This window comes from Bacillus cereus group sp. MYBK101-2, from assembly GCF_051918845.1.
Lineage (GTDB): Bacteria > Bacillota > Bacilli > Bacillales > Bacillaceae_G > Bacillus_A > Bacillus_A paranthracis.
On the sequence record NZ_JBQAIE010000006.1, the window covers coordinates 1 to 57,671 of the forward strand.

The following is a 57,671-nucleotide window of genomic DNA, read 5'->3' on the forward strand; positions in this document are numbered from 1 at the left end:
GCATGAGGCAAAGTCTCCTTTCATTTTAGGTTCTGGATAAACCTAGGGGGTACTTTGCCTTATTTTTTGCCTAAAAATGTTTACACATACTTTTATACATCATCGATATATTTTGAAAACCGCCGATATAAATTAAGAATCGCTGATATATTTGAAAAACCGTCGATATAAATTTCATGTACCGTAATATGGTTAAAATCATTATTATAATTTCATGTACCGTATTGAAGATAAAACCTTTAATACAATTCCATTCGCCAAAACCGAATTCCAACACATTTTTACCCCAGAAAGATGACTTCATCATTTTTACATGCAATAATAGTAACGTTACATACATTGTGAAAGAAGTATAAAAGGAGCGTTATTTATGAATTTAGCTAAATTCCCGAGAAAAAAATATACAGAGTCATATACACCAATTGAAAAATTAAACAATTTTTCTGAGGCACTTGGTGGACCGACTATTTACTTTAAACGAGATGATTTACTTGGTTTAACAGCTGGTGGTAATAAGACGAGAAAGTTAGAGTTTTTAGTTGCGGATGCGCAAGCAAAAGGTGCAGATACGTTAATTACAGCTGGTGGTATTCAGTCCAATCATTGCCGCCTAACACTGGCAGCTGCGGTAAAAGAAAAAATGAAATGTATTCTTGTATTAGAAGAAGGGCTTGAGCCAGAAGAGAAGCGAGATTTTAACGGAAACTATTTTTTATATCATTTATTAGGTGCTGAAAATGTCATTGTTGTACGAAACGGAGCAGATCTTATGGAAGAGATGCATAAGGTTGCGAAAGAAGTAAGTGAAAAAGGGAATACACCATATGTCATTCCAGTTGGTGGATCAAATCCTACTGGCGCAATGGGATACGTTGCTTGTGCGCAAGAAATTATGGCGCAATCATTTGACCAAGGAATTGATTTCAGTTCAGTCATTTGCGTAAGCGGTAGCGGCGGCATGCACGCTGGTTTAATTACAGGTTTTGCTGGAACACAAAGTAACATCCCAGTAATCGGAATTAACGTAAGTAGAGGAAAAGCAGAGCAAGAAGAGAAAGTAGCAAAACTTGTAGATGAAACTTCAGTTCACGTTGGTATTCCAAACTTTATCCCGCGCGAAGCTGTTACATGCTTTGATGAATATGTAGGACCAGGTTACGCGTTACCAACGCCAGAAATGGTGGAAGCAGTGCAATTACTTGCAAAAACAGAAGGTATTTTACTTGATCCAGTGTATACAGGTAAAGCAGTAGCGGGACTAATCGACTTAATTAAAAAAGGTACATTTAATAAAGAGGACAACATTTTATTCGTACATTCAGGTGGTTCACCAGCTTTATATGCGAATACATCTTTATTCGCGTAAGTATGAAAAAGCATTGGGTATCCAATGCTTTTTTTGTTATATAATGGAATTATTAGAAGGTGAGAGGAGGGCGTATATGAGTTCAAGTTTAAAATGGATTATATACACGGTACTCGGTATTTTTATTTTATTAATTTTATTTGTAGCTTATGGAGTTTATTTATATTTCACTTAAGTGAAATGGTAACCGAACCAAAGGAAGAATAAAATAATTGCTGTATTAAATAGAGTAAAACATAAACCGATAATCGCTAAAATTTTCCTTTCATTTCGACTACAAAAAGATATTACCGCTAATAGGATTGCTATAACAGCGGAAGCTAATATGAAGTAAGCGAAAGGCACAACATATTCTACTCCAACCCTGTCTAAAATAGGTGTGAAAAGAAAGAGATTAATCGTAACGAATATACTTGCAAAGAGAAACGTATAGCTTTTCCAAGTGTATGTTTTTAACTGCATGGATCATACTCCTTTCCTTATATTATTTATATTTTTAACCATAAATTAATTACCTTTATTTTACAATAATCTGAATTGTTATGAAATGAGGTAGATGAATATGAAGGATAGAAATGTGTCTTTAGTTTTTATTATTATCTGTATATTAATAGTAACTGGCTGTTGAAATATACTAGGAAATGAAGAGCAAAGAATTGAAGTGCAAAAAGATATTGGTGATAATGAATATGAAGATTTTAAGGTAGTGACAGATAATAATGAAGTGATGAAAGTAAAGAAAATATTAAAGGATACTACTTTTGAAAATAAAAAAGTGCAAATGTCTCGTCCAGCTGATTATCATTTTATTTTTCAATTTAAAAATCCGAAAATAGAGGCGAAAGCTGTGTTGTATCAAATTTGGATAAGTTCTAATAAGGATACAGTGGAAATCATCTTGGGTGGTAATCGGTACGCTCAATTAGAAGAAAAAAATGCAGCTACTTTGTTTCGGATTGTTACAGGGGAAAAGTTAGCTGAGTAAACTATATTGGATTATAGGGATTCAGTTCATATTTTTCATTTTGAGAGATAATTAGTTTTCAACAATAATAGCTATCTTTTTATGTTGGAATAAACATTGAGAATCGGATAAAATGGAAATTAGACATTGGATTCATGCTCCTTAAGGTGTGCTTTAATCTGCCAACGGATAATAAAACTAGGAAATATATTGTTTTTATAAAGATTCGATGTTATGTTTAGTTTTCTTAATATAATATTTCCCTTATATAGGAGTGGCTATTTGAAGAAATTAATATTATTAGCGTTATTGGCTACATGCTGTCTCACTATTGCAGGGTGTTCTAGTAATAGGGTTACAACAAAGGATGAGTCTAAAAATTCAACACCTGTAAAGGTTAAACGTATCAATAAAGCGTGGTATAAACATATATAATAGTTTTCAAGAAACTTGAAATTGTTGATGATAAAGATATCATAAGGTGAAATTAGTTAGGCAGATTAGAGGTTGTGAAACCTGGTGACAAGCAGGAAGCATGGTTCGCATTTAAATTAATAAAATATGCGGCATTAAAATATTCACAAAAAAGAGTCTACATGTAGGTCATTTTTTGTGGATATTTTTCATAAATAAGAGATATTCTATGCTGCCTGTCTCTAACTTGGACCTTCTAAAAATTACTTTACTAGGTTAAAATGTTTATAGAGTATCATCCTTCAAAATGCGATGGGTCCCATAATAACTCGATTGATGTGGTCCTTTTTCGCGTTATTTACTATCTTTATATATCTTTGTATTAAAAAATCTAACTTTAATAGATTAAATGAGATAAAACCTAGTTAAAAACAATGAAATTTCAGGAAAAATAAGGTACACTAATCAATGGTTTTGGTTTAAAATCAATTGACGTTAATGTATACGGGGGAAAGATTGATGAACAACAATACAGTAAATGAATCTGTTGAACAAGTTGAGAAAAAACGGGTAAGATCCAAAAAACGTTTTACAAATTGGAAGCTTATCGCAGCAGGTGGCGGTGTACTTGCACTTCTCCTTGGAGGAATGAGCTATTATCAGGCAACTCACTTCAATTCAAATGTTACGATTAATGATACAAAAGTCGGTGGTATGAGCGCTGATGAGGCAATACAGAAATTAAAAACATCTGGACTAGCGAACAAAGTTTATATTGATCAACAACAAATTTTAGATGAAAAAGAGACAAAAACGGAACTGAAGGAAAAAGATTTGCCGCAAGTTAAAAAACTATTAAAAAGCCAGTGGACATTTTTCCCTTCTTCAAAGGAAAAAGAGTATTCATTGCTACCAGAAAAGGCAGAGCAGTATCGTAGTGAAACAATGAAAAAACTTGTAGAAGAAAAGCTTGTTTCCATGAATGAAAAATTAAAAGCACCTCAAGATGCTATGGCAAAGCTTGAACAAGGAAAAATTGTTATTTCGAAGAGCGTTGATGGAAAACAGTACGACGTTACGAGTTTACTAAAAGATTACGATAAGCAGAAGCATAAAAGCGAAATTCATTTAAAATCTGCATACATACAGCCTATTAAAGAAAACGATCCGATTATTAAAAAAGAAGAGAAAGCATTACAGAATCTTCTTACGCAGTCTGTTGATTATAAAGTGCAAAATGAAGTGTATTCATTAAAAGCAAAAGATTTAATTCAAAATGCCTCTATGTCAAAGGATATGAAAGTGACAATCGATGCGAGCGAAATTAAGAATAAGATTGCTGAAATTAATAAGGCTAAATCTACATTACATAAAGACTTCGCTTTTAAAACACATTCTGGTTCGGTTATATCAGTAAAAGGTCAAGGGTACGGCTGGGCACTAGATGTGGAAAAAGAGACAAAACAAGTTGGGCAAGCCTTTGAGAAAGGTGAGAAATCACTTTCTGCTTCTAATATTCACGGAAATGGTTGGGAGAAGGAAGGGATCGGTTATAAAACAACATCGAATAATGGTATCGGAGACACATATGCAGAAGTTTCCATTGCAGATCAACAAATTTGGATTTACAAAGATGGGAAATTAGTCGTCACAACAAACGTAGTAACGGGTAAACATAGCACAGGTGAAGATACATCACCAGGTGTGTGGTACGTTCTATACAAACGAACACCATATACGCTAAGAGGTAGCGCAGTAGGGAAAGCTGATTATGCAGTGAAAGTAGATTACTGGGTTCCATTCACAAATAGCGGTCAAGGATTCCACGATGCCGGCTGGCGAAAAGACTGGGGAAGTAATGCTTATTTAACAGGAGGATCAGGCGGTTGTGTGAACCTTCTTCCTAACGTTGCCAAAACTGTATATGATAGTTTGAACACGTATGATCCAGTTATTGTGTACTAGAAAATAGCTATGTATTAAAAACTTATACGAATAAACAAAGCAGAAAATATATGAAAAACACCTCTTGCATTCGCATACTAAGTATGCAAATGCAATGGAGGTGTTTTTATTTAAAGGCAAGAGTTCATTGTTTATAAGAAACAAAGTGGGAAGAAATTGAGATGGAAAACTAGGTGTACAAATAATCAATAAAATTGACACTGAATATCATTTTCATTTATGATGGAATCGTCGTATGTAATTGGATAGGATTTTGTGAAAAAGTTTACTTTTTTATTAATATAATAAATTTCTATTAAGCTCTCACATTCATGAACTATCACTAAATTTTTTAAGAATTTAAACATAGGAAAGGGTAACTAACTGTTACGATTTATTTAACCAATTATAACGAAAGTTAATTAAATAGATCAGTAAGCCCTGCTAGTCAAGTGATTGGCTAGTAGTGAGGGTTAACTGCGGGCAATCCCTAAAGCTGATTGAACTACAACGTGGCTAGAAATGGCGAGCGTGAATGTTGCGAAAGCAGAAAAAATCAATCAGATGGTGCAAGGTTAAATCCTAAACATTAGAACAATGGGTCTTCCGCCTCGAATCATCTAAGTCAAAATGGATAGGATGAACGTTCAACGACTATCTCGTATAACTGACGAGAGTACACCACAAGCCTATGGTGGTGGAAAAATCCTCTATCTCTAAAGAGATAAACATATAGTCTGCGCTCATGTGAAAGCATGAGAAGTTCATAAGAGAACTGGCTAAGGAATTGCGCCCTTAGTTGAACGAGATACATTTAATTAAATCTATCAAACCTCATTGAACGAACCGAACGTACGTACTATGATGGGTTCAATGAGGTAAGAATAATAATGAAATTTTTACGAGTTAGTCAAGTATCAGAATTAACAGGTTTGCATCCGAGTAGTCTCGGGAGAATGCTGGTGGAACACGCTACGATTCAGAAGAACAAATCTTTCATTAAAGGAGTTACATTCTGATGATATTGGCGAAGAAAGTTAGACTGATTCCAACGCCTGAACAAGAACAAGTGCTTAGAAATCATGCTGGAGCTGCAAGATTTGCTTATAACTATTGTAAAAGAATGAGTGATAGATACTATAAGCTATTTGGAAAATCTGTTTCACAGTTAGCTTTACAGAAACGATTTACAAAGATCAAGAAGCGAAAGAAATATGAGTGGTTAAAAGACATCAATGCACAAGTTCCTAAACAGGCTTCAAAAGATTTTGATACGGCGAGAAAACATTCGTTCAAAAAGTACAAAAATGGTTATCACACTTCTTATAAATCCAAAAAAGATGTAATCCAAGGATTTTATGCCAATTATGAAAGGCTGATTATAGGAAAGAAAGTAGTTCATATTCAGTCTATTGGAGAAGTGAAAACAAGCCAACAACTACCAAGAAATAAAAAACCATCCAATCCAAGAGTTACATTTGACGGTCGTCACTGGTGGATTAGTGTAGGGTTCCAAGAAGATTTTGAATCCCAAGAACTAACGAATGAGTCGATTGGTGTGGATGTTGGTTTAAAAGAGCTGTTTGTAGCTTCTAATGGTACGAAAGAACGAAATATAAACAAAGACGCCAAGGTTAAAAAACTTTTGAAAAGGAAAAAGTCAGCTCAAAGAGATATGTCTAGGAGATTTAAAAAAGGTGTGAAAATTCAATCTGCCGGATATGAAAAAGCGAAAGCTGAGCACCTGCGGTTATCTAGGAAAATTACGAATATCCGAAATAACCATATCCATCAAGCAACAGCTAAATTGGTGAAAACCAAACCAATGAGGATTGTTGTGGAAGACTTATCTATCTCAAACCTGTTAAAAAACAAAAAACTATCGAAAGCATTTTCCTGTCAAAAATTAAACTTCTTCTTTCAATGTTTATCATACAAGTGCGAGAAGTATGGCATTGCGTATGTAAAAGCTGATAAATGGTTCGCTTCAAGCAAGATTTGCTCATGTTGCGGAGTAAAATACGACCATTCGGTTCAACCAGAAGGACAGTGGAGTTTAAAGATTCGTGAATGGTGTTGTACTTCATGCAATAGCCATCACGATCGGGATATAAATGCTGCGATGAATTTATCAAGATGGGTAAAATAAATGCTTGATAATAGGAGGTAACGATACTGCCTCGTGTGGAGTGTTATACCCCTCGTCCCTTCGGGGTTGCGAGAACACGATGAAGCACTAACTCGTGTAAATTTGATTGAATTGTATAGATTTAGTTAAGTTTATCGTATCGGTAATATAAAAATGAACTGGAAAAAAGGCGGATTATGGATTATTATTTTTTTCATTGTAAAAGGAACGATTTCTACACTTTTAATCGTTACAGGTGCTAAATATTTTGATTTATCATGGATGCAACTTGTCGTATTGATACTGACTTTATTAGTGATTTCTCTAATAAGCCGAAAATTGCTGTATAGATATAAACAAAACAAAAAGCAAAAAGAGCTAAATATATAAGGAAGCCCCAGAGATCTTTGGATTTCTGGGGCTTTACTTATTCAATAGTGAGTTTTGGCTCCGTGATACGAATGGTATACCACATCAGTTTTATCGGTTGTAAATCAAAAGAAAGATATATTTACAAGGACTCTTAACAAGTCTTACGAACCCAAAAGTCTCTTTATTCTTTATTGTATTTCTGCCGCAGTTTATAGATACAAGGGCTTCAGGTCCTATACCTTTTATCATTTTAGGAATTACTTTTACAGTAACTGGACTATTGTGGTGTTTATTTGTTGCTTATTTTTCTTCCTATGTCACCAAAAAATTAAGAGGAAATCAAAAGGTAGGAATGATTCTAAATAAAGTAACAGGACTGATTTTTATTGGGATGGGGTTAAAGTTACTTCAAACGAAGGCTCCTCAATAAACATGAATAATAAAAAAATGCCCCCTTCAAGAGTTGTTATCTTTGCTTTAAGCTAATTTTTATATATTAAAAAGCCTCTTCAAATTTGAAGGTTTTTTTGCATGTTATCGGTTAATTATTCTTTTTTGAATTTACTAAAGGTTCCTAAATCCAAGCCCAATAACAATACTATCTCTAGTGAAATAATTAACATATCCTATGTAAGAAAGTTGAGGTAGCTAATAGCATATATTTTACTGAAAGGATGTGAATGAATGATGGAACGACCGAATTGGGGAATTGGAGGATTAGTATTCGTTGGCTGCATGTTTCTTGGCGGAGGAGTGGGGTCTATGTTAGGGAATGCCCAAACTGGATGGCTCATAGGAATGGGTGTTGGATTTCTTGGGATGGCTTTAATGAGACTGATCAGAAAGTAATATAACGGAGATTCTTAATACCATATGATCTCCATACATTACAGTTAGAAGTTTCTCTTTTATATCGGTCTTTTTAAATTTTTCCCATACATAGATAGGATTCTCAAGTCGCAGGATGGCACCTTAGGGTGTATTTTTTATGCTTTCTAAAATGCCTTACTATATAATAGATTTCGTTAGATTCTGATAATCTTTTTTGTAATAGAATAGATTCATTACCGTTTAAGGAACTGTTGAGCGGCAATAAAGTTACTCCACTAAAGGGCCATATTGTGGTACTGTTAAGGAAAAGCGAGTAATTGCGTTATATAAGGGGGTGTTGGGGTGAATGTAATTGCGTGGTTGATCGTTGCTTGTGAAATAGGGTTTTGGGTTGTTATAACTTTAGGTCTGCTCACACGATATATCCTTAAGAAAAATAAATTAGGATTGTTTTTCCTAGCTTTAACACCTGTTATTGATTTAATTCTATTAGTCGTTACGGGTGTCGACTTGTATCGTGGTGCGACCGCTACCCAAGTGCATGCAATAGCTGCTGTTTATATTGGAATCTCAATCGCATTCGGTAGGAGTATGATTGGGTGGGCTGATATACGCTTTCAATATTATGTGATGAAACAAGGAGCGAAACCAGTTAAAAGATTTGGCATTGATTATGCGAAACACTACTTTAAAAGCTGGGGACAACATGTGCTTGCTTTTCTAATAGGTGCCGGAATTTTATTTGTCTTAATCTATTTAATTAACGATTCTTCTCGAACAGAAGTGTTGGCTGGCTTTCTAAAAGCATGGACACTTGTGTTGGGTATCGATCTTTTGATTGCCATAAGCAATTTTATTTGGCCGAAAAGGGAAAAAGGGTAACAATTTAATAATATCGCAATTGGGCGCGATTGTTGAGCAAACATAGGTAGAAAAATGATTAAACTTTTTTATGAAAAATTATTCACTAGCAACAAAAAAACAAGCATTTTGACCGTTTTTTTTTTTTTTTTTTTTTGGAATATTTGTTTTTTATCGAAAAATCAATTTTTGTAGCATGCTTTTGATCAAACTTTATTACAAACTAATAGCATTTATGGCAAGCTTAGGAGTTAATAATTAATCCACGGCGAAGGTATGTTGATTTACGTTAATATTGAAGACGTTGATGATCCACTAAGTTTCGCAAGGAAAGTTAGAAGAGCGTTATGCAATTAACCTATTTATTAAGTTAGATGAGCAATAGGAAAGGATCTTTCGATGGAAGATCCTTTCCTATTATTCGTAAGTAATAGATTATGCTAATTAAAATATCTCGGATTATTAATGCTTTTTCAATGGTTTCACTAAATACTTGAGAAAGCCTCTTTCCATTTTTGCTTTAAGTTCTTTCATACATAAGATGAAGATTTTTATGAATTAGATTTACTTGACTAGCAGACGAACGTATTTTTTGCAAGAATCGAAATAATAATCTCCATTTTTATTGTAGTATCAGTGTCTTAGTAGAAAATAAATATATACGACAAATTTTGACAAAGAAAGGATTGTATTTTTGTTATGCTATGAAAGTTATTGATTTGTAATGTATATATAGGAGGATTTTTAAATGTCAAAGAAATTGTTATTATTTGCACTTATGAGTTTATGTGTAATTGCTTTAAGTGCTTGTAAAGGTAATGAAGAAAAATTAAAGGGCGCACCAGATGAGCAAAAAGTGGATGAAGACAAAAAAGTAGAAGAAGAAAAACGTAAACAAGAAGAGCAACAAAAAGCAGAAGAAGAAAAACATAAACAAGAAGAGCAACAAAAAGCAGAAGAAGAAAAACGTAAACAAGAAGAGCAACAAAAAGCAGAAGAAGAAAAACGCAAGCAAGAAGAGAAGAAAGCTCAGCAACAGCAATCTACAAAACAGGAGAGAACACAAAAACAAGAAAAACCGACACAAGCAACAGGTGGGAAACCAACAAGATCACAAATTTCAGTTGGTTCACATGTAGTTATTCAATTGGATAATGATTATAGTAAAACTGTAAGTGGTGTTGTGAAAGACATTTTGACACATAGTGAAACACATACATACGGCATTAAAGTTCGATTACAAGATGGACAAATTGGCCGTGTTCAAAGTGTTAAATAATGAAAAAAAGATTTGAATACTTTTCAAATAAATTAAAATTAAAAACCCGGTTCTTTCGTAAAGGAACCGGGTTTTTGCGTTTTGTTAGTGCTACCACACCTCTATAAAGTTATTAGATACAAGATAATAGATGTTTTTATAATTTGAAAGATGAGGAAACGAACTTGTAGGGAGTATTAGAAGCATGTATAAGAAAATGAAATCAATGGAGAAACTGGTTTTTAAGTCTGGACTATGGACCTATCCTCTCGTTCTAATCCACTAAAAAAAGAACTTCCCCATACCCATTAGACTACTAAGCATTCCAATTCCATTCATAGTGCCTTTTCCTACTGTAAGTAAGTTTCCAAGCATTCCTGGCTGACCGTAACCTCCGTTATTCCCCCATCCCATGGGACTTATCTGTCCTCCCCATCCTGGAGAGTTTCCGAAAATACCCCCGTTATTGGTATTAAATTTAAAGGCCTTAGCTGGCGGCGATAGTAAAGCTGCAAGATGCCCTTGTGCGAACATTCCTGTATGATTGAAAGGTTGAGCCCAGGGGAAGGGAGGTTTTTGAAAATTAAAACCTGTATGCCCTGGGAATGGAGTCCAATTAGCAGGCTGTCCTTGGGGTATCATCCCTGCATAATGGATTGGCTGACCTGAAGAGAAAGGAAGGGTTTGGGGATTGAAACCCGTATAATTGACCGGTGAATCCCAACCAATTGGATAGAAGCGATAACCCCAATTCTCAGAAATCTTCAAACCACTCATTTCGTAAGCATTAGTTATTTGGGGCTGTAAATATAATGATGACATTAAATTTTGGTTATTATATTGTTCCTCGTTTCCCTTTGAATTTACATACCAATATTGGTGCATAAGCTTATTCCCCTTACTTTAAAAATGTAATGTTAGACTTAGCCTATGTAACCTTCCTTTTTATGGATGGTTACATAACTAGATTTACAAGCCTGTATTTAAAGGAATGGGTGTGTGGTCTTCTTGATTTATCTCGCCATTTGTTGTGGGCTACCTGCAAAAGTCCGATTGGTGTGGGCTAATAATCAGTGGGGGATGAACAAAACCCCCACTGATTAAAGTTTCCCTTTATTTTAGAAGGGTATTTTCAGTCGCTTCTTTTGTTTATTGTAGCCTAATGTAATTTCAGTTAACAAACGTATTTACATATTCATTCAAAATCTTAAGTTGGGTAAGTAGAATTGCTAAAAAGAGAATATCCATTCGAAGAGTTTGGCAAAATACTGCAAGGGTAATAAATTCTCGTGCAAATATGCAAACGAGTTAAATTAATCAATGGAATTGATAATGAAGGGGCAAATAAATATATGAGTGAAACGTTACATAAAAGAAAACCACCATATGTAATGCTTGTAATCCTTTTTATTGGGGCATTTGTTTCATTTCTAAATAACTCGCTTTTAAATGTGGCCTTGCCATCAATAATGAAGGATTTAGAAATTCAAGATTATTCAACGATCCAGTGGCTTTCTACAGGCTATATGCTTGTAAGTGGTATATTAATTCCGGCATCAGCATTTTTAATAACCCGCTTCTCCAATAGGAGCTTATTCATTACATCTATGGTGATTTTTATTCTTGGTACGGCCTTAGCGGCTATAGCACCGAACTTCGGTTTATTACTTACTGGCCGGATGGTTCAAGCAGCAGGTTCTTCAGTCATGGGGCCTTTGTTAATGAATATTATGCTAGTAAGCTTTCCAAGAGAAAAAAGGGGAACGGCAATGGGGATTTTTGGATTAGTTATGATTACAGCTCCGGCCATTGGACCAACATTATCAGGTTATATTGTAGAGTATTATGACTGGCGTTTGCTTTTTGAAATGATTTTACCGCTAGCAATCATTAGCTTACTGTTAGGGATTTGGAAATCGGAAAATGTCATGAGACAAAACAAAAATGCAAAACTTGATTATCTCTCATTGCTATTATCTTCTGTCGGCTTTGGCGGTCTGTTATATGGGTTTAGTTCTGCAAGCTCCGATGGGTGGACGAATAAAGTTGTTTTAACAACCTTAATCATAGGCGCTATTGCCCTAATTGCTTTCATTATCCGTCAATTAAAAATGAATGAACCGTTATTGGATTTACGTGTTTACAAGTACCCAATGTTTGCACTTGCGTCTGTAATTGCAATTGTCAACGCAGTGGCCATGTTTTCGGGTATGATTTTAACACCAGCTTATGTACAAAACGTCCGTGGTATTTCACCGCTGAGCTCTGGGCTAATGATGCTTCCAGGTGCGGTAATAATGGGAGTTATGTCACCAATTACAGGTAAACTATTTGATAAGTATGGCCCTCGGCTTCTTGGTATAGTAGGACTTTCCATTACAGCTGTTTCAACTTATATGTTGGCAAATCTGCAAATCGATTCTAGTCACACACATATTATCCTTATTTACACATTGCGGATGTTTGGGATGGCGATGGTGATGATGCCACTTATGACAAATGGCCTTAATCAATTGCCAACTCGCTTAAATCCGCACGGTACAGCTGTTAATAATACAGCTCAACAAGTGTCCGGTTCAATTGGTACTGCTATTCTTGTTACGATTATGAATTCTGTAACAAAAACAAAAGCTGAAAGTCTAATGTCTGAATTAGATCCAACAACCTTCACAGAAGCTACGAAGGCAATGTTAACGCAGAAGGCTTTGTTATCCGGAATTCAGCATTCATTCTATGTAGCGCTTGGCATGAATGTTGTTGCACTACTATTAGTTTTTTTCGTTAAACGTGTAGATACAAGTGCGGAAGCTGTCGAGAGGTTAAATCGGTAGAGCAAAATAAAACTCGAGATAATGATTCCTACAAGTTGTTTTGCTACTAAGAAGCTGATAGTTAAAACGGGAAAAGAACTGAAAGAAACAGTGAAATAATTACACATAGTGAAAAAAGGATCTGATCTTCATATCAGATCCTTTTTCATTAGAAACTATTGGCTTGCCAAATACTACAATCTTTAGTTTTCAATTTCTGATAAACATTATACTAATACGCTTCATTTTAATTTCGTATTTTTTCTGCAAGTTATAAATCTAATAGCAACAAACGACTTAGATTACCAACCTTATAAGCAATATCATAATCGTGAATAGTTATGGAAAAGATAAAATAAGGTAATCAATTACATATCTTTTGTCCCATGTGATTCATTGCTATCTTCTTTTTATTGAATGGGATATTTTGGCATTTTTTGAAAGGGTGTTTGTAATGGATAAAAAAGTATCTGCTATTCCTCAGCCGAAAACATATGGACCGCTAGGGAATCTCCCATTAATTGATAAAGATAAACCGACTCTATCGTTTATTAAGCTGGCAGAAGAGTATGGTCCTATTTTTCAAATTCAAACTTTAAGTGATACGATCATTGTCGTTTCTGGACATGAACTGGTAGCGGAAGTTTGTGATGAAACAAGATTTGATAAAAGTATAGAGGGTGCTTTAGCAAAGGTTCGTGCTTTTGCTGGAGACGGACTATTTACAAGCGAGACTCACGAGCCTAACTGGAAAAAAGCTCATAATATTTTGATGCCTACATTCAGTCAACGGGCAATGAAAGATTATCATGCTATGATGGTCGATATTGCCGTGCAACTCGTTCAAAAATGGGCAAGACTGAATCCGAATGAAAACGTAGATGTCCCAGGGGATATGACTCGCCTTACATTAGATACAATTGGTCTATGTGGTTTTAATTATCGATTTAATAGCTTTTATCGTGAGACCTCTCATCCTTTTATCACTAGCATGACCCGTGCTCTAGATGAGGCGATGCACCAATTGCAGCGGCTGGATATAGAAGATAAACTCATGTGGAGAACGAAACGTCAATTTCAGCATGATATTCAATCTATGTTTTCTTTAGTAGATAATATTATTGCTGAACGTAAAAGTAGTGGAAATCAGGAAGAAAATGATTTACTTTCCCGTATGTTACATGTGCAGGATCCGGAAACTGGTGAAAAATTAGATGATGAAAATATTCGTTTCCAAATTATTACCTTCTTAATAGCTGGGCATGAGACGACAAGTGGATTGTTATCTTTTGCAATCTATTTTTTATTAAAGAATCCGGATAAATTGAAAAAAGCCTATGAAGAAGTAGACCGTATTTTGACAGATCCCACTCCAACATACCAACAAGTTATGAAGCTTAAGTATATACGGATGATTTTAAATGAATCACTACGTCTATGGCCGACTGCTCCAGCATTCAGTCTCTATGCAAAAGAAGATACAGTGATTGGTGGGAAATATCCAATTAAAAAAGGAGAAGATCGTATTTCTGTCCTTATTCCACAGCTACATAGGGATAAAGATGCGTGGGGAGACAATGTGGAAGAATTCCAACCTGAACGATTTGAAGAGCTGGATAAGGTTCCTCACCATGCTTATAAGCCATTTGGAAATGGCCAGAGAGCATGTATCGGTATGCAGTTTGCACTTCATGAAGCCACACTCGTAATGGGAATGCTTCTTCAACATTTTGAATTCATCGATTATGAAGACTATAAGCTGGACGTAAAACAAACATTAACGCTAAAGCCTGGTGATTTTAAAATTAGGATTGTACCTCGAAATCAAACTATTAGCCATACTACTGTTCTTGCGCCTACAGAGGAGAAACTGAAAAACCATGAAACCAAGCAGCAAGTTCAGAAGACTCCTTCCATTATTGGAGCCGATAATCTTTCACTTCTTGTTCTGTATGGTTCGGATACAGGGGTAGCAGAAGGTATTGCAAGAGAACTAGCAGATACAGCTAGTTTAGAAGGTGTTCAAACGGAAGTGGCAGCTCTTAACGATCGAATTGGAAGTTTGCCGAAAGAAGGAGCGGTTCTTATTGTAACTTCTTCTTATAATGGAAAGCCGCCAAGTAATGCAGGACAGTTTGTGCAATGGTTGGAGGAATTAAAACCAGATGAGCTAAAAGGTGTTCAATACGCAGTTTTTGGTTGTGGAGATCATAATTGGGCTAGTACTTATCAGCGAATTCCAAGATACATTGATGAGCAAATGGCTCAAAAAGGAGCAACAAGATTTTCTACACGCGGGGAAGCGGATGCAAGTGGTGATTTCGAGGAACAGCTCGAGCAATGGAAACAAAGTATGTGGTCTGATGCGATGAAGGCATTTGGATTGGAACTTAACAAAAACATGGAGAAAGAACGCAGTACTTTGAGTCTTCAATTTGTCAGCCGTCTTGGAGGATCTCCTCTTGCGCGAACATATGAAGCAGTTTATGCATCTATATTAGAAAATCGTGAACTTCAATCATCTAGCAGTGAAAGAAGCACGCGACATATTGAGATATCCTTGCCGGAAGGCGCTACGTATAAAGAAGGTGACCACCTTGGGGTGCTGCCAATTAATAGTGAGAAAAATGTCAACCGAATTTTAAAACGCTTTGGATTAAACGGGAAGGATCAAGTCATACTGAGTGCAAGTGGACGGAGTGTAAATCACATACCTTTAGACAGTCCTGTTCGTTTATTTGACCTTCTTAGTTATAGTGTCGAAGTGCAAGAAGCAGCCACTCGAGCACAAATACGAGAAATGGTGACATTCACAGTATGCCCTCCTCATAAAAAGGAATTGGAATCATTATTGGAAGAGGGAGTTTATCAAGAACAAATATTAAAGAAACGTATTTCAATGTTAGATCTTCTTGAAAAGTATGAGGCTTGTGAAATCCGATTTGAACGCTTTTTAGAACTTCTTCCGGCGCTCAAACCGCGTTACTATTCTATCTCAAGTTCTCCACTTGTTGCCCAGGATCGTCTGAGCATTACGGTTGGTGTTGTAAATGCGCCTGCATGGAGTGGGGAAGGAACATATGAAGGAGTCGCTTCTAATTATTTAGCTCAGCGTCATAATAAAGATGAGATTATCTGTTTCATTCGAACGCCACAATCAAACTTTCAATTACCTGAAAATCCAGAAACACCAATTATCATGGTTGGACCAGGCACTGGAATTGCACCATTCCGTGGATTCTTACAAGCGCGTCGTGTGCAAAAGCAAAAAGGTATGAAGGTAGGAGAAGCACATCTATACTTTGGTTGTCGTCATCCTGAAAAGGATTATCTCTATCGTACAGAATTAGAAAATGATGAAAGAGAGGGATTAATCTCTTTACACACAGCTTTTTCTCGCTTAGAAGGACACCCTAAAACATATGTACAGCATGTAATAAAAGAAGATAGAATCCATTTAATTGCGTTATTAGATAATGGGGCCCATCTTTATATATGTGGTGATGGAAGTAAAATGGCTCCTGACGTAGAAGATACCCTTTGTGAAGCCTATCAAGAAATTCATGAAGTTAGTGAACAAGAAGCAAGGAATTGGTTGGAACGTGTGCAAGATGAAGGACGATATGGAAAAGATGTTTGGGCTGGAATCTAAATTCTTCTTAATTAGATAAGTAATATTTCATTCACGAACTTCTTTCAACTAAGTATAACTGTAAACAAAATAAACTGCTTTATAAAAACCCTGTATTTTTTACTGAATATGGGGTTTTCTTATTTTTAAATAAAAGGGGCGTATATGTTGATTCAAAATCCAATAATCTTTATGCATTATATACACAACATGTTAGATTTGAAATACTTAATAAAAAGGGGAAACATCAGGGAGAAGTAGACTTTAATTTAAACTCAATAAAATGCGTAATTGTTGTTACTCATTCACAAGAAGTTGCAAAAAAATCAGATCGAGCATTTTATTTAATTAAAATAAAGTTAGTAGTAAACGAAATTAAGAATAGTTAATTAAAAGCTACTTTTGCTCTTAATTAACATAATTTTCGAAATGTATGAATGCTAATATTTGTTATATGATATATTTATCAAATTATTATTCATGTAGTTTCTGTGATGAATCTGTAAGATAGTTTAAGGGTTGAATGTGGATTTGAAATAAAGAAACGATTTTTTGAGAGGAGAAAAGTAAATGTTTATAAGAACAGAAAGGTTATTAATACGAAATTTTGAGTTCAAAGATTGGCGAGATGTCCATGAGTATACATCAGATAGCAATGTTATGAAATACATACCCGAAGGGGTTTTTACTGAGGAAGATGCAAGAAACTTTGTAAATAGAAATATGGGTGAAAATGCAGAGAACTTTCCTGTGATACTGGTAGACGAAAATATTCTGATTGGTCATATTGTTTTTCATAAATATTTTGGTGAGCATACTTATGAGATTGGGTGGGTATTCAACCCAAAATATTTCAATAAAGGATATGCTTCTGAAGCAGCACAAGCTACATTAAAATATGGGTTTAAGGAAATGAAATTACATAGAATTATAGCTACATGTCAGCCACAAAATATCCCGTCATATCGATTGATGGAGAAAATTGGAATGAAAAGAGAAGGATATTTCAGGAAGTGTATACCCCATGGAAATGAATGGTGGGATGAATATTATTACGCTATTTTAGAAGGCGAGTAGTGTCTCAGAACGCATTGTTTAAATCAAAATCATAATTAAAATCATGCTATCCTTTTTTGAGAATTGCTTGGCCCATAAAATAATTAAAATGTGGGCGGTGCTCTATGCCCATCAAGCTAACATTATATAAGTTTAATTTTATGTAAGATTCTTGAAAATTAAAATAAGAGTTAATTTTCTTAATACAGTATAGTATCTCCAGCAGTTTATTCAGCAAACGGGCAGGATTGTGAAAGTATTGAGTTCGGGATATCTTCCTAAAAAACATTACTATAATAAAAGGATGACAAAATTTTTATGGTTAGTATGATAATTTGGAAACAGAAGTCAGCTTAATCTATGAAAAACTTATCAGAGGAGTGATGTAAGTGAAACAAAATGTTTACGATAATCCGAATTTCTTCAAAAACTATACAGCGTTGCGTGAAAGTGGAATAAACGCTAATGACTTCATAGAACAGCCAGCAATCAAATCATTAATTCTGTGTTTGAAAGGAAAATCGGTATTAGACTTGGGTTGCGGTGATGGTCATTTTTCAAAGTATTGTATAGAAAATGGTGCAAAAAACGTAGTAGGTGTAGACATATCCAAAAATATGATTGAACGTGCTAAAAAGTTAAATCAGGATGATAACATAGAATTTATGTGTCTTCCTATGGAGGATATGGGACTAACCAATCAAAAGTTTGATCTGATTATAAGTTCCCTCTCTATACATTACATTGAAGATTACTCGGCAATGATTCAAAAGATTAATGAACTATTAAAAAGCAGTGGTGAATTTATCTTTTCAACCGAACACCCAATAGCAACAGCTCGCAAAGGGAGCAACCATTGGATAAAAAATGAGGATGGTAATAAATCACACTGGGCATTAGATAATTATCAAGAAGAAGGAATCAGAGTACACAACTGGTTTGTTGACGATAGTGTGGTTATTTATCATCGAACAGTTGCCACATTAATAAATACTTTAATTGAACACGGGTTTTCGCTGGATAAAATAATCGAACCACAATCAACTTTGGCAGGGATAGAGAAAATGCCAGATTTAATAAACGAATCGCGAAGGCCATCTTTTATTATAATCAAGTCAAAAAAACAAAATAATATTTAAAAATATCTACCGCAATCTGGGAGATTTTATTGAATTATGAAAACAGCCGTTAAACTGTATGCATTCGAATTGAAAATATTGAACATAGGAGTGAGTGAAGATGGCATATGTATTACAAGTTGATTTTCCATTTGAAGGTCCTTATGGTGAAGAAATGGAAAAAGCATTTTTGGATTTAGCCAAAAGTATTAATGAAGAAGAAGGATTTCATTGGAAAATATGGACGGAGAATGAAGAAACGAATGAGGCTGGAGGTATCTATGTATTTGAAGAAAAACAAGATGCTGAAAAATACGCAGAAATGCACAAAAACAGACTTCAAACATTTGGTGTTAAAGATATTAGAGTAAGAATTTTTGCCATCAATGAAAAGCTAACGAAACTGAATCGTGGTTATAGTAAATAATAAGGGACACAGAATTCAAAAAAGAAGGGGATAAGCCCTTCTTTTTTTGAATTGATGCTACAGAAAGAATAGCGTTTTTTTAATTATAGGAGCATTTCTATTTGATAGTTTAATACCGATGTGACAATACCTCATTATTGTTTTTCAGACTTCCCTTGTTCTAGAATGTATGCTTCTTCTTGTTCCGATGTCGCTAATTCGTATGCTTGACCAGTGCTGTTATTATCCAATTCCCATAATAAATTATGCTCCTCAACGGATTGAGAGAAATCGCCTTCATACCAACGAACCAAAATCTTGAGGTACTGTTCTTTATGTTGTAAGATTCCACTATTACTTTCATCAATTACTCGACGTACTGCTTCGATGTTTTCTGGAGTCATTGAAATGTACGAATAGATGTTAGTGCAGCAAAATAAATTGTGTTATGATATGAGGAAATATAAAGCTATGTAACGGAGGGAATAACATGCCGCATGTTGTGTTTCGTGGAATTACTACTGAACAATTAAAGAGCATAAGCAAGCCATTAGTAGAAGAGCTCGCAGAAATCTGTGAGTGTGGTACGGATAATTTCACCTTGGAACTACCAAGTTCTACGTTTGTATTCAATGGAGAAGAAATAGAAGCGTTTCCTCTTATTGAAGTGAAATGGTTTGAGCGTGGACAGGAAATTCGTGATCGATTTGCCAAGGCCATTACTACATATGTAATGGATTTTGGACTTCCAGAAGTAGAGGTTGTATTTACGGTTTTCACAGAATCAGCGTATTATATTAACGGAAAGCATTGTGCAAGTTAGAGCTATTGGAAAGATTTTTATAACATGAAGAAAAGAAATAGGAGAGAATATCCTATTTCTTTTTATTTCTATAAAAAAATATAACTGCTAAATCTAAAGTAATGATAATAATTAGAAGAAATACTTCTATAAGTGCATCAGTTTTCCCATGTTGCAAAGACTTTATAAAGAAATCCCATTCTGTTTCATAGGGGAGGTTCTACCCAATTTCGTTGCAGTCCTAACATCATTCCATTTATGAAATAGACAATGCTTAATAGAATCCTTCCAACAAATAAAGCAGCTACTTTTATATTCCACTTCTTTATGAGGATTATATAAAGAAGTGGAAATAGTATAAGTGCCCAAAAAACGATAATAAAAACTGTATTCATCAGTTTCTACTCCTTTTGTGGATAATAAAGTTATGATCCCCCGCTATTTGTGGGTTGATTAAAGTTTTACTTTATCTCTCCGTCTCAAAAAACTCAATCCATTCTCCGTCAGGACCAGCGAAGAATATGTAACGTGTTCCATCTGGTAATGTTTCAATTTCTTCTCCTAGTAAAAAGGTTACTTTTTGTTTCTTTAGTCTTTCGATCTCATCCTCTAATGAATCCACTTTAAAGCAAATGTGATGTACTTTTCCTTCTGCCGGAAGGGAAGAGTTATAGCCCTCAATTAATTCGAGTATCGTCTCTTTTGATTCTTCCACACCTAAAAAAGCGAGTTTTAAGTCTGGATTCGGGTGTCCCATTCTCTTAATGAGCTGTAAGCCAACTACTTCTTCATAAAATGCGATAGATGTTTCTAAGTTTGCAACCATAAGTCCGACGTGTTCGATTCTTCTAACTGGCATGTAGATTCCTTCTTTCTGAAAATTATATACAATATATTATTGAAAATTAAGAAAATAAGCAAGATAAAAACCTTACAAATTTTAGCGTGTTATATGGTATAGTGAGAAAGTATGTTTGGGGAGAAGGAAGGAGATTATACGATGAATACACCTACTCAAACTCCTTCATTATCGGAAACGATGAAAGAGTGGCATTATGCATTAGCGTATGAAATTAAACATTGGAAAACGATAGGTGGTAGTAAAATTTCTATCATAAACGGTCGTTTTTTATATACAGATTATGAAAGTACAGTATATGTATTTCAGCTTATTTCAGAAGTAAGCTTACCGGAAGGTTCACCAATTCGAATTGAATTTGATGGTGAGGAAGCGACAGGGGAAGTATTATCTGTACATGGATTAGAAATAGAACTGAAATTAAATGATTATATACAAGGTGAAATACGAGAAGCTGTTTTATACAGTGAACCGTGGCAATTGTTAGAGCAACTACAAGAGCGATTAAAAGAAGCACGTAAAGATAAGCTAAAACGTAATCGTATAAAGCGTCTTGTTGATGGGACGAGCAGTCCGAAACATATTGAAAAGATGAAAAATCCGAAAAATGAATTGGCGTATCGCTCGTTTTATAATCCGACAACGTACGTATGGGGACCGCCTGGAACAGGGAAGTCTTACAACTTATCACGTATTATTTCGGCGCATTATCAAAAAGGAAAATCCGTACTTGTATTAGCTCATAGTAATGCGGCAGTAGACGTATTAATGAGCGAAGTAACGAAGCAAATTGAAAAGAAAAAGAAATGGACGCCTGGTGAAATTGTTCGTTACGGTTATAGTCAACATGAACATATACGAAATCATGAAACGTTACTTGCATCGAAATTAGTTGAAACGACGAATGGATCTTGGGGAGAAGAGAGACTCTATTTAGAAGAGACACGCCAAGAGCTTCGTGAAAAGATTTTATCATATAAAGCGACGTCTGCTGATAAGAAGCGTATACAAGAGATTGAAAGTGATCTTCGAAAGCAAAAAGCGAAAATTAAAGAAGTAGAAAAAGAATACATTGAAAATGCGAAAGTAATCGGCGCAACTTTATCGAAATGTGCCATTGATTCACTTATTTATGAGCGTACATTTGATTTAGTTGTTGTAGATGAAGTGAGTATGGCGTTCGTTCCGCAAATCGCATTAGCTGCTTCACTTGGAAAACGTATCGTCGTATGTGGTGATTTTTTACAGTTACCTCCAATTGCGATGGCCAACCATGAACTCGTTCGAAAATGGCTCGGCGAAGATATGTTTTACCATGCCGGAATTGTTGAGTCGGTCAATAAATCAGAAGCACATCCGAACCTATTTATGCTTCAGGAACAAAGACGTATGCATGCGGATATATCGAAGTTTACGAATTCGTTTATTTATAAAAATAGGGTATATGATCATCCATCAGTTTCAGAACGTAAAGAACTTGCACAATTGCAGCCGTTCGCAAATGAAGCAAGTGTTTTATTTGATACGAGCCAAATGGGGGCCTTTTCGTTAAAAGATGCTGCTTCAGGATCTCGTTTTAACATTATGTCTGGTTTAGTAGCAATGCAAATGATGTTAATCGGACTGTTAGATGGTGTGCAATCAATTGGTGTTGTGACGCCTTACAGAGCGCAGTCTCGCTTTTTATCAACGTGTATTAGAGAGATGTTACAGAGAACGAAATATCAAAACATACCAGTTTTAGCGGCGACAGTTCATAAATTCCAAGGATCTGAAAGAGATATGATGATCTTTGATACGGTTGACAGTTATCCACAAGAACGACCTGGCGTTTTATTCTTTGACCATAAAAACCATCGTCTCGTCAACGTTGCTGTGACAAGGGCGAGAGGGAAGTTCATTCAATTATCAGATTGTCATTATATGCGTAAAAACCTTTCGAGAAAACAAGCGTTGTCACAATTAACGGCTCATATAGAACGCCACGGAGATGTGTATGATCGCACGACATCAAGACAATTGTGGGAGCGAAAAATATCGAAACGATTACGTTGGTTTATGGAAATGAATCTGGAAGAGCCGAAAGGGCTATTAAAAGATATTTTAGCCGCAAAACGAAAAATCGTGATTTCACTTCCAAGTACAAAACAAGTGGATAAACGAGTATGGCAAGCGTTAATGCGTACAAATGCGCAAATAACGGTGTATAGTGATGGAGCAGTTCCATTGAAAAATGTAAAGTTACAAAGACAAAATAAAGCATTCCCGTTTATCGTAATCGATGATGAAATCTTTTGGGCAGGGGCGCCCCTCACATCTCAAATGATGTTTGAAGGCAGTACAGAATTTCCATACGTATGTGCAAGACTGCAAGCACCTGAGACAATTGGTGTATTAAAAGGATTTTTAGATATTCGGTAAATTCGGATAGGAATTCCTTGACTTTTATTTGAAATGAACTTAGAATGAAAATAATTTAATATAATTTTATGAAAATTCTTATCATGAGAGGTGGAGGGACTGGCCCTACGAAACCTCGGCAGCGGATTCGTTATGAATACTGTGCCAATTCCAGCAAGGTAACTTGAAAGATAAGAAAGAAGCTCATTTTGACTGTATATACAAAAGCCTCTTTCTATCTTTTAGAAAGAGGCTTTTTTACGTGAAAATAAAAGGAGGAAGAAAAATGGGAGCGACAGGAGTAGCGTCACAAAGAAAAATAATTGAAGAGAGTATCGAAAGAAATAAGGAAAAGTACATAGAAACAAGTCATGATATTCATGCGAATCCGGAGATTGGTAACCAAGAGTTTTATGCATCTAGAACGTTAAGTTTATTACTAGGTAGTGCAGGATTTCAGTTGCAGCACAATATAGCTGGACACGAAACAGGATTTATCGCGCGAAAAAGTTCAGGAAAACAAGGACCAGCAATCGCATTTTTAGCGGAGTACGACGCTTTACCAGGACTTGGCCATGCGTGTGGTCACAATTTAATCGGCACAATTAGTGTTGCAGCAGCAATTGCATTATCAGAAACGCTTGAAGAAATTGGCGGGGAAGTTGTCGTATTCGGAACACCAGCTGAAGAAGGAGGACCGAACGGTAGCGCAAAATCGAGTTATGTAAAGGCGGGTTTATTTAAAAACATTGATGCGGCGCTTATGATTCATCCGAGCGGAAAAACAGCAACAACGAGTCCTTCACTAGCAGTCGATCCACTTGATTTTCATTTTTACGGAAAAACAGCTCATGCTGCAGCTTCACCTGAAGAAGGAATTAACGCATTAGATGCGGTGATTCAGCTGTACAACAGTATTAACGCACTTCGCCAACAACTTCCGTCAGATGTGAAGATTCATGGTGTTATTACAGAAGGCGGAAAAGCACCTAACATTATTCCTGACTACGCCGCAGCAAGATTCTTCATCCGTGCAGCGACGCGAAAAAGATGTGCAGAAGTAACAGAAAAAGTAAAAAATATTGCTCAGGGAGCAGCGTTAGCAACAGGCGCAAAAGTGAAAATCCATCAATTCCAAAATGAAATCGATGAACTACTCGTAACAAAAACATTTAATGAAGTCGTAGCCGAAGAACTAGAATTACAAGGTGAAGACGTAAATCGGAAAGAAAGATTTGGCATCGGCTCAACAGATGCAGGAAATGTAAGCCAAGTCGTACCGACCATTCATCCGTACATTAAAATCGGCCCAGATGATTTAATTGCACATACGAATGAATTTAGAGAAGCAGCACGTTCAGAATTAGGAGACAAAGCTCTAATTACATCAGCAAAAGCACTAGCAAATACGGCGTATCGATTAATTACGGAAGAAGGGCTGTTAGAGAAGGTGAAGGAGGAGTTTAGAGAGGCGCAAAGGAATCAGGGGTAGGTGATTGAAGGGAGTGGATGATCCACTCCTTTTTCTCTTAACAATAGCTATGTGTTTTCCAGTAAAACTAGTATTTTTAATCAATTTAATAATTTTTTATAATCGTAAGCCATTTAACATAACAAGAATTGTTCTTCCCATAAAAGCCCGATTGGTGAGGCTGATAATCAGTGGGGGATGAAGAACCTCCTACTGATTAAAGTTTCGCTTTATTTGAAGAATAGTGTAGTTAATAAACAGAAGCATACTAAAAAAGAACATTGACTTTTCAATGATCTTTTTTAGTGCCCTTACGAAGGAGAGATTTTCACTATTAGCGGGCAGCCAATATGAGAACGAAAAATTCTCTTCAAAAAAGAATGGGATAAGGTTGGAGCATACTTATTATAACTTAACGAAGTATTTCATTTAACTAGATTGAAATAGAGTTTCTATATTCTGAAGGTTTGATATTATTAGTTTCTTACATACTTTTCCTATTTATAATGGTATAGTAAAATATAGTAAAAAGAGAGGGGATTAGTATGGCGATAATTGGAATTGATTTAGGGACAACTAATAGTTTAGTAGCAACATGGTCGGAAGATGGTGCAACACTTATTCCAAATGTTTTAGGTGAATTTCTCACACCATCGGTAGTTAGCGTTGATGAAACGGGGGAAGTTTTAGTTGGGCGTATTGCGAAAGAGCGACTAATTACTCATCCACAACTAACAGCAGCAACTTTTAAACGTTTTATAGGAACAGAGAAAAAATATGAGCTGGGTACATATACTTTTTCATCTGAAGAATTATCATCTTTTGTTATTAAATCTTTAAAACAAGACGCAGAAGTGTATTTAAATGAAGAGGTTACCGGTGCTGTAATTAGTGTCCCTGCCTATTTCAATGATACGCAGAGAAAGTCAACGAAACGTGCAGCGGAAATAGCAGGATTAACAGTAGAACGCCTCATTAGTGAACCGACAGCTGCGGCAATTGCTTATGGCTTATACCAAGAACAATCAGAAACAAAATTTCTCGTATTTGATTTAGGTGGAGGAACTTTTGATGTTTCCATTTTGGAATTGTTTGAAGGGATAATGGATGTAAAATCTATTGCGGGTGATAATTATCTTGGTGGTGAAGATTTCACGAAAAGTTTAATGACCTTCTTCTTAGAATCCCATCAACTGGATCCAGAGTCACTTGATTCAAAAACATTATCATTAATTTATACACAAGCAGAACGCTGTAAGCTTGCTTTGTGTAATGAGTCAGCTGCAACTATGAATGTTGTGATTCATAATCAAACATATGAAACAAGTATAAATAGGGGTGAATTCGAAAAGATTGTAACGCCGCTACTGTTACGTCTTCGTTATCCGATTGAACGTGCTCTTCGTGATGCTTCGTTAAACCCGAATGATTTAGACGCTGTCATTTTAATTGGTGGAGCGACTCGAATGCCTCTTGTGAAATCTGTTATTTCTAAAATGTTTGGGCGTATGCCTTATGCAAATATAAATCCAGATGAAACAGTTGCTTTAGGTGCTGCAATTCAAGTTGCCTTAAAAGAACGAAATAAGGCTTTAGAAGAAGTGATTTTAACCGATGTCTGTCCATATTCTTTAGGAACAAGTGTTGTTCAAGAATTTGGAGATGGTAAGTCAGAGTCTGGGTACTTCTTCCCTATTATAGAGAGAAATACACCAATTCCTGTAAGTAAGGTGGAGCGACTCTATACAGTAAAGGATAAACAACAATTTATAACTATTGATGTATATCAAGGGGAAAACCGTAAGGTAGTAAATAATTTAAAACTGGGCGAGCTCAAAATTAAGATTCCTCCTGCTCCTGCTGGAAATGAGTCGGTTGATATTCGTTATACATACGACATTAATGGCATTCTTGAAGTTGAGGTAATAAGTACATCAACTGGAGAAAAGAAAAGAACGATCATCCAGCAAAACGCTGGAAATCTTACAGATGCAGAAATAGAAAAGAGACTTTTAGAGTTAAGACATATTAAAATTCATCCGAGAGATAGAGAAGAAAATCGACTTCTTCTTGCAAAGTGCGAAAGGCTTTATGAAGAGTTACTTGGTGATGAACGCAAAAAGATTTCTATATTACTGCAACAATTTGAGAGCGTGCTTACAACGCAAAATGATAAAAAGATTAAAGAAGCTTCCAGTATATTAAAAGAACATATTGAAAGTATGGAAAGGTGGGCAAATCGCTAATGAGTATTTGGAATACATTGGAGATTGAACCTACTGACAATATTTCAGTCATTAAAAAAGCTTATGCAAAACTCCTGAAAATACATCATCCAGAAGATGATCCAGAAGGATATCAAAAATTAAGAGAAGCGTTTGACGAGGCAGTGAAAAGTGCGAAAAATATGAAAGATAATCCGTCGATTCAAATAGATGATATGAATGCCCCTGATAGGGAACATGTATTTTCTCCATGGACTGACAGTGATGCGGAAATTGCTACTACTACAATTACTGAGCATCCAGTCTATACATTCATGGAAAGTGTTGAGACGCTTTATGATAATTTCTTTGCACGGATAGAGCAGGGGAATTGGGAGGAAATATTGCGTTCAGATGTGATATGGGATGTTCAATATGCAGCAGCACTACAAGATCAATTAATTGAATTTTTCTTATATCATTATCACTTCCCACATTCGATTTGGGAATTAATCGATCAAGTATTTCGATTCAGCGAGCAAAGAAATGATTTAGTAAATGAATATGGAGAAAATACAATTCAATTTTTATTAGAAAGAATTAGCGGCGAAAAAGAAATGCGTTATGATATTTTTGAAAAAACTGCTGATTTAGATTTTGAGTTGTATTTCTATATACGAGAAGAAATACAAAGGAAACTGATAGCGAATGAATTAGAAGATGTAAAAGAAGAACTGGATCGTGCGTTTGCAATGTATCAAAGGGACCCTGAATTATTACGTATGCAAGGTATTTATTATTTACGTATAGACAATAAGGAGAAGGCATTACAAGCATTTAGCAATATTCTGTTAATTGATAAAGACGACCCAGATGCATTATTATATCGTGCCCGTATTCAGCATAATCTTGGGCAATTTCACGATGCTATCAAAGATTGTGAACATCTTCTTTCTGTCTACCCAGAGCATATGGATGCGATGTTCATGATGACAAAATGCTTAGAAAAAGCGGGAGAAATAGAGAAAGCTGAAAAAATAGTGCAGGATGCTTTTCAAATAGATAGGAACCATGTTGAGTTTCTATCATATTTCAATTCGTTTTTGGCACAAAGCGGAAAGAAACCAAATAAACCAGGGGTTACAATGGCTTATGTATTTGGTTGGATATTGATGTATAGTGGCATGTTTTTAAGACGTACTTGGGTGTATATTTTATTTTTTATTCTTGCTATTATTACGCGATTACCTTTCAAATATATCCTTCTTCTTCCAGTTGTTTGGGAAGCGTGGAAGTTTTATAGACTGAAAATCAAAATGTAAGGAGGAGCTTAGGTGTTCGTTTCAAGAAAGAAAAAACAGGTAAAACAATATTTACGAAGCATGTCTACTATATGTATGGGTACTTATTTTCTTATTCATTATTTTACAAAATATGAATTTACATTTATAAGAGACCGTATACTTGGGAAAAAGTTTTTGAAGAAACAATTACAAAGATTTGATTGTAACGAACCAGCACAACTGAAAGAAATGATTGAGTGGTTATTAACAGAAGGATCACGCCAAGAATTTCAAACAATGTACAATCAATTAACCCCTCTTTCAGAAGCACAGCGAAAGCTATTACTTCCAAGACAATCAAACGATGAAAAAATGTACGTTGTGAATTACTCATTGCACATGTTACCTGATGCTGGGATTGCTGCATTTGATTATGCATGGTGTATTTGTTTAAGTCGAATTGGTAAAAGATTAGGTTATTTATCTAAAAAAGAAGCGGAACATTATATGATACAAGCGGCAAAACTGGCTCAAAACTCCTATTCAGATTGGCATGAGTACTTTCTTGCTTTTCATATCGGTAGTCACTTTAATAAATTGGACATAGAGTTCATAAGCAAAGATAAATACAATATTTTTTACACACTCGGTATGTTTAGAGTTAAAGATTCTTATGTGCATACAATTGCATGGAAAAATGACCTCCTTACAGATATGAGGGAAGGATAATGTTTGAGAGGAAAGCCTTACAATTGGACTGTATGATATTAAGATTGATGATAAATACTACTTCACCAGATGAAGAAGTAGTAATATGGTCGTTTGAAAATCTAAATGTAGTTCCATAACAGTGTTTTATGTTAAAGCAATAGAGAAATGAGAAGGTGTTTCAAAGAGTCTTCGGTTAGAGTTGATACTTCTTATTTCGTATAAAAATAGTACGTTATCCTATTTACGAGAACCATAGTAAGGATAACGTACTATTTTTTCTATTATGTAAATACATTCAGATACAATGATTTGCTTGTTAAGGAACTACAAGTATATTATCTACAAGATAGGAAAAGAGGGGACTGAGATAATAGAAGGATGAAGCGTTTAATAGAAAGCAGTTCATCTCCATTTACTATTCGATAACTTTTAAATTTTGTTATGGGAAAGAAGGGAATGTTATATTAATCAAAAAAACTTGATTAATAAGTTGCATAAAGACTGAATCAACGTATATACTATAAATATCAAAAAAAATTGATGAAGGGAGAGTGAACTACAGTGGCGCAAAATTTCCAGCTCTATGAGAAAAAATTCAAAGCATTAGCGGATCAAAAGCGTTTAGAAATCATGTATGAACTTTGTCAGCGAGGCCAAACGTGTGTATGTGATTTAACAGAGGTTTTTGAAATGACACAATCTAAGTTGTCCTATCATTTAAAGATTTTATTAGATGCAGGTTTGATTGTAAAAGAAAAAAAAGGTACGTGGAGTTATTATGATTTAAATGATGCGGAAGTGAATAATTTATTATCAGAAGAATTGTGCTGTATCTTTAGAAAAACAGGGAAAGGTAGTTGCTGTTAAAATTTTGAGTTATTAATCAAAAAAAATTGATTAATGATATGTAAAGAGGAGGAATAAGGTATGAGATATGTTCACGTCGGTATAAACGTTACGAATTTAGAGAAGTCTATTGAATTTTATGAAAAAGTATTTGGTGTATCACCAGTTAAAGTGAAAACGGATTATGCAAAATTTTTATTAGAGACGCCAGGACTTAATTTTACGCTGAACGTACGAGATGAGGTGAAGGGAAATCAGGTAAATCATTTCGGTTTCCAAGTGGATACAGCTGAAGAAATTACATTACATAAAGAAAGATTAGAAAAAGAAGGTTTCTTTGCGCGTGATGAAATGGATACGACTTGTTGCTATGCAGTTCAAGATAAGTTTTGGATAACGGATCCTGATGGAAATGAGTGGGAATTCTTTTATACGAAAGCACATAGTGATGTTCACAAAATTGAAGAGTCATCATGTTGCACGACTGCAAATGAGGTAGCTAAAAATTCTTGTTGTTAATAGGAGATGGAAAATAAAATGAAACGCTTATCTTTTCTAGACCGATATTTAACACTATGGATTTTTCTAGCGATGGCTGTTGGGATTGGTTTAGGGTTTGTATTCCCTAGTGTAGTAGACGGACTGAATACATTACAAGTTGGAACGACGTCTATTCCACTTGCTGTTGGTTTAATTGTCATGATGTATCCACCATTAGCAAAAGTTCGCTATGAGGAAATGGGCCGAGTATTTAAAGATGTAAAAGTGTTAGTTCTATCTTTAGTACAAAACTGGATTATTGGTCCGGTACTTATGTTTGTGTTAGCAATTATTTTTCTTCCTGATAAACCAGAATATATGGTCGGTCTCATTATGATTGGATTAGCACGTTGCATTGCAATGGTAATTGTTTGGAACGATCTAGCTGATGGTGATAAAGAATATGCGGCAGGTTTAGTCGCTTTTAATTCGGTATTCCAAATGCTCTTTTTCTCGGTTTATGCATACGTATTTGTAACAGTCATTCCAGAATGGTTAGGGATTGAAGGGGCTATTGTTGATATTACAATGATAGAAGTAGCGAAATCAGTATGTATCTATTTAGGAATTCCTTTTATAGCAGGTATGTTGACACGCTTTGTACTCGTTAAGTTAAAAGGAAGACAGTGGTATGAAAAGGTGTTTATACCGAAGATTAGTCCACTTACACTACTTGCATTGCTATTTACAATTATCGTTATGTTCTCTTTAAAAGGAGAGATGATTGTTAGCGTGCCATTAGATGTAGTAAGAATAGCGATTCCGTTATTAATCTATTTTATTGTAATGTTTTTTGTTTCTTTCTTTATGGGAAGAAAAATTGGTGCAAACTATCCGGTAACAACAACGTTAGCATTTACAGCAGGTAGTAATAACTTTGAATTAGCGATTGCTGTAGCAGTTGGTGTGTTTGGTATTCATTCAGGCGCAGCATTTGCTGCTGTGATTGGTCCTTTAGTTGAAGTCCCTGTCATGATTGCACTTGTAAACGTCGCTTTTTGGTTTAAGCGTAAATATTTTAATGACCAACCATTATAATTTAAAAACAAAGGCGGAAAACAACATGGAAAATAAAAAGACAATCTATTTCTTATGTACAGGAAATTCATGCAGAAGCCAAATGGCAGAAGCATGGGGGAAACAATATTTAGGGGAGAAGTGGAATGTGTATTCTGCGGGAATCGAAGCACATGGAGTGAATCCAAACGCAATTAAAGCAATGAACGAAGTAAATATCGACATAACAAATCAAACATCAGATATAATTGATGCAAATATTTTAAATCGTGCTGATTTAGTCGTTACGCTTTGTAGTCATGCGGATTCTGTTTGTCCTTCGACACCTCCGCATGTGAAGCGTGTTCACTGGGGATTTGATGATCCAGCAGGAAAAGAATGGTCTGAGTTTCAACGTGTTCGTGATGAAATAGGAGAACGTATAAAGCGATTTTCTGAAACAGGAGAGTAAAATAAAGAGTCAATCTTCTATCGTATAGGAGATTGGCTCTTTTTTATTGATTTAAAGCAACTATTAAAATGAATAGAGAATATTCTGTCATGATGGTAAAGTTAGAATAGAGCAGTTTCAGGGAGGGGCGTAACGTATGATTTTTGAATTGAAAAAGGATGATTATTATAAATGTAACAGTTTACTAAATGAAAAAGGGCAATTAGAAGTAAAGGCTGTAATTGCAGGAGTGAATCCTGGTCGTATATTTGTAGATAGCATCTATTCTCCTAATTCAGGACTTATTTGGTTAGGGAATAACGATGGCTTCTTTTTTATAGGAAGTGCAGTAAATGAAAAGTTTAATAATGAAATGAATCGTTTTATTGATAATGTGATAGAACCTGAGGCGAGAAAGGCTGGATTAAATTGCTTTGAAGCAATTGGTAATCATTCAAAGTGGAATAAAACAATCGAAAAAATATTTCAATATCGTAAATTAAAGAGTTGGAATCAAAGAGTGTATACGCTAAAGGAAGAGGATTATGAGGGGAATCATGAACCTAAAATTGAACAAGGGTATACAGTGCTAAAAATGAGTAAAGCTCTCTATGAAAATCAAGGGAATGTATTGAAGAATATTGAGTTTTTACAATCAAAAATTTTAGAGTTTTGGTCCTCACCTGATGAATTTTTTAACGAGGGAATAGGCTATTGCATAGTTTTTGAAAACATGATTGTAAGTGTTTGTTTTTCGGGGTTCGTCTTTGACAATATACATTGCATAGATATTGAAACGATAGAAGATCACCAAGGGAGAAAATTAGCTCAAACGATAGCTCATAGTTTCGTAAAAGAATGTTTGGAGAATAATATTATTCCATATTGGGACTGCATGGAAATAAATAAGCCTTCTGTGGCCGTTGTAGAAAATGTAGGTTTTACAAATGTTTTTAATTATGTAGGTTATTATTTTCCTTTTGAGTAAATGAAGTGTATGTTAAAAAACTATCATCGAGGGTTTTCACAAGAAAGGAAAATAGTATGAAACAAATAATAAAAAACATATTAATAAACTACTTTAAAGAAATTCATACATTACTAGTGGAAGAAGAACTACATAAGAATAGTTGGCATACAGATTTGCATTATAAAATCATCGTAAATGGAGATCGATATTCCGCACGATTTATAAATAGCGATCGAACAATCAATCCGGCCTTTGGGACGTTATCAAATGAACAATTGAAAGAGCAAGTACGGTTTACGTATTATTTACGAGAGCATGGAATTCCATTTATGCAGATTAAGGAGAATAGGGCGGGGGATTCATTTACATTAGTCACTTGCAATGAGGAACAGTACCGATTTGTATTGTCTACTTGGATGGAAGGGGAACATATTACTCATTGTACAGAAACGATGGCAGAGGTCTTTGGAAAGGAAGCAAGAAAGATACATGATATTTCTAGTACATTTCAAAGTTCGACTTTTCAAAAGAGATCTCATTTAGATGGATATGGTGAATTTATAAAGCTATTAGACAATAAAGGTGGTACATGCAAGGAATTGCGGGGGTATATAGAGCTCGCTAAGTATCATATAGAATGCGCACATACGAGCGATTTAGAGTTTATTGTACAAACCGATTTAAATCCTTTAAATGTCATTTGGGATTCAAATCAATCTGTAAAAGGAATTATAGATTTTGAATCCATTGCATATGTTGATCGTATGGAAGGTTTAGCCTTTTTAATAAAGTGGTATTCCCGGACAGAAGGAATACAGTCACATGTAGTATGTCCGAAAGTTACTAAAGCATTTTTAAAAGGGTATGGAGCTAATAACATTTTAACTTCAAATGAGTATGAAAGACTTTCTTCGTTGCTATGGTTATCCGGTAGTTTAAATTGGAACTTTGTTAAAAAGACGATGAGTCTATTAGGTGACGAGAGAAAAGTAGAGGAACATTTGAGAGTTTATAAAATAAGAGGAGAAAATCTATCTGTATTAGTAAATAGAGAAAGAGCCAACTCACACGAGTAGGCTCTTTCTTTTTATGTACTACGAATCTTCGTAATAGAACGATGTTGCGGCATTCCTTTCATAGAATATAAGTGTGAAAAACGCACATTTCATCATAAAAAAATGATCTTTTTCACGCTTTACAGGTTATCTGATGTATAGTCGTATTTTTTATAAAAAAATGTTTTTAAAAAGTGTTGAAATATTCATAAAATTAAATTATTATTATCCATGTAAACTACTAAGTAATCGTTTACATGGATGAAATAAGGGTTTAAACAAAACTGAAGTAAACGATTTCTTGAAAATTTAGAAAGAGTGATGAAATGGCTAAGTCTACAATTAAAGATGTTGCAATGGAAGCGAATGTGTCTACAGCTACAGTATCTCGTGTGTTAAACGAAAGTGGATTTGTAAGTGACGACATTAAAGATCGTGTTCATTTAGCTGTGAAAAAATTGAATTATCAACCAAATGCGATTGCTAGAAGTTTAAAGCAAGATAAAACATACACGATTGGTGTTGTGATTCCAGATATTACAAACCATTATTACATGACAATTTCAAAGGCGATTGAAGATATTGTGCAGCAAAAGGGCTATAACCTTATTTTTTGTAGTAGTCATGAAAATCCTAAAAAAGAGGATAAATTGTTGCAGCTACTAGTGGAACAACGGGTAGATGCGATTGTGTTGGCGACTGCTGGCGGTTGTGAAGAAAGAGTAAGGAGTATTCATCAGGCCGGTGTACCGATTGTTTTAGTTGACCGGACTGTTGAGATTGGGGATTCGAAATTAGATTCGGTTATAGAAAGTAATTTTGAAAGTGCTTATACATTAACGAGCTATCTTTTAAAACAGGGTCATAAATCGATTGGTCTTGTGAATGGATTGTTGAACGTTAGTACAGGTAAAGAGCGCTATGAAGGATTTCAGAAAGCTTTAGAAGAGTTTGGGATTCAAGAAGATGAAAACTATACGTTTAATAGCACTTTCACAAGAGAAGGTGGTATGAAAGCGGTTGATTATTTTCTGAATTTTACTGAGAAACCGTCAGCTATTCTATCTTTGAACAATGAAATGGCATTTGGTGTTCTTCTTGAATTAACGAGGAGGGGTTACTCTGTACCAGAGGACATTGTGATCGCTTCTTTTGGTGATGTGGAGGCAGCACAATTATTACGAGCACCTGGTATTATATCAGTCGCTCACAAACCATATGAAATGGGAGAAAGGGTAGGTGATATATTATTGAAACGTTTAAATAATGAAGAAGGTCCCTTTCATGAAATATTTACACCAAAGTTATTAATAGATGCACAAAGTGTAAGTAGTTGAAACGTATTTTCGTTAAGTTAAAAATCGGAAGGGAGATAAAAATGCTAAAAGGAATACCGAAAATAATTAGTCCAGATTTAATGAAAGTTCTTTTAGAAATGGGGCATGGGGATGAGATTGTTTTAGCGGATGGCAATTTCCCTGCTGCCTCTTGCGGGACGAAGCTCATTCGATGTGAAGGTCATGGGGTTCTTGAAGTATTACAGGCAATTTTGCAATTCTTTCCACTCGATACGTATAGTAATCATTCTGTTTCGTTAATGAAGGTTGTAAAGGGGGATCATGTATCCCCCTCCATTTGGGAAACGTATGATGCGACAATTAAAAAATATGATACTCATTTTGATGGGTTTGAGATGATTGACCGCTTTGTGTTTTATGAGAGGGCAAAGAAGGCGTATGCGATTGTTGCAACGAGTGAAAGTGCTCTCTATGCCAATATGATTTTAAAAAAGGGCGTTGTCACCGATTAACGCCGTAGTTACTATTTGGTGGATTAAAAAATTGATAAGGTTGTAGGTGATAGGATGAGTGAATTGCTACTGAAAATGGATGGAATTGGTAAAGCGTTCCCTGGAGTGCAAGCGCTTTCTAATGTGCAGTTTGAATTGAAAAAAGGCGAAGTTCACGCACTTTTGGGAGAGAATGGAGCCGGAAAATCTACATTAATGAAAATTTTAACAGGGATTTATCAAAGGGATACTGGAACAATTGCATACGAAGGAAGAGAAATCGAGGTTCCCGATACAAAAGCAGCACAAAGACTTGGAATCAGTATAATCCATCAGGAACTTAATTTAGCTCCGCATTTAACAGTTGCCCAAAATATTTTTATAGGAAGAGAACCTAAAGGGCTATTTAATCTTTTTTTGGATGAAAAAGAACTAAATAACAGAGCAAAAAAACTATTTGAAAGGTTAAACATTCATCTAGATCCTAAAGAATTGGTAGGTGATTTGACAGTTGCGAAACAACAAATGGTTGAGATTTCCAAAGCTCTTTCCTTTGATTCGAAAATATTAATTATGGATGAGCCAACCGCAGCTTTAACGGATACGGAAATTGATGCATTGTTTGTTATGATTCGAAAATTACGACAAGATGGTGTGGGAATTGTATATATCTCTCACCGCATGGAGGAGCTTAAGAAAATTACGGACCGTGTATCGATTATGCGAGATGGTACATACGTAGGAACGATGAACACGAAGGATGCAACGATTGAACAAATTATCTCGATGATGGTTGGAAGGAAAATTGATAACAATCAAAAACCAGAAATGAAAGAGAGAACGAGAGAAAAAGTGTTTGAAGTAAAAAATTTAAAGAGAGGGAAAACGATAAAGGATGTAAGCTTTGAACTGTATAAAGGGGAAATCGTTGGCTTTGCTGGATTGATGGGAGCTGGAAGAACAGAAGTAGCCCGTGCTATATTCGGGGCAGATCCACTTGATTCAGGGGAGATTTTTATTAAAGGAAAAAGACAGAATATTAAAAATCCTTCTGATGCAGTGCAACATGGAATTGGATATTTATCTGAGGATCGAAAGCAGTTTGGACTTCTAGTTGGGATGGATGTCAAAACAAATATTGCAATGGCATCGATGAAAGATTATGTGAAACCTTTTGGCTGGATGCATGTATCTAAAGTGGATCAACAATCTGAGGAATTAATTAAGAGGTTAAAAATAAAAACACCATCAGGTAATCAATTAGTGAAAAATCTTTCAGGAGGGAATCAGCAAAAAGTTGTTATAGGCAAGTGGTTGACTAGAGATTCAGACATTTTAATCTTTGATGAGCCTACTCGTGGTATTGATATTGGGGCAAAAGATGAAATTTATAAGTTACTACACGATTTAGCACAGCAAGGAAAATCTATTATTATGATTTCCTCAGAACTTCCTGAAATTTTAAGAATCAGCCACCGCATAATTGTTATGTGTGAAGGAAAGATAACTGGAGAATTGAAAAATGATGAAAAAGCATCACAAGAAGCGATTATGACGCTTGCAACAAAACGAATTATGTAATGAATAGTAACGGATGATAAAGGAGTGAACAGGAATGGAAATGCCAAAAGCAGTAGAGTTTCCGGTTGAAGGGAAGATGAGGAAAGGGATGAATTCAAACGCCCTTCAGCAGCTTCTAGCATTTGCAAGTTTAATCGTACTTGTTTTTATTTTTTCAATTGCTTCAGCTAATTTTCTACAATTTGATAACATTATAGGAATCTTTTTATCGACAGCTGTTACAGGCATACTTGCTTTAGGAGCAACGATGATTATCGTTACAAGTGGAATTGATTTATCGTGTGGAACCGTACTGACGTTGTCTTCGGTTATGACAGGTGTTTTTGCTGTCAACTTAGGTTTACCGGTTTGGGTAGCTGTTATAGGAGGCATTTTAATAGGCGCCGTAGTAGGTTTGATTTCGGGAGCTGCGATTGCAAAATTGAAGATTCCGCCATTTATTGCAACGTTAGCGATGATGATGATCGCGAAAGGATTGGCACTTGTTATTTCGAAAGCGACTCCAATCTATTTCACTTCTATACCAAGTTTTAACAAAATTGCGATGGGTTCTATTATTCCTGGGTTTGCTATTCCGAATGCTGTTTTCATCTTTTTTGGAATGGCTATTTTCGCAAGCTTAATTTTAAATAAAACGATTATCGGAAGGTATACATTTGCACTAGGAAGCAATGAAGAAGCAACTAGGCTTTCAGGAGTTAATGTTGATAAGTGGAAAATAATTATCTACATGCTTGCAGGTGTTTTTACTGGTGTTGCAGGGATCATAATGGCATCTCGTCTAAATTCTGCCCAGCCAGCTTTAGGAGCGGGATATGAATTGGAAGCAATCGCAGCAGTCGTTATCGGAGGAACTTCTTTAAGTGGTGGTAAAGGAACAATTCTTGGTACTGTTATCGGTGCATTGATTATGAGTGTGTTAACAAATGGTCTTCAAATCCTTTCCGTACCGCAAGAGTGGCAAACAGTAGTTGTTGGAGCGGTTATCTTATTGGCAGTTTACGCAGATGTGTTACGGAACAAAAAAGCAAAGAATTAACTGCGATACTGTTTTCAAAATAAAACAATATATAGGGGGAGTTTTGGATGAAAAAAGCAAAAAAGGGCATCGTTTTATCATCAATTCTCGCAATCTCAATGTTTATGGGAGCGTGTTCTTCAAATAATGCAAGCACGGGAAGTAAGGATAGTGATGCTCCTGCAAAAGATGACGGTAAGCGCTATGTTGCGATTATTTCAAAAGGTTTCCAGCATCAGTTTTGGCAGGCTGTTAAAAAAGGAGCTGAGCAAGCAGCAGATGAGTATAAGGTGAATATTACATTTGTAGGTCCTGAAACGGAAGCGCAGGTGGATAAACAAGTTGAAATGCTCCGTAGCACACTTGATAAAAAACCAGATGCGATTGGTTTTGCGGCATTAGATTCTAAGGCTGCTCTTCCATTATTAGAACAAGCAAAAAACAAAAAAATTCCGGTTGTTGCGTTTGACTCAGGTGTTGAGGGAGATATACCTGTGGCAACAGCAGCAACAGATAATAAAGCGGCGGCAGCTCTTGCAGCTGAGAAAATGGCTGGATTAATTGGTGAAAAAGGAGAAGTAGCAGTAGTTGCTCACGACCAGACAAGTAAAACAGGTGTTGAACGACGAGATGGCTTTGTAAATACAATCAAATCAAAGTATCCGAACATTAAACTTGTCGATATTCAATATGGTAGCGGCGATCAATTAAAATCGACTGACGCTGCTAAGGCAATTATGCAAGCGCACCCAAATGTAAAAGGTATTTTCGGTACAAATGAAGGTTCTGCGATAGGGGTAGTAAATGCTGTTAAAGAATTGAACAAAAAGAGTGTAGTAGTAGTTGGCTTTGACTCTGGAAAACTACAAATTGATGCGATTAAGAGCGGAGTAATGGCAGGTGCGATTACGCAAAATCCAATTGGAATTGGTTATGAAACTGTTAAAGCAGCTGTTGAGAACCTAGATGGGAAACAAGTATCCAAAACAATTGACACTGGTTTCTATTGGTACGATAAAAAGAACATTGATGATCCAAAGATTAAGGAAGTTCTATATCAATAAAATCTAAAACGAAACTAGCGGTGCAAATAAGAGAGAAACTGAGGTGCATATTATTGCTGAGTGTAATAAATGATTTGAAATTATATGCAAATAAGATTGTCCAAACGGGTCTTGTAGTAGGAGCAGGTGGAAATTTAAGTATGAGAGACGGAAATATGATGTATATCTCTCCTAGCGGTTTTGATTTGCAAGAGATAGAAGACCACGAGTGGGTACGTGTCAATATTGAAACTGGTGAGATATTGGATAATTTAAAACCATCTTCTGAAATATTAATGCATCTGGAATGTTTTCGTAAACGTCCTGATATAACAGCTGTTTTACACGCTCATCCAAGTTATTCGGTAGGTGTATCATGTACTGGTCATACCATTCCGAGTCTATTCCCAGATTTTCCAGCAATGATCAAAAGCGTATCTTATCTTGAATATATGATTCCGACTACAGAAGTATTGGCTAACGCTGTATCAAATGTGATTGAAGAAAATGATGTAATAGTAATGAGAAATCACGGCGTACTGACAGTTGGTAAAACGATGAAAGAAGCATATTTTCTTATGCAAATTCTAGAAGAAGCGGCAAAAGTATATACGATTGCATCGACAATAGGAGTGCCAAGAGTGCTTACAGAGGAAGAATGTCACGAATTAAGAAATCTATCTTCTGAGAAATATAGATTACAACTATTAAAAGATGCGGAGTAATTGAAGTGTTTCCGAGGGGTGTGAAGGAATGGAAAAAGTTTGGGCTTTTGATTTAGGTGCATCTAATGGGCGTTTAATGGTAAGTGGATTTGATGGGAAACGCCTTTATCTTGAAGAAGTTCACCGGTTCTCCAATCGCCCTATTTACGCAACTGGTCATTACTATTGGGATATTTTAAGGATCTTCCAAGAAATGAAGAATGGAATAGGGAAAAGTATTCAAAACGGTCATAAGTCGATCGAAAGTTTATCTATCGATACGTGGGGCGTTGATTTCGGACTTCTTTCTGCAACAGGAGAATTGCTTAGCAATCCTTATTCTTATAGAGATCCGCATACAAATGATAGTTTAAAAGAAATCACGGAAGTCATTCCGAGGGATGTTTTGTTCTCTCGAACGGGAGTTACACCAGCAGCAATTAATACGATTTGCCAGCTGTATACGATAAAAAAGAATAACCCAGATTTAATAGAAAAGGCAAAAACTCTTTTATTAACACCAAACTTATTGAGTTATTTATTTTCCGGTGTAAAGGCGAATGAATATACGATTAGTACGACGACATCGTTATTTCATATTCATGAGCGCAATTGGGATACTGCCCTTATGAGCGAGCTTAACCTTCCTACAGAAATTATGGCAAATATTGTGATGCCAGGAACGACTCTTGGTCCGACGCTTTCTTCGATTCATAACGAATTTGGTATACAGCCTGTTAAAGTTATTGCTGGTGCAGGACATGATACAGCCTGTGCTCTTGCCGCATCGCCTATAAAGTCAGAATATTCCGCTTTTATGAGTTGTGGTACATGGATCTTAATGGGAGTTCAAGTGAAGGATCCAGTCATTAATGAACAGGCTTTGGAATGGGGCTTTACAAATGAAGGAACGGCAGATGGCGAGTTTCGGCTACTTAAAAATATTATGGGGTTATGGCTCATGCAAGAATGTAGGGGGACTTGGGCAAAAGAAGGCAAGCTTTTTACTTACGAAGAAGAAGAAACGTTGATTCGAAATACAAAGCCATTTGCACATTCCATAGATCCAGATGATCCTTCTTTCTTCAATCCGGAAAATATGCTAAAACAAATCCGAGATTTCTGTATAAAGAGTGGTCAACAGCCCCCTGAAACGGAAGGGAGTTTCCTCCGCTGTATTTTGGAGAGTCTTTCATTCAAGTACAGATGGGTGTTAGAGAAGCTGGAAGTGTTAACTGGTAAGTCAATAGAAGTCATCCACATGGGCGGCGGTGGCATTCAGAATGATCTTTTTTGTCAATTTACCGCAAATGCGACTAACCGCCCTGTTGTAGCGGGGCCAGTTGAAGCGAGTGCGATTGGAAATTCATTATCGCAATGGATCGCGCTAGGAAAAATAAAGGATTTAAAGGAAGGTAGAGAGATTGTTGAAAACTCGTTTCCTGTTAAACATTATCAACCTCAAAATCAATTAGAATGGCAGGAAGCATACGGCCGTTTTCTTGAAATAATCGATAACAATGTAGTAAGAAGGGAGCTTTAAAATGAAAACAGTTCATAATAGATTTTACAATAAATTACCAAAAATTGGAATTAGACCAACGATTGATGGCAGAAGAAATGGTGTACGTGAATCTCTTGAAGATATGACGATGAATCTTGCAAAATCGGTAGCAAATTTATTAACTGAAAATTTACGTCATTACAATGGCGAGGCAGTAGAATGTGTCATCGCTGATACATGTATTGGCGGTGTGGCGGAAGCGGCCAAAGCGGCTGAAAAATTTGCGGTAGAGGGAGTTGGTGTTTCTATTACTGTTACACCATGCTGGTGCTATGGTTCTGAAACGATGGATATGAATCCAGACATTCCAAAAGCAGTATGGGGGTTTAATGGAACAGAACGTCCAGGGGCAGTGTATCTTGCAGCTGTCTTAGCTGCCCACAATCAAAAGGGTATTCCGGCTTTCGGTATATACGGGAAAGATGTGCAAGATTTAAGTGATACATCTATTCCTGAAGATGTGCAGGGAAAATTACTTCAATTTGCAAAGTCTGGTCTTGTCGTTGCTACTTTAAAAGGAAAATCGTATCTTTCGATGGGATCTGTATCTATGGGGATTGCCGGTAGTACCGTTAACCCCGAGTTTTTCCAAGATTATTTAGGAATGAGAAATGAATATATTGATATGACCGAATTTGTCAGAAGAATAGATGAGGAGATTTATGATAAGGAAGAATATGAAAGAGCTTTAAACTGGGTGAAGGAGTATTGCCCAGAAGGTCCAGATAATAATGCGGAAGAGATGCAACGATCAAGGGAGCAAAAGAATAAAGACTGGGAAACTAGTGTGAAAATGACGTTAATTGCAAGAGATCTCATGGTTGGAAATCCGAAACTAGAGGAACTTGGTTATGGTGAAGAAGCGCTAGGGCATAACGCGATTTCTGCAGGTTTTCAAGGCCAGCGTCAATGGACGGATCATTTCCCGAATGGAGATTTTATGGAGACGATTTTAAATTCTTCCTTTGATTGGAACGGAATTCGCCCGCCATACATTATGGCGACTGAAAATGATAGTTTAAATGGAGTTACGATGCTATTTGGCCATTTATTAACAAATACAGCTCAAGTTTTTGCAGATGTAAGAACGTATTGGAGCCCAGAGGCAGTAGAACGCGTGACAGGACATAAACCTGAAGGATTGGCGGCAAATGGATTTATTCATATGATTAACTCCGGTTCAGCTGCACTTGACGGGACAGGACAACAAACGAAAGATGGAAAGCCTGCTATAAAACCATTTTGGGAAATTACAGAGGAAGAAGCGCAAAAATGTTTGGCAGCTACTTCCTGGCGACCAGCTTCAACAGGATATTTCCGCGGGGGCGGGTTCTCGAGCGATTTCTTAACGAAAGGAAATATGCCTGTAACAGCAGCTCGTCTCAACCTCGTGAAAGGATTAGGACCTGTTTTACAAATTGCAGAAGGTTACACAGTTGAAATACCAGAAGAGGTTCACGACGTATTGGATGGGAGAACAGATCCAACTTGGCCAACAACTTGGTTTGTACCAAATTTAACAGGAGAAGGTGCCTTTAAGGACGTTTACACCGTGATGAATAATTGGGGTGCCAACCATTGCGTAATTAGCTATGGACACATTGGCGCTGATTTAATTACTCTTGCTTCCATGCTCCGAATTCCTGTAAATATGCATAACGTCAAAGAAGAGAACATCTTCAGACCGAGTGCATGGGGCATGTTCGGAACGAAAGACCCAGAAGCAGCAGATTACCGCGCCTGCCAAAACTTTGGCCCATTATACCATTAATGATAAGATCCCCTGATTACATATCGGGGGATTACTATAGGGCATTGGAATACAAGTGTAATAGGAAACTCTTAAACATACGGATACACACTATTTTCGTATCCGAAATAATAAAACAATAAAAAATAACGGGGGTAAGAATATGGTTAATAGTTTATGGAACGAAACGAAGGCAACACAATTATCGCAAGGAGTAGACGAATTAGTGTATCGATCGAATTTAATTGGAACTGACCGTGCAGTATGTAATTGGGGCGGCGGAAACACATCGGTAAAGACATTTGAAAAAGATTTTCGTGGTCGTGATATAGAGGTCATGTGGGTGAAAGGAAGCGGATCTGATTTAGCGACTATGAAAGCGCAAAACTTTACTGGTTTAAGAATGGAAGATATTCGTTTATTAATGGAGCGCGAAGAAATGCCAGACGAAGAAATGGTAGAGTACTTAGCGCATTGTATGATTGACAGCAAGCATCCGCGTGCGTCCATCGAAACTTTATTGCATGCTTTCTTACCTTTTAAACATGTGGATCATACACATCCAGATGCCATTATTAGTCTTTGCTGCGCACATAATGGAAGACAAATTGCGGAGGAGATTTACGGTAATCGATTCGTTTGGGTTCCGTACGTGCGCCCTGGGTTTACGTTATCTAAAATGATTGCAGAAGGCGTGAAAAATAATCCAAATGCTGAACTCGTGTTAATGGAAAAACACGGCTTAGTCGTTTGGGGAGATACGGCGAAGGAAAGTTATGAAAAGACGATTGCTGTTATTAATGAGGCAGAACAATATATCAATGAGAGAGTGAATGAAAGTACTGTATTCGGAGGGCAAAAATACGAAGCACTTTCAGTAGAAGAGCGCAGAAGTATTCTTGCAAAAGTAATGCCGATTATTCGCGGGGCAGTTAGTGATGAAAAGAAAATGCTATTATCTTATGATGATGCAGATGAAGTACTTCAATTTGTAAACAGCTACAATGCACGAGAGCTTTCGCAAGTTGGGGCGGCTTGTCCAGATCATTTAGTTCATACAAAGCGCAGTCCTCTTTATATCGATTGGGATCCGCAAACGAAAGACACTGATGGATTAATAGAGAAAGTGAAAGCTGGTGTGGAAAGCTTTAAAGAAGAGTATAAAGCTTACTTTGAACGTAACAAATACGAAGGAGACAACATGTTCGAATCTGCACCTCGCGTTATTTTAATTCCTGGTATCGGCATGGTGAATACTGGTAAAAATGTGGCAATGTCAAAAGTAAGTGGTGCGCTGTATCATAGGGCGATTTCGGTAATGAAAGGTTCCACAACGCTTGGACGTTTCGTTTCTTTAAATGAAAATGAATCTTACAATGTGGAGTATTGGCCATTAGAGCTATATAAATTATCACTAGCACCAGCGGAAGCGGAATTTTCTCGTAAGGTTGCCTTTATTACAGGTGGCGCTGGCGGAATCGGAAGTGAAACAGGACGTTGCCTCGTTTCAGAAGGTGCGCATGTAGTGCTTGCTGATTTGAACTTTGAAGGAGCAGAAAAAGTTGCGGCTGAGATTAACGAGCAGTATGGCGAAGGTCGTGCGCTCGCGGTGAAAATGGATGTAACAAAAGAAGAAGAAGTGAAGGCGGCATTTGAGCAGGCAGCACTTGCTTACGGAGGCATTGATTGTATCGTGAACAATGCAGGACTTGCAACGTCTAGTCCATTTGATGAAACAACGCTTCAGGAATGGAATTTAAATATGAACGTGCTTGGAACGGGATACTTTTTAGTTGCACGTGAAGCATTCAAGCAAATGAAACAGCAAGGCATTGGAGGGAATATGGTATTTGTTGGCTCAAAAAACTCTGTATATGCCGGTAAAAATGCTTCGGCATATAGCTCTGTAAAAGCACTTGAAACACATTTAGCGAGATGTATTGCAGCTGAAGGCGGTGAGTATGGTATTCGTGTAAATTCAGTTCTTCCAGATGCGGTTCTGCAAGGATCAGCTATTTGGGGTTCAAAATGGCGCGAAGAACGTGCCGCGGCATACGGTATCGAGCCTGATCAGTTAGAGGAGCATTACCGTAAACGCACAACATTATTGGTTAATATTTATTCGAAAGACATCGCTGAATCGATTGCTTTCTTTGCTTCTTCAAAGGCGGATAAAACAACGGGATGTATGATTACGGTTGATGGTGGTGTAACCGCAGCATTTACTAGATAATCATGTCGCGTATATAACAAGAAGTATAATGGGCAAATGTTTTTTGCCTATTATACTTTCATATAAAAGAATAGCGAATTTCATGGGGAGAATAGAATAAGTCAATGTGCAGAAGGGGCCATTTTACATTCGCTTTTCAAAAGGGGATGGAAATTTGAAACTGAGAAACGTATTAACAGGGGGATTGCTTTTTAGTACTTTATTATTTTCTTTAGGAAACACTGGAGAGTTTAGTAAAGCAAAAGCAACAGCACCTATTACGATTGAAAATCCAAAACCAGAGGGAAAGAAACTATCACTTTGGTACAATGAGCCAGCAAAAGATTGGGAAAAACAAGCATTGCCAATCGGTAATGGCTATATGGGTGGAATGGTCTTTGGCGGAGTCCAGCAAGAACGTATTCAGTTTAATGAAAAAACGCTTTGGACTGGCGGACCAAGCAGTACGAGTGAGTATACGTACGGGAATCGCGAGGGAGCAGCGAGTCACTTAGGTAGCATTAGGGAAAAGTTATCAAAAGGTGATAAATCAGGGGCGGAAAGGGAATCTACGCAATTTCTCACAGGTCTCCAAAAAGGCTTTGGTTCCTATCAAAATTTTGGGGACATATACTTAGATTTTAATATGCCAGATGGGTCTTCATTTTCCAATTATCGCAGAGAATTAAATTTAAATGAGGGAATTTCTACGGTGTCCTATAGCTATAAAGGTGTTCAATATAATAGGGAATATTTTGCAAGTTATCCTGATCGCGTTATGGTCATGCGTTTAACTGCTAGTGAATCGAAACAGCTTTCATTAGATGTTAGACCAACGAGTGCACAGGGAGGGCAAGTAACGTCCAAAGATAACAAAATCACGATAAAAGGACAAATAGCGAATAATGGAATGAAATATGAATCGGAATTTAAAGTACTGAATGAAGGCGGTACATTAACAGCAGAGAATGGGAAAATTAAAGTAGCAAATGCAGATAGTTTAACAATTATTATGACTGCGGCTACTGATTATGAAAATAAATACCCAACGTATAAAGGGCAAGATCCACATGAAAAGGTTGAAAAAGTCATGTCTGCTATTTCGAAAAAGAGTTATGAGGTTTTAAAATATACACATATAAAAGACTATTACTCTTTATTTAATCGTGTTTCTTTAAATTTAGGAGGAGAAAAACCATCCGTTCCAACAAATGAATTACTAGCATCTTACAGTAAAGAAAACAGTAAGTATTTAGAAGAACTATTCTTCCAATATGGAAGGTATTTGCTCATTTCTTCTTCAAGACCAGGAACGCTTCCTGCAAATTTACAAGGGGTATGGAATAATTCGAACACACCACCGTGGGAAAGTGATTATCATTTTAATATTAATCTCCAAATGAATTATTGGCCTGCAGAAGTGACAAATCTGTCTGAAACAGCTGAGCCATTAATGGATTATGTTGATTCATTGAGAGAACCGGGAAGGGTTTCAGCAGAAAAACATTTTGGTGTTACAGGCGGCGGATGGACCGTTAACACGATGAATAATCCATTTGGATTTACTGCGCCTGGGTGGGGATTAGGCTGGGGATGGGCACCTAGTGCGAATGCCTTTATTAGTCAAAACCTTTGGGAGCATTACAAATTTACGGATGATAAACAATACTTACAAGAAAAGATTTATCCGATACTGAAAGAAGCGGCAGAGTTTCATAGTAAGTTTTTAGTAGAAGATCAAAATAAGAAGTTAGTTGTTTCTCCGTGCTGGTCTCCAGAGCTTGGTGGAATTTCTAATGGATGTGCCTTTGACCAACAGTTAGTATATGAATTGTTCTCTAATGTAATTGAAGCGAGTGAAGTTTTACAGGTTGATAATGTATTTCGGGATGAGTTAAAGGCGAAAAGGGATAAATTATTCCCGCCAATTCAAATTGGTAGATATGGTCAGGTGCAAGAGTGGAAGGATGATATAGATGACCCTGGCGAAACGCATAGGCATATATCCCAGTTAGTTGCGCTATATCCAGGAAGTATGATTAATCACAATACACCGGAATGGCTTGAGGCTGCTAAAGTTACTTTAAACCATCGTGGTGACGAGGGAACAGGCTGGAGTAAAGCGAATAAAATTAACCTATGGGCACGTTTGTTAGATGGTGACCATGCGTATAAAATCCTGCAAGGTCAACTGACAGGAAGTACGCTCAGCAACTTATTTGATACGCATCCACCGTTTCAAATTGATGGGAATTTTGGCGCAACATCAGGAATTGCTGAAATGTTAATTCAAAGCCATACCGACTCTATTCAACTATTGCCTGCACTTCCGAAAGCTTGGAAGGACGGTTCTTATAAAGGATTAAGAGCACGCGGTGCATTTACGATTGATGCGGATTGGAAAAATAGCACGCCTACAGTTATTCAGGTGACTTCTGATCACGGAAACGATGTAAAGTTAAAAAGTCCAATGTTCAATACACCGTTTACTGTAACAAAAGTTGGGACGAATACACCGGTGCCATTTACGAAGGATGGCGATACGATTTCATTTAAAACGGAAGCAGGTAAAAAGTATAAAATTGAGTCTATGCTTAGTTTCGATCTAGAATCTCCGAACGGTGTAACAGCAGGAAATACAGTTAAGGTAAAGGCAAACTTATCAAACTTTGGTACGTTGAAATCTTCATCTGGAGAAGTGGTTGTAAAGGCTCCAGAGAGCTGGAATGTGAAACCGATTCAAGTAGCTTTTGAAGGCGTTGAACCAGGACAATCAAAAACAATTGAGGTGGAGTTACCTGTCCCTATTGATATAGTTGCTAACAAGTACGCCATTGAAGTGGAAGTGAATACAGATAGTGGAACAGTTCGTAAATCGAATCAAATAGAAGTAACTCCAGCAGTAAAGCTCATTTCGGCAAAGGTAGAACCAAATCCAATTGTTGTTGAAGGTGGCTCTACTACATTAAAAGTAAAAGTTCAAAATGAGATAAAGGAAAAAGTGACACCTGGAAAAATTGAATTGCAATTACCAGAAGGATGGAATGCCCAACCATCTACAACAGACTTTCAATTACCGGCAGGAGGAGAAGAAACCTATTCGTTTGTTATTACTCCGCCTACTCAGTTTAAAGGAATGAAAGAAGTTGGTGTCTCTGTAAAATTGGGGAATGCGGTGGTAACTTCAACGAAAGTGCAAGTCGCTTCTGGTGGTATGTATCTGAGTGATATCTCGTGGGTAAAAGCAACTGCTGGATGGGCAACCGTTCAAAAAGATAAAAGTACTGACGGAAACCCAATTTCATTACTTGGAACGACAGGACCGATTACGTATAAAAAAGGAATCGGAACGCATTCGAAGTCAGAAATTACCTATGATATATCAAATTCAACTTACAAACGATTTAATTCATACGTAGGAATCGACCAGGAGCCTGGTGGTAAAGGCGGTTCGGTCGTATTTAAAGTACTGCTTGATGGAGTAGAAGCATTTAATAGCGGTACAATGTACTATAATACGCCAGCAAAATTTGTTGATGTTGATCTTACTGGCAAGAAAGAATTAAAATTATTCGTTGATGATGCAGGTAACGGTAATGGAAATGATCATGCGGACTGGGCGGATGCTTGGTTGAGTTTTAAATAAGGATGATGTAATAATAGTTACTCTTTTTCGTCATACCGATTATATGTTCCCAACTATACCCTCACATGTTTATTTGGGATTTGATAATCTGGTAGGAAAAAGAGTAGTCTGAGCTTCAATGTATGAAACAATTTTTATAAATAAAGGAAAGAGTCAATCTTCTATTGCATAGGAGATTGACTCTTTTTTTACTGTATATTTCATCTATTGTGTAATTATTACTGGGATGCCTTTTCGAAAAACGGAATGATTTTTTTAGAATTATCTTCACTTAAATCATAACCTTCACCGTGTGTTTCATCGCTCGTTTTTGCTATTACGATGTCACCATCAGATTCTATCCAAACGAAGAATTCTTGTATAGAATTATCTTGATAAGTAACCTTCATTTTTGAATGTATATAGTCTTTGGCCTGTTGATCTAGAAGTAGTGTTTTTTTCTCTGCGCTTTCCATGCTTGTGAAAATTGTTTTCATATTTTCTTTATTTACTACTTGATTACTACTTTTTGAATTTACAGGACTAATTTCAAGTTTTCTCACTTCTTTTTGTTCAAACATAACGTTTTCATATACAAATTCTTTTTCTTTCACTGCTGTGGATGCTTCTTTATTCATTCTCTATGTTTAATAATTAGGCTGAATATAACCTAATTTTATTTCCTTTGTGACAGCTTCTAAAATAAGAGGGATACAACATAATGGACATAAACGTTGCTTATACATGTAAAGTAAGATGTCATAAAAATGAATAAAGATTGCTAATTTTCGTGTACTTTGATTATGTAGAAATAGGGGAGATGACATGAAAGACAATACGCCTAAAAAAATTTTATTTATTCAATCAGGAATTCCTTTTTATTATCCAATGATCGAAGCAGCAATTTTGAATAGTTTACAAAAGATAAACAGCGATACAAGTATGGTGAGTCCAGAAAAAGCTATAAAAACCGCATTGAAAGTGAAACCAGATTTTATTTTGGTATTAAGCGGTTTAAGTGAAGAATTTAATCATATTATGCCATTCTTAAAAAAGGCAGGGTTTACTACTGGGCTTTGGCTGACAGATGATCCATATTATACAGATGTAACACAACATCTTGTGCCGTATTATGATTACATATGTACGCAAGATTTAAATTGTATCAAATTTTATAGAGGGTTAGGATGTAACAATGTGTTTCATCTTCCGTTAGCAGCAAATCAAGATGTGTTTAAACCTTCTCAGAAAGAAGATACATATAAGTATGATCTTAGTTTTATAGGTACAGCATTTGAAAATAGACTTACCTTTGTTGATTCTATTTCAGAGTATTTAGCAGAAAAAAATACAAAAATTGTGGGATTCGGTTGGGAGAAGTTAAAGAATTATGAGAGGCTAAAGGATAACATACAACTATTACCACTTGCGAAGTATGAGGATGCATTGCAATTTTACGTATCGACTAAAATCAATATAAATTTACATCGCTCACCAAGTGATCAGGAATTGAATTGTAATGCTGCAAATATCCAAGCCTATTCAGTAAATAATAGGACTTTTGAAATCAATGCTGTAGGTTCTTTTCAATTAACTGATATACGCCCAGATGTAGGAAAGCATTACATACCGGGTGTTGAAATAGAAACTTTTAATAGTGCATCGGAGTTTATACAAAAAGCGGAGTATTATTTGGAACATGTACAAGAAAGAAAACGTATAGCAAAAAATGGGCTGGATAGGACCTTGAAACACCACACATATGATAAACGAATCATACAATTATTAAACTATATTAATTTGAGGGGCGTGAAGATGTAGTCTAGTCATTAACTTACATGAAATAGCATCGATTATACTTGAAGATAAGCGTTTAATGCACTGGGATAGACCAAAAGAGATTGCTGAAGATGTTTTAAATTGGTTCATATAAAAAAGGTCCGTTGTTCGAATGTGAGCAACGGACCTTTTTTTGAAAAACTTAATTCAAGAGTGATAGAAGGACAAGCAAGAGCATTACAGTTCTATCACCAATTCATTTTTTGATATAATGGATGCGTGGCAGAAAACAGATAGAAAGATACTGCTAGTAATTTATACTTAAATGTAGGGAGATTGAACAGAGTTATGGGGACAGAAAAAGAAATTAGTTCCGCTAAATTAATATGGAAGATGACGCGCCCGCATACGTTAACGGCGACGTTTTCTCCTGTAATTTTAGGAACAGTGGCATCACTTTATGTTGCCAAAATTGATTGGCTTTTATTTATTGCGATGATGGTTGCATGTTTAGCATTGCAAATAGCGACGAATTTATTTAATGAGTATTATGATTTCAAACGTGGATTAGATACAGCTGATTCTGTTGGGATTGGCGGGGGAATTGTCCGTCATGGATTGAAACCAAAAAATGTGTTAACAGTCGCACTTTTATTGTATGTAGTAGCAGCAATTATTGGAGTTTATATTTGTATGAATAGCAGCTGGTGGTTAGTCGTCATCGGTTTAATTGGAATGGCAGTTGGGTATTTATACACAGGTGGTCCATTACCAATTGCGTACACTCCATTTGGAGAATTAGTTTCTGGATTGTTAATGGGGACATGTTTTGTACTTATTGCTTTCTTTATTCAAACGAATACGATAACGACTGAAAGTGTATTGATTTCCATTCCAATTGGAATTTTAGTCGGTGCAATTAACATGTCAAATAACATCCGAGATATCGAAGAAGATATTAAAGGTGGAAGAAAGACATTAGTAATCCTCCTTGGGAGAGAAAAAGCAATAGTAACACTAGCTGTAGCCTTTTTCATTGCTTATTTATGGATCGCGGTAATTGTATTAATGGGTTATATAAGCCCTTGGGCATTAGTTATGTTCCTAGGTTTGAGAAAGCCAATCTCTGCCATTCAAAGTTTCCAAAAAGGAGCAAAGGATCCTGGGTATATGCGCATCGCCATGAAATCGACAGCGATGACAAATACGATTTTCGGCTTCTTATTATCAGCAGGATTATTAATTAGTTACTTGTTTTAGATAAAAAATCTTGTTAAATAACTTAACCCCAATTTCTCAATTTTAATGTAGAGAGATTGGGGTTTTATTTTTTGATTTCTTTAATGTTGTAAAATGCTCTAACCTCACTGTCCTCTGTACATGAAATAAATTTGGTTTGTAATATAATCTGAACTAAAATGAAGTCCGTTTTTTATCCACCACATAATGATTCCTACCAATGAAGCGGTTTTAATCTCAATGGCAACATAATCTTCGGGTAGCTCTGTCTCACTATTATTTCTGCGCGTTTCTACTAATTTCTTTATTAATAGAAATAATTGTTCCTCAAAATGATTCATATTAAATAAAACAGATAAATAATTTCGGTGAGTATATAAATAATCAAGCAATTGTGTTAGCTGTTGTTTTTCTGATAAATTGCTTACGTGTATTAAAGCGGTAATTTTATTAGAAAGTTCGTTTAAAAATTCATCAGTGAGTTGCATGAGTAAATCCTGAATATCTTGATAGTGTAAGTAAAATGTTGTCCGATTTAACCCAGCTTTGTTTGCGATTTTTTGGACTGTTAAATGTGAAATGGTAGATTCCTCTTGTAGAAGGGAATAGACGGCATTTTTAAACATTTCTCTTGAACGAAGTGTACGAGGATCCTCTTTTTTAGATGTAGACATTTTGAAACTCCTTTATAGATTTTTCTTTGACTTTCTCGACATAGCATATTTTCAATGTCGATTAATGAACATTTTCAACAAAATTGTTCATGGTCAGGAATATGTATCTTTGTTACTATGAATTTTATCGACACCGTGTCGATAATGCAACTATAGAAAAAGGGAGTTTACAAATGGAGAAGGGAATAACAGAAAGAAATAAGAAAATTTTATTACTTGTACTAATTGCTGGCTGTTTTTTATCAACATTAAACCAGACGTTACTAAATGTAGCGATGAGTAACTTAATGGAGGTATTTGATGTTACAGCTGCAACTGTACAATGGTTAGCGACAGGATTTATGCTCGTAAACGGTGTGTTAGTGCCAATTACAGTATTTTTAATGAAGCGTTTTACAACGAGGCAATTATTTACTAGCTCAATGATTTTTTTATTCATCGGAACATTACTATGTGCCGGTGCCATCAATTTTGGCATGTTATTAACAGGAAGAATGATTCAAGCAATTGGGGCAGGAATTATTATGCCGCTCATGATGACAGTTATTTTATATTTATATCCTAGTGAAAAGCGCGGAAGTATTATGGGAACTATCGGCTTTGCTATGATTTTTGCGCCAGCCATCGCTCCAACGTTATCTGGTTTTATCATTGAATATGTATCATGGAGATGGCTATTTATTGGATTAGCTCCATTTGTATTCATCGTCATTATTCTCGCACTGAAATATTTAATGAACGTTTCAGATACGACAAAAGCAAGATTGGATATTGTAAGTGTCATTTTATCAACGATTGGCTTTGGTTGTGTTTTATTTGGATTCAGTAGTGCAGGAAGTAAAGGATGGGATCACCCGATTGTTATTACGACAATTATTACCGGGATACTTGTTACAATGCTATTTTGCCTACGTCAAATAAAGTCTAACGATCCATTATTAAATTTATCCGTATTTAAGTATAAAATTTTTACTCTTACATCAGTGATCAATGTACTTATCACGATGATTATGTATGCTGATTTAATTCTTTTACCGATTTACTTACAAAACGGAAGAGGCTTTACTGCGTTTGAATCAGGTTTACTTCTATTACCTGGTGCTGTCATTAATGCATTCTTATCACCAATTACAGGTAAAATGTATGATAAATACGGAGCAAAACCACTCTTTATTACAGGGTTAGTATTTATCATTATTTCGATGTGGGGTGTAATTGATTTAACTGAATCCACAACGTATATGTATGTAATGGTGCGTACTATTATTTTACGAATTGGGTTAAGTTTCATTTCAATGCCTTTAAATACAGCAGGACTAAATGCTTTACCTAGAGAATTAGGTTCACATGGTTCAGCCGTAAATAATACGGTTCGTCAATTAGCCGGTGCTATTGGAACAGCTGTTGTTATTACTATATATACAACTCAAGCAACTTCACACGCTTCAGAGTTATTTTTAGAAAATGGAAACATTACAGCTTTTCAACTAGCGAAATTATCTTCTATTTTCGGCTCAAGTGATGCGTATCTATTCATGTTATTTTTATCTTTCGTAGCATTAATCTTTGCATGTTTCATGCCTAAAAAAGTGGCAACTCAAAAACTTGAAAGTAAGGCAAGTAATTAGAATCGTTTATAGAGTTGTTTAGAAAGTATATGGTGGAAGAAAAGCAAGCGATCTCATAATTAAGGTCATTTGCTTTTCTTTTTGTTTATGAACTTAACTGTATTTTGTAAAGATATTAAAGGAGACATGAAAAAATCCACCTACAACAATTAAAAGATTGATTGACCGAAACAATATAAAAAGGACTCTTAAATTTATCCCGCTTTAATGGGCAGTAAGACCCCTACCTCAAAATTCAGCGAAAGCAAAGAAGTTAGGTTGGGGTCGGGCTGCCCATAAAAGTCCGATTGGTGAGGGCTGATTAAAGTTTCACTTTATAAGAGTTCTTTTTTGTAATTGCTATAATTTCTACATAGGAATTGAAAATAAAATCAATCCAGATTATTATATTGTTATTGTAAATTTATTTTATTTAAGGAGGATGCATAAATGAAAAACTCAAAAGGTTCTATTGAATCAGAGATAAGTAAAGCAATTACTCACTGGGAAAAGGACTACCTAGGACGCGGGTCTATATCCGTTAAGACAGATATATTACGAGATATGATTATCGTAAATTTACAAGGTATTTTAACACCGGCTGAGTATACTGTTTGCGAAACGAAAGACGGTATGCTAACGATAAAGAAAAATCGTTCGGAGCTAGTTGAATCTGGAATTGACGATTTGAAAGAGATTATACTAGAATTAACTGGAGAAGAAGTAAAAAGTTTTCATACGGATATAAGTTCTCGTACTGGTGAACGAGTAATGATTTTTAAATTGTTCCATAATCTTGAGGAGAAATTTTAAAAATTAAAATCACTGTAGGAGTAGTGGAAGATACACTAAAAATGCAGTGAGGTAATTAAGAAATCTACAAGTTGTGTACTTTATTTTATCTTATTAACAAGGTAATGATTAGAAAACAAGAAAACTTGAAATTATTTATGTATAATGAATTTTGATTCGTAAAACGGATAAATAAATTGACAAACTGCTTAATATGGTTTATCTTATAATTGTTTTAAAAATTAATAGATGCTTATTTTAACTGTTTGCTATAATTAAGGCTTTAGCATTTTTTTAATATGTAATATTGACTAAATGAAAAAGTTTCTTAATGAAAAGATAGCGCATAACATAAATTGATATATTGACTGCATAATCTAGGAGATCAGAAATATACATTTCTTTTTAACAGGAGTAATACATACATTCTTTTATAAAATGGGAGCTCTTCAAAAAACTTTATTGAAGTTAGTTGAAGGGAAACCGACAATCTCCATAATTCAATGATGATATAAAATCATTGAATTATGGAAGTTGTCGGTTTTTTTTATGGAAAAAAACGATGTACTAAAAAGAGTGAATGAAATTTGAAATTAAAAAACTATCTTAAAAGAAATTTTTATAGGTTATTTTCGTTTGGAAGGGAGTATTGTACATGTTAATTTCGCTGGGTTCATCAACACTGTTAACATTATTTTTTATGGCGCTTAGTGCTTCTTGGCTAAGTGGATTATTGTTTTTAAATACAAGGATACCTTTACGTTTTGTTCATATCCATATTGGTATCGCTGCTTTGCCTTCATTGGTTTCTTTACTTGCACTTGTTAATCACAATGGAGATAGAGTTGTGGGGCCTTGGCATCTAGATACTTTAGCTTGGTTCATGGCTTTCTTTGTTCTTACAATTGGTTTAATCATTCAACGTTTTTCTATACGTTACTTACTGGGGGATCGCTCATATCGAAAATACTTTGCACTTTTTACATGTACTACAGGTGTATCTTCAGTCGCATGGTTAAGTAATGATCTTCGTTTCATGATTATTTGTTGGGGAGCAACTCTTATTGGATTGGTTTTACTCATAGGTCTAAATAAAGGATGGAAAGTAGTTAGCGAAGCAACAAAAATTTCTAGTTATTTATTTACAATAAGCTGGATCGCCTTGCTAGCAGCTATCATTTGGCTTTTTCAAATCACTGGACAGTGGCAGTTAACATCAGTTGTAACGAATGAAAATGTAGCTCAATTTGGAACGTTGGAGAAAACAGGAATTAACTTATTGATTATAGTAGCTGTGATGATTCCAGCAGCACAATGGCCTTTTCAAAGATGGTTAATTGAGTCAGCTGTTGCTCCAACTCCTGTTTCTGCTATTATGCATGCTGGTTTAGTAAATGCTGGCGGTATCATGTTAACTAGGTTTTCACCTCTTTTTCATGATGATATTGCACAAATCATTTTACTAATTTTCTCAAGTATTTCTGTCTTAATCGGAACAGGAATTAATCTAGTTCAAGTTGATTATAAACGTCAGCTAGTAGGATCAACTATTGCACAAATGGGGTTTATGCTTATTCAATGCGCATTAGGAGCCTATTTGGCGGCTATTATTCATTTAATTTTACATGGTTTGTTTAAAGCTACACTGTTTTTACAAGCTGGTTCTTCCGTACAACGTTTTGGGGTAGTGAAGCAATCTAATGAAAAGGTGTCTAATTTATGGACTATGGTTGGGCGCGTTTTCGGATTATTTATAGCGATTGCTTTTTGGTTTATGACTTCTGGAGAAGGATATCAATTCGTTAGTGCGTTCATTTTAGGATGGTCATTATACTTTTCATGGAAACAGCTTGTTGTTTTTGGAGAGGGAAGAATGGGACGAATTGTTGGCGTATTTATTTTAGCTGGATTTTCTCTCATTTACTTTGCCGTTCATAATTCTCTTTATAAATGGTTGCATACTGACATGTATCAAAATGTTCAACCTTCAGCTTCAGCCGTTATCTTTGTTATATGTATCTTACTATTTAGTAGTGTTATTTGTACTTTCGTTACTCGTAATCAATCTTCTACTTTATCCGCTGTACTTTATCTTTGGTCAGTTCGGGTAGGTGAGGCGAGACGAAAGTCAGTAGAGAGTCATCCAAACTATCTGAAACATGATGTATCAAAGGGAGGTAATTCGTGATGAGCATACCGTCAATATTAAGGAAAGAGACTTTAAAAAAGAAAGATAAAAATATTGATCTACAAGAAAATAATATAAATGATTTAGTTGAATCTGCTAGCCGAGTGATTGCACCACTTTGGCCGATCGCTACATTTGCAGCTCATCACCCTTGGATGGGACTTGAAAAACAATCATTTGAACAAGTTGCAGATTGGTTAAAAGAAATTCGTAATGTGGATATATATCCGAGTGCTTCTATGATTCATTCGGCAAAGGCAAAAGGGGAGATTGAGGAATCATTTTTACAAAGTGGCTTGTCTCGTTGGCTTGATTCACAATCTTTTCATATCCCGCGAGCGAAGGCGGAGCGTTTTTGC

The 57,671-nt window shown here is 35.8% G+C and carries 46 protein-coding genes, 6 pseudogenes and 1 riboswitch (1 of these 53 running past the window's edge); of the genes and pseudogenes, 45 read left to right on the forward strand and 7 right to left on the reverse strand.

What is annotated here, in order from left to right:
- Positions 1 to 370: 370 nt before the first annotated feature.
- Positions 371 to 1,366, forward strand: a complete 996-nt coding sequence (locus tag ACTFSI_RS13865) for a D-cysteine desulfhydrase (RefSeq protein ID WP_044793102.1) — start codon at positions 371 to 373, stop codon at positions 1,364 to 1,366.
- Between the two features lie 171 nt (positions 1,367 to 1,537).
- Here the strand turns inward: ACTFSI_RS13865 and ACTFSI_RS13870 are convergent, their stop codons facing one another.
- A complete protein-coding gene (locus ACTFSI_RS13870; protein WP_001176308.1) occupies positions 1,538 to 1,828 on the reverse strand; it encodes a hypothetical protein in 291 nt (96 codons plus the stop codon).
- Between the two features lie 169 nt (positions 1,829 to 1,997).
- On the opposite strand from ACTFSI_RS13870, the gene ACTFSI_RS13875 reads away from it, so the two are divergent.
- The 10 genes and pseudogenes from ACTFSI_RS13875 to ACTFSI_RS13920 all read left to right on the forward strand — a co-directional run bounded on the left by ACTFSI_RS13875 (position 1,998) and on the right by ACTFSI_RS13920 (position 10,159).
- Complete coding sequence (locus ACTFSI_RS13875) at positions 1,998 to 2,351, forward strand: hypothetical protein (RefSeq protein WP_244294705.1); 354 nt, start codon at positions 1,998 to 2,000, stop codon at positions 2,349 to 2,351.
- A 912-nt stretch (positions 2,352 to 3,263) separates the two neighbouring features.
- Complete coding sequence (locus tag ACTFSI_RS13880) at positions 3,264 to 4,709, forward strand: L,D-transpeptidase family protein (protein ID WP_138321622.1); 1,446 nt, start codon at positions 3,264 to 3,266, stop codon at positions 4,707 to 4,709.
- 869 nt (positions 4,710 to 5,578) lie between these two features.
- Positions 5,579 to 5,707 (forward strand): hypothetical protein, encoded by a 129-nt coding sequence (locus tag ACTFSI_RS13885; RefSeq protein ID WP_257469480.1) that lies wholly within the window; start codon positions 5,579 to 5,581, stop codon positions 5,705 to 5,707.
- Positions 5,707 to 6,837: an RNA-guided endonuclease InsQ/TnpB family protein gene (locus ACTFSI_RS13890; protein WP_138321624.1), complete on the forward strand. Its 1,131-nt coding sequence runs from the start codon at positions 5,707 to 5,709 to the stop codon at positions 6,835 to 6,837. The genes ACTFSI_RS13885 and ACTFSI_RS13890 overlap by 1 nt, the downstream gene beginning before the upstream one ends.
- A gap of 153 nt (positions 6,838 to 6,990) precedes the next feature.
- The gene (locus ACTFSI_RS13895; RefSeq protein ID WP_016717976.1) at positions 6,991 to 7,206 is read left to right on the forward strand and encodes a hypothetical protein; all 216 of its coding nucleotides are present in this window, start codon (positions 6,991 to 6,993) and stop codon (positions 7,204 to 7,206) included.
- 109 nt (positions 7,207 to 7,315) lie between these two features.
- A pseudogene (locus ACTFSI_RS13900) lies at positions 7,316 to 7,618 on the forward strand (LysE family translocator); the annotation flags it as partial.
- 254 nt (positions 7,619 to 7,872) lie between these two features.
- Positions 7,873 to 8,037: a hypothetical protein gene (locus tag ACTFSI_RS13905; RefSeq protein WP_000970616.1), complete on the forward strand. Its 165-nt coding sequence runs from the start codon at positions 7,873 to 7,875 to the stop codon at positions 8,035 to 8,037.
- A gap of 324 nt (positions 8,038 to 8,361) precedes the next feature.
- Positions 8,362 to 8,901 carry a hypothetical protein gene (locus ACTFSI_RS13910; protein WP_138321626.1) on the forward strand — a complete coding sequence of 180 codons (540 nt, stop codon included), beginning with the start codon at positions 8,362 to 8,364 and terminating at the stop codon, positions 8,899 to 8,901.
- 258 nt (positions 8,902 to 9,159) lie between these two features.
- Positions 9,160 to 9,237, forward strand: a pseudogene (locus ACTFSI_RS13915) (DUF1259 domain-containing protein); the annotation flags it as partial.
- A gap of 391 nt (positions 9,238 to 9,628) precedes the next feature.
- Complete coding sequence (locus ACTFSI_RS13920; protein WP_138321628.1) at positions 9,629 to 10,159, forward strand: YwbE family protein; 531 nt, start codon at positions 9,629 to 9,631, stop codon at positions 10,157 to 10,159.
- Between the two features lie 261 nt (positions 10,160 to 10,420).
- Here ACTFSI_RS13920 and ACTFSI_RS13925 read toward each other — a convergent pair whose 3' ends face one another.
- Entirely contained in the window at positions 10,421 to 11,023 is a 603-nt protein-coding gene (locus tag ACTFSI_RS13925) for a hypothetical protein (protein ID WP_138321630.1), read from the reverse strand.
- Between the two features lie 467 nt (positions 11,024 to 11,490).
- On the opposite strand from ACTFSI_RS13925, the gene ACTFSI_RS13930 reads away from it, so the two are divergent.
- From ACTFSI_RS13930 to ACTFSI_RS13955, 6 genes and pseudogenes are all read left to right on the forward strand, one after another.
- Positions 11,491 to 12,969, forward strand: a complete 1,479-nt coding sequence (locus ACTFSI_RS13930) for a DHA2 family efflux MFS transporter permease subunit (RefSeq protein ID WP_138321632.1) — start codon at positions 11,491 to 11,493, stop codon at positions 12,967 to 12,969.
- Positions 12,970 to 13,402: 433 nt separating this feature from the next.
- Positions 13,403 to 16,600, forward strand: a complete 3,198-nt coding sequence (gene cypD / locus ACTFSI_RS13935; protein WP_138321634.1) for a bifunctional P-450/NADPH--P450 reductase — start codon at positions 13,403 to 13,405, stop codon at positions 16,598 to 16,600.
- A 260-nt stretch (positions 16,601 to 16,860) separates the two neighbouring features.
- Positions 16,861 to 16,968: pseudogene (locus ACTFSI_RS13940) on the forward strand (ABC transporter ATP-binding protein); the annotation flags it as partial.
- Positions 16,969 to 17,149: 181 nt separating this feature from the next.
- Complete coding sequence (locus ACTFSI_RS13945) at positions 17,150 to 17,656, forward strand: GNAT family N-acetyltransferase (protein ID WP_000470667.1); 507 nt, start codon at positions 17,150 to 17,152, stop codon at positions 17,654 to 17,656.
- Between the two features lie 368 nt (positions 17,657 to 18,024).
- Positions 18,025 to 18,774, forward strand: a complete 750-nt coding sequence (locus ACTFSI_RS13950) for a class I SAM-dependent methyltransferase (RefSeq protein ID WP_000812695.1) — start codon at positions 18,025 to 18,027, stop codon at positions 18,772 to 18,774.
- Between the two features lie 100 nt (positions 18,775 to 18,874).
- Positions 18,875 to 19,180 carry a monooxygenase gene (locus ACTFSI_RS13955; RefSeq protein WP_044793097.1) on the forward strand — a complete coding sequence of 102 codons (306 nt, stop codon included), beginning with the start codon at positions 18,875 to 18,877 and terminating at the stop codon, positions 19,178 to 19,180.
- Between the two features lie 134 nt (positions 19,181 to 19,314).
- On the opposite strand, the pseudogene ACTFSI_RS13960 reads toward ACTFSI_RS13955, so the two are convergent.
- Positions 19,315 to 19,572 (reverse strand): annotated as a pseudogene (locus ACTFSI_RS13960) (DUF6241 domain-containing protein); the annotation flags it as partial.
- Between the two features lie 77 nt (positions 19,573 to 19,649).
- Between ACTFSI_RS13960 and ACTFSI_RS13965 the strand changes: the two are divergent.
- Positions 19,650 to 19,982 carry a DUF1904 family protein gene (locus ACTFSI_RS13965; RefSeq protein WP_001120973.1) on the forward strand — a complete coding sequence of 111 codons (333 nt, stop codon included), beginning with the start codon at positions 19,650 to 19,652 and terminating at the stop codon, positions 19,980 to 19,982.
- Between the two features lie 52 nt (positions 19,983 to 20,034).
- Here the strand turns inward: ACTFSI_RS13965 and ACTFSI_RS13970 are convergent.
- Positions 20,035 to 20,356, reverse strand: a pseudogene (locus tag ACTFSI_RS13970) (hypothetical protein).
- Between the two features lie 71 nt (positions 20,357 to 20,427).
- Complete coding sequence (locus ACTFSI_RS13975; protein ID WP_001145274.1) at positions 20,428 to 20,820, reverse strand: VOC family protein; 393 nt, start codon at positions 20,818 to 20,820, stop codon at positions 20,428 to 20,430.
- Between the two features lie 111 nt (positions 20,821 to 20,931).
- On the opposite strand from ACTFSI_RS13975, the gene ACTFSI_RS13980 reads away from it, so the two are divergent.
- The 21 genes from ACTFSI_RS13980 to ACTFSI_RS14080 all read left to right on the forward strand — a co-directional run bounded on the left by ACTFSI_RS13980 (position 20,932) and on the right by ACTFSI_RS14080 (position 49,054).
- Positions 20,932 to 23,241, forward strand: a complete 2,310-nt coding sequence (locus ACTFSI_RS13980) for an AAA domain-containing protein (protein WP_138321635.1) — start codon at positions 20,932 to 20,934, stop codon at positions 23,239 to 23,241.
- A 75-nt stretch (positions 23,242 to 23,316) separates the two neighbouring features.
- A riboswitch (SAM riboswitch) is annotated at positions 23,317 to 23,418 on the forward strand.
- Positions 23,419 to 23,506: 88 nt separating this feature from the next.
- Positions 23,507 to 24,712 (forward strand): M20 family metallopeptidase, encoded by a 1,206-nt coding sequence (locus ACTFSI_RS13985; RefSeq protein ID WP_044793093.1) that lies wholly within the window; start codon positions 23,507 to 23,509, stop codon positions 24,710 to 24,712.
- Between the two features lie 524 nt (positions 24,713 to 25,236).
- Positions 25,237 to 26,937: a molecular chaperone HscC gene (hscC, locus tag ACTFSI_RS13990; protein ID WP_000974594.1), complete on the forward strand. Its 1,701-nt coding sequence runs from the start codon at positions 25,237 to 25,239 to the stop codon at positions 26,935 to 26,937.
- Complete coding sequence (locus ACTFSI_RS13995) at positions 26,937 to 28,217, forward strand: J domain-containing protein (protein ID WP_138321636.1); 1,281 nt, start codon at positions 26,937 to 26,939, stop codon at positions 28,215 to 28,217. Before hscC ends, ACTFSI_RS13995 begins: the two co-directional genes overlap by 1 nt.
- Before the next feature lie 12 nt (positions 28,218 to 28,229).
- On the forward strand, positions 28,230 to 28,907 hold the full coding sequence (locus tag ACTFSI_RS14000) for a DUF1266 domain-containing protein (RefSeq protein WP_000498142.1): 678 nt from the start codon (positions 28,230 to 28,232) through the stop codon (positions 28,905 to 28,907).
- Between the two features lie 543 nt (positions 28,908 to 29,450).
- Entirely contained in the window at positions 29,451 to 29,756 is a 306-nt protein-coding gene (gene arsR, locus ACTFSI_RS14005) for an arsenical resistance operon transcriptional regulator ArsR (RefSeq protein WP_138321637.1), read from the forward strand.
- 60 nt (positions 29,757 to 29,816) lie between these two features.
- A complete protein-coding gene (locus tag ACTFSI_RS14010) occupies positions 29,817 to 30,254 on the forward strand; it encodes an ArsI/CadI family heavy metal resistance metalloenzyme (protein ID WP_001271010.1) in 438 nt (145 codons plus the stop codon).
- An 18-nt stretch (positions 30,255 to 30,272) separates the two neighbouring features.
- Entirely contained in the window at positions 30,273 to 31,313 is a 1,041-nt protein-coding gene (gene arsB / locus ACTFSI_RS14015; protein WP_044793085.1) for an ACR3 family arsenite efflux transporter, read from the forward strand.
- 25 nt (positions 31,314 to 31,338) lie between these two features.
- A complete protein-coding gene (arsC, locus tag ACTFSI_RS14020; RefSeq protein ID WP_138321638.1) occupies positions 31,339 to 31,743 on the forward strand; it encodes an arsenate reductase (thioredoxin) in 405 nt (134 codons plus the stop codon).
- A 136-nt stretch (positions 31,744 to 31,879) separates the two neighbouring features.
- Complete coding sequence (locus ACTFSI_RS14025; protein WP_000575727.1) at positions 31,880 to 32,710, forward strand: GNAT family N-acetyltransferase; 831 nt, start codon at positions 31,880 to 31,882, stop codon at positions 32,708 to 32,710.
- A gap of 56 nt (positions 32,711 to 32,766) precedes the next feature.
- A complete protein-coding gene (locus ACTFSI_RS14030) occupies positions 32,767 to 33,768 on the forward strand; it encodes a phosphotransferase enzyme family protein (protein ID WP_000809422.1) in 1,002 nt (333 codons plus the stop codon).
- A 305-nt stretch (positions 33,769 to 34,073) separates the two neighbouring features.
- Complete coding sequence (locus tag ACTFSI_RS14035) at positions 34,074 to 35,084, forward strand: LacI family DNA-binding transcriptional regulator (RefSeq protein ID WP_138321639.1); 1,011 nt, start codon at positions 34,074 to 34,076, stop codon at positions 35,082 to 35,084.
- A gap of 41 nt (positions 35,085 to 35,125) precedes the next feature.
- On the forward strand, positions 35,126 to 35,557 hold the full coding sequence (locus ACTFSI_RS14040; RefSeq protein WP_138321640.1) for an RbsD/FucU family protein: 432 nt from the start codon (positions 35,126 to 35,128) through the stop codon (positions 35,555 to 35,557).
- A 54-nt stretch (positions 35,558 to 35,611) separates the two neighbouring features.
- A complete protein-coding gene (locus ACTFSI_RS14045) occupies positions 35,612 to 37,117 on the forward strand; it encodes a sugar ABC transporter ATP-binding protein (protein WP_138321641.1) in 1,506 nt (501 codons plus the stop codon).
- 34 nt (positions 37,118 to 37,151) lie between these two features.
- Positions 37,152 to 38,156, forward strand: a complete 1,005-nt coding sequence (locus ACTFSI_RS14050) for an ABC transporter permease (RefSeq protein ID WP_179192336.1) — start codon at positions 37,152 to 37,154, stop codon at positions 38,154 to 38,156.
- Positions 38,157 to 38,203: 47 nt separating this feature from the next.
- Positions 38,204 to 39,199, forward strand: a complete 996-nt coding sequence (locus ACTFSI_RS14055) for an ABC transporter substrate-binding protein (RefSeq protein WP_000709393.1) — start codon at positions 38,204 to 38,206, stop codon at positions 39,197 to 39,199.
- Positions 39,200 to 39,252: 53 nt separating this feature from the next.
- Positions 39,253 to 39,903, forward strand: a complete 651-nt coding sequence (locus ACTFSI_RS14060; RefSeq protein WP_138321642.1) for a class II aldolase/adducin family protein — start codon at positions 39,253 to 39,255, stop codon at positions 39,901 to 39,903.
- Between the two features lie 28 nt (positions 39,904 to 39,931).
- On the forward strand, positions 39,932 to 41,425 hold the full coding sequence (locus ACTFSI_RS14065) for a rhamnulokinase (RefSeq protein WP_138321643.1): 1,494 nt from the start codon (positions 39,932 to 39,934) through the stop codon (positions 41,423 to 41,425).
- Between the two features lies 1 nt (position 41,426).
- On the forward strand, positions 41,427 to 43,217 hold the full coding sequence (locus tag ACTFSI_RS14070) for an L-fucose isomerase (RefSeq protein WP_138321646.1): 1,791 nt from the start codon (positions 41,427 to 41,429) through the stop codon (positions 43,215 to 43,217).
- Between the two features lie 142 nt (positions 43,218 to 43,359).
- The gene (locus tag ACTFSI_RS14075; protein WP_138321648.1) at positions 43,360 to 45,429 is read left to right on the forward strand and encodes a bifunctional aldolase/short-chain dehydrogenase; all 2,070 of its coding nucleotides are present in this window, start codon (positions 43,360 to 43,362) and stop codon (positions 45,427 to 45,429) included.
- 154 nt (positions 45,430 to 45,583) lie between these two features.
- Entirely contained in the window at positions 45,584 to 49,054 is a 3,471-nt protein-coding gene (locus tag ACTFSI_RS14080) for a glycosyl hydrolase family 95 catalytic domain-containing protein (protein ID WP_138321650.1), read from the forward strand.
- Positions 49,055 to 49,272: 218 nt separating this feature from the next.
- Here the strand turns inward: ACTFSI_RS14080 and ACTFSI_RS14085 are convergent.
- A pseudogene (locus ACTFSI_RS14085) lies at positions 49,273 to 49,668 on the reverse strand (hypothetical protein); the annotation flags it as partial.
- A gap of 190 nt (positions 49,669 to 49,858) precedes the next feature.
- Here ACTFSI_RS14085 and ACTFSI_RS14090 point away from each other — a divergent pair.
- Together ACTFSI_RS14090 and menA are read left to right on the forward strand one after the other, a co-directional pair.
- Positions 49,859 to 50,854 carry a CgeB family protein gene (locus ACTFSI_RS14090; RefSeq protein WP_138321653.1) on the forward strand — a complete coding sequence of 332 codons (996 nt, stop codon included), beginning with the start codon at positions 49,859 to 49,861 and terminating at the stop codon, positions 50,852 to 50,854.
- A gap of 306 nt (positions 50,855 to 51,160) precedes the next feature.
- Entirely contained in the window at positions 51,161 to 52,072 is a 912-nt protein-coding gene (menA, locus tag ACTFSI_RS14095) for a 1,4-dihydroxy-2-naphthoate polyprenyltransferase (RefSeq protein ID WP_078417471.1), read from the forward strand.
- Between the two features lie 104 nt (positions 52,073 to 52,176).
- On the opposite strand, the gene ACTFSI_RS14100 is transcribed toward menA, so the two are convergent.
- Positions 52,177 to 52,725, reverse strand: coding sequence for a TetR/AcrR family transcriptional regulator (locus ACTFSI_RS14100; protein WP_138321654.1), 549 nt, complete (start codon positions 52,723 to 52,725; stop codon positions 52,177 to 52,179).
- A 173-nt stretch (positions 52,726 to 52,898) separates the two neighbouring features.
- Here ACTFSI_RS14100 and ACTFSI_RS14105 point away from each other — a divergent pair, with 173 nt between their 5' ends.
- The 4 genes from ACTFSI_RS14105 to ACTFSI_RS14120 all read left to right on the forward strand — a co-directional run.
- Complete coding sequence (locus ACTFSI_RS14105) at positions 52,899 to 54,353, forward strand: DHA2 family efflux MFS transporter permease subunit (protein ID WP_440045438.1); 1,455 nt, start codon at positions 52,899 to 52,901, stop codon at positions 54,351 to 54,353.
- A 429-nt stretch (positions 54,354 to 54,782) separates the two neighbouring features.
- Positions 54,783 to 55,145, forward strand: a complete 363-nt coding sequence (locus ACTFSI_RS14110; RefSeq protein ID WP_000798157.1) for a DUF2294 domain-containing protein — start codon at positions 54,783 to 54,785, stop codon at positions 55,143 to 55,145.
- A gap of 634 nt (positions 55,146 to 55,779) precedes the next feature.
- On the forward strand, positions 55,780 to 57,312 hold the full coding sequence (locus tag ACTFSI_RS14115; RefSeq protein WP_138321658.1) for an NADH dehydrogenase subunit 5: 1,533 nt from the start codon (positions 55,780 to 55,782) through the stop codon (positions 57,310 to 57,312).
- Positions 57,312 to 57,671: the 5' portion of a DUF2309 domain-containing protein gene (locus ACTFSI_RS14120; protein WP_138321660.1), read on the forward strand. It continues 2,265 nt past the right edge of the window; only the first 360 of its 2,625 coding nucleotides appear in the window; its start codon is at positions 57,312 to 57,314; its stop codon lies beyond the right edge, outside the window. Before ACTFSI_RS14115 ends, ACTFSI_RS14120 begins: the two co-directional genes overlap by 1 nt.

Excerpts from the sequence above, each read along its gene's own strand:
- ACTFSI_RS13965 (WP_001120973.1), top strand. The coding sequence starts at position 19,650 with ATGCCGCATGTTGTGTTTCGTGGAATTACTACTGAACAATTAAAGAGC.
- ACTFSI_RS13975 (WP_001145274.1), bottom strand. The coding sequence starts at position 20,820 with ATGCCAGTTAGAAGAATCGAACACGTCGGACTTATGGTTGCAAACTTA.
- arsB (WP_044793085.1), top strand. The coding sequence starts at position 30,273 with ATGAAACGCTTATCTTTTCTAGACCGATATTTAACACTATGGATTTTT.
- arsC (WP_138321638.1), top strand. The coding sequence starts at position 31,339 with ATGGAAAATAAAAAGACAATCTATTTCTTATGTACAGGAAATTCATGC.
- ACTFSI_RS13925 (WP_138321630.1), bottom strand. The coding sequence starts at position 11,023 with ATGCACCAATATTGGTATGTAAATTCAAAGGGAAACGAGGAACAATAT.
- ACTFSI_RS13995 (WP_138321636.1), top strand. The coding sequence starts at position 26,937 with ATGAGTATTTGGAATACATTGGAGATTGAACCTACTGACAATATTTCA.
- ACTFSI_RS14045 (WP_138321641.1), top strand. The coding sequence starts at position 35,612 with ATGAGTGAATTGCTACTGAAAATGGATGGAATTGGTAAAGCGTTCCCT.
- ACTFSI_RS13985 (WP_044793093.1), top strand. The coding sequence starts at position 23,507 with ATGGGAGCGACAGGAGTAGCGTCACAAAGAAAAATAATTGAAGAGAGT.
- ACTFSI_RS14065 (WP_138321643.1), top strand. The coding sequence starts at position 39,932 with ATGGAAAAAGTTTGGGCTTTTGATTTAGGTGCATCTAATGGGCGTTTA.
- cypD (WP_138321634.1), top strand. The coding sequence starts at position 13,403 with ATGGATAAAAAAGTATCTGCTATTCCTCAGCCGAAAACATATGGACCG.
- menA (WP_078417471.1), top strand. The coding sequence starts at position 51,161 with ATGGGGACAGAAAAAGAAATTAGTTCCGCTAAATTAATATGGAAGATG.
- ACTFSI_RS14075 (WP_138321648.1), top strand. The coding sequence starts at position 43,360 with ATGGTTAATAGTTTATGGAACGAAACGAAGGCAACACAATTATCGCAA.
- hscC (WP_000974594.1), top strand. The coding sequence starts at position 25,237 with ATGGCGATAATTGGAATTGATTTAGGGACAACTAATAGTTTAGTAGCA.
- ACTFSI_RS13905 (WP_000970616.1), top strand. The coding sequence starts at position 7,873 with ATGATGGAACGACCGAATTGGGGAATTGGAGGATTAGTATTCGTTGGC.
- ACTFSI_RS14010 (WP_001271010.1), top strand. The coding sequence starts at position 29,817 with ATGAGATATGTTCACGTCGGTATAAACGTTACGAATTTAGAGAAGTCT.
- ACTFSI_RS14050 (WP_179192336.1), top strand. The coding sequence starts at position 37,152 with ATGGAAATGCCAAAAGCAGTAGAGTTTCCGGTTGAAGGGAAGATGAGG.
- ACTFSI_RS13865 (WP_044793102.1), top strand. The coding sequence starts at position 371 with ATGAATTTAGCTAAATTCCCGAGAAAAAAATATACAGAGTCATATACA.
- ACTFSI_RS14040 (WP_138321640.1), top strand. The coding sequence starts at position 35,126 with ATGCTAAAAGGAATACCGAAAATAATTAGTCCAGATTTAATGAAAGTT.
- ACTFSI_RS14100 (WP_138321654.1), bottom strand. The coding sequence starts at position 52,725 with ATGTCTACATCTAAAAAAGAGGATCCTCGTACACTTCGTTCAAGAGAA.
- ACTFSI_RS14035 (WP_138321639.1), top strand. The coding sequence starts at position 34,074 with ATGGCTAAGTCTACAATTAAAGATGTTGCAATGGAAGCGAATGTGTCT.
- ACTFSI_RS13980 (WP_138321635.1), top strand. The coding sequence starts at position 20,932 with ATGTTTGGGGAGAAGGAAGGAGATTATACGATGAATACACCTACTCAA.
- ACTFSI_RS14105 (WP_440045438.1), top strand. The coding sequence starts at position 52,899 with ATGGAGAAGGGAATAACAGAAAGAAATAAGAAAATTTTATTACTTGTA.
- ACTFSI_RS13920 (WP_138321628.1), top strand. The coding sequence starts at position 9,629 with ATGTCAAAGAAATTGTTATTATTTGCACTTATGAGTTTATGTGTAATT.
- ACTFSI_RS14115 (WP_138321658.1), top strand. The coding sequence starts at position 55,780 with ATGTTAATTTCGCTGGGTTCATCAACACTGTTAACATTATTTTTTATG.
- ACTFSI_RS13870 (WP_001176308.1), bottom strand. The coding sequence starts at position 1,828 with ATGCAGTTAAAAACATACACTTGGAAAAGCTATACGTTTCTCTTTGCA.
- ACTFSI_RS14025 (WP_000575727.1), top strand. The coding sequence starts at position 31,880 with ATGATTTTTGAATTGAAAAAGGATGATTATTATAAATGTAACAGTTTA.
- ACTFSI_RS13885 (WP_257469480.1), top strand. The coding sequence starts at position 5,579 with ATGAAATTTTTACGAGTTAGTCAAGTATCAGAATTAACAGGTTTGCAT.
- ACTFSI_RS13930 (WP_138321632.1), top strand. The coding sequence starts at position 11,491 with ATGAGTGAAACGTTACATAAAAGAAAACCACCATATGTAATGCTTGTA.
- ACTFSI_RS13880 (WP_138321622.1), top strand. The coding sequence starts at position 3,264 with ATGAACAACAATACAGTAAATGAATCTGTTGAACAAGTTGAGAAAAAA.
- ACTFSI_RS14110 (WP_000798157.1), top strand. The coding sequence starts at position 54,783 with ATGAAAAACTCAAAAGGTTCTATTGAATCAGAGATAAGTAAAGCAATT.
- ACTFSI_RS14090 (WP_138321653.1), top strand. The coding sequence starts at position 49,859 with ATGAAAGACAATACGCCTAAAAAAATTTTATTTATTCAATCAGGAATT.
- ACTFSI_RS13895 (WP_016717976.1), top strand. The coding sequence starts at position 6,991 with ATGAACTGGAAAAAAGGCGGATTATGGATTATTATTTTTTTCATTGTA.
- ACTFSI_RS13955 (WP_044793097.1), top strand. The coding sequence starts at position 18,875 with ATGGCATATGTATTACAAGTTGATTTTCCATTTGAAGGTCCTTATGGT.
- ACTFSI_RS13945 (WP_000470667.1), top strand. The coding sequence starts at position 17,150 with ATGTTTATAAGAACAGAAAGGTTATTAATACGAAATTTTGAGTTCAAA.
- ACTFSI_RS14055 (WP_000709393.1), top strand. The coding sequence starts at position 38,204 with ATGAAAAAAGCAAAAAAGGGCATCGTTTTATCATCAATTCTCGCAATC.
- ACTFSI_RS14030 (WP_000809422.1), top strand. The coding sequence starts at position 32,767 with ATGAAACAAATAATAAAAAACATATTAATAAACTACTTTAAAGAAATT.
- ACTFSI_RS13890 (WP_138321624.1), top strand. The coding sequence starts at position 5,707 with ATGATATTGGCGAAGAAAGTTAGACTGATTCCAACGCCTGAACAAGAA.
- ACTFSI_RS14070 (WP_138321646.1), top strand. The coding sequence starts at position 41,427 with ATGAAAACAGTTCATAATAGATTTTACAATAAATTACCAAAAATTGGA.